The sequence below is a fragment of the Micromonospora sp. S-DT3-3-22 genome, assembly GCF_015354745.1.
GTDB classification, from domain to species: Bacteria; Actinomycetota; Actinomycetes; order Mycobacteriales; family Micromonosporaceae; genus Micromonospora; species Micromonospora wenchangensis.
In genome coordinates this window covers 1-55,433 of the sequence record NZ_JACGMO010000021.1, presented here as the reverse complement: position 1 = coordinate 55,433, position 55,433 = coordinate 1, and the positions used below count along the sequence as shown (strand labels likewise).

The window sequence follows — 55,433 nt, the reverse complement described above, 5'->3', positions numbered from 1 at the left end:
CATGGCGGCCACGCCGGAAGCGAGGGCCGCCCCACCGGCGGTGGTGCCCAGGCCGATGCCGAGGTAGATGGCCGACGAGTTCAGCGACACCACCAGCGGGGCCTGCTGCGGCGCGGCGGCGATCAACCGGTGCTGCTGCGCCGGGGTCTGGCACCAGCTCGCCGCGCCCCACACGCCGACCAGCAGCCCGACCACGGGCATCGGCGCGGACCCGGCGGTGCTGAGCAGCCCGAGAACGCCCAGCGAGACGACCATCGCGGCGTACCCGACGGCCAGCACCGGCACCGCGCCCCACCGGTCGGTGGCGTAGCCGGAGGCGACGTTGCCGACGACCGCACCCGCCCCGTAGAGCAGCAGCATCAGGTTGACCTGGTACGCGCCGACGCCGAGCGCGCCGAGGGTGGGCACCGCGAAGGCGTACACCGTGTAGGCGGCGGCCATCCCGATCACGGTGAGCGGCAGCACGGCGAGCACGGCCGGCCGGCGCAGCGCGGTCAACCGGGCGCGTAGCGGCACCGCCGCTGCACCGGGCAGGGCGGGCATCGCCAGCCGGACGGCCACCGCGACGGCGAGTGCCAGCAGGGCCACCGCGACGAGCGCGGCCCGCCAGCCGAGCCACCGGCCGGTCAGCCCGCCCAGCGGGACGCCCAGCGCGGTGGCGACGGTGAGTCCGCCGATCACCACGGCCAGGGCCCGCCCGCGTAGCGCCGGTGGGACCAGGGAGGCGCCGGCCGCACCCGCGTTCGGGGTGTACGCGGCGGCGCCGGCGGCGGCGACGATCCGCCCGACGATCAGCACCGGCAGCGTGTCGGCGGCGGCCGAGAGCAGGTTGCCGGCGGCGAGCACCAGCAGCGCGGCGACGAGCAGGGTACGGCGTGGCAGCCGGGCGGTCAGGGTGGACAGCACCGGGGCGAGGACCGCGTACGAGATGGCGAAGACCGTCACCGACTGCCCGGCGGCGGCGGTGGAGACCCGCAGCGCGGCGGCCATGTCGGGCAGCAGCCCGGCGACCACGAACGCGTCGGTGCCGACGGCGAAGGTGCCGGTCGCGAGGATCAGCGTGAAGCGCAGGCCCCGGCCGGGCCCGGCGGTGGTGGCCGGCGCCGGGCCGGTGCGGGTGTGCAGGTGGGACATGAGGTCTCCGGATGCGGGACGGCATGCGGCGGCGCGGCGGAGCGCGCCGGGCACGGGATTCGGGTGTGGACGACCACCGGGTGCGGACGGTGGGGGAACCGCCCGCACCCGGCGGCCGGGACCGCGGGGCGGTGGTGCGGTCGCGGGTGGACCCCGGCCGGTCGCGGGTGGACCGTTGGCCGGCGGCGGGTACGTGGGCCGACGGTCGGCCGGCGGGCGCGTGGGTGGCGGCCGGGGCGTCAGCCGCGCAGCAGCGCGTAGCGGCGACGGGTGCGTTCGGCCGCCTCCGCCGGTGCCGAGGCGAGCAGGTCGGCCAGGGTGTGGCCGGCCAGTTCGCGTCGCCAGGCCAGGTCGGCGCGGTGCATGACGGTGCTGATGGCGCACGGGGTGCGGAACTCCGGCGCGGAGGGGTCGACCCCCGCGCCGCGCTGGCGGATCTCGGTGCACCGGAACGGGTTGTCGGCCCCCTCGATCGCCACCGTCACGTCCATCACGGTCACGTCCGCCGGTTGGCGGGCGAGCCGGAACCCACCGCGTGCGCCGGGCACCGACTGGAGGATGCCGGCCCTGGTCAGGGCCTGGAGGCACTTGGTGAGGTAGGCCGGGGGCAGCTCGAACCACTCGGCGAGCCGGACGGCGGGCATCGGGTGTTCGCCGCCGATCCAGGCGAGGGTCAGGCAGCAGTGCAGCCCCCACTCGACCTGCTCGCTCATCCGCATAACCTGGATAGTACACGTCCTGGTTAGCCGCGGAAGTCGACGCCGACGGCCGAATACGCGCGTCCCGCCCCCGGCTGCGGCAGGACCCGCAGTAGCTCCCGCAGAATGCCCACCCCGTCCTCGGTCAGGATCGACTCCGGATGGAACTGCACCGACGCGAACCCGGCCGCCCGCAGCGCGTACACCTCACCGGTCGCCGGGTCGCGGCTCACCTGCACCGTCTCGGCGTGCCGCCCATGCGGCAGCAGCGAGGTGGGACAGCGCCCGGTGAAGGTGTTGTAGAAGGCGACCCGGTGTGGCACGCCGAACAGCCGGATCTCCTTCTGCACCCCCTGGTTGGGCACCGGCAGCCGGTGCAGCGGAATGCCCAGCAGGTCGCACAGCACCTGATGGCTCAGGCACACCGCGAGGAACGGGCGGCGACCGGCCAGCAGCGTGCCGATAGTGTCCCGCAGCAGCCGCACCCTCGGGTCGCCGCCGTCGCGCGGGTCACCCGGACCGGGCCCCAGCACCATCAGGTCGTACGCGTCGACGGTGAACGGCTCGTCGTGCCGGCTTACCGTCACGTGAAGCCCCAGCGAGCGCAGTTGCTGGCCGAGCATGACGGCGAAGGTGTCCTCCGCGTCGACCACCAGCACCCGCCGGCCGTCGAGCACCGGATCGGCGTCACCGGCCCGGTACGGGTCCCCGGCGTCGGGCTGGTCGGACGCCAACCAGAACCGGCCCACCCGCTCGTTGCGTTGCCGCAGTGCCCGCCGCACCCCCGGATGCCCGGCCAGCCCGCCGACCGGCTGGGCGTGCAGGGCGGTCAGCAGGCCGGCGGCCTTCGCCCGGGTCTCCGCCGCCTCCGCCACCGGGTCCGAGTCGCGCACCAGCGTCGCGCCGACCGACAGGCGCAGCCGGCCACCGGAGTCGATGTCGGCGGTCCGGATCACGATCGTCGAGTCCAACGTCCGGCGGCCGTCCCCGTCGTGGCCGATCAGGGCCAGCGTGCCGCTGTAGTAGGCGCGACCCGTCGGCTCGTACCGGCCGATCACCCGGGTCGCGTTCTGCAACGGGCTGCCGACCACGGTCGGGGCGAACATCGTCTCCCGCAGCACGTCCCGCACGTCCGCGTCGGTGCCCCCCTCGACCAGGTACTCGGTGTGCGCGAGCCGGGCCATCTCCCGCAGGTACGGGCCCCGGACCCGGGCGCCGTCCGGGCAGATCCGGGCCATCATCTTCAGTTCCTCGTCGACGACCATGAACAGCTCGGCCGTCTCCTTGGAGGTGGCGAGGAAGTCGAGCACGCCGGGCAGGGTCGGCCCGGACTCCGGGTACCGGTAGGTGCCGCTGATCGGGTTCATCACGGCCCGCCCGCCGGCCAGGCTGACGTGCCGTTCCGGGCTCGCCCCGACCAGCGTCCGGTCGCCGGTGTGCACCAGGAACGTCCAGTACGCGCCGTTCTCCGCCGCGAGCAGCCGGCGGAACAACCGCAGCGCGGCGGTCAGCGGGTCCCCGCCCAGGTCGGCCATCCAGGTGCGCTTGAGGACGAAGTTGGCCCCCTGGCCGCTGCCGATCTCGGCGTCGAGCACCGCGCGCACCAGCCCGGCGTACGCGGCGTCGGACAGGTCGTAGTCGCCGGGGCCGACCGGGATCTCGCCGTCGGGGATGCGCCGCAGCACCTCGGCCAGCGGCAGCACCTCCTGCTGCTCGACCCGCATCGCCAGCAGCGGGGTGCCGTCGTCGGGGGCGTCGAACCCCCGCTCGGCGAGCTGCCGGTAGGGGATCAGGACCAGCAGGTCCTCGGCTCCGGCCGGGCCGGCCGGCTCGGGCAGGGGCAGTTCGGCCAGCCGGTCGACCGGGGCGACCGGGCCGGCGAGCACGTCGACCCAGCCGTACTCGTGCGCGTACGGCCGGTGCAGCAGGGCGAACGGTCCGTGGCACCCGGCGCGGTCGACGGGTGGCAGCGCGACCGGTCCGGACGGCGCTGGTCGGTGCTCCGCGAACATCGGCCGCCTCCTCTCGTGGTGGGTGGCCGACCGGCCGGTGCAGGGGCCGGCCGGTCGGTGGTGGGACGGTGGGTGCGGGCCGAACCGTGCTCAGGCGCGGGCGGCGGTGCTGACGGACAGCGTGGCGAGCAGGGTGTCGGTGTCGGCGACCACGGCGCACCGGTTCGCCGCGTAGGTCAGGGCCATCCGGTGGTCGTCGGCGGTGAAGTCGGCCACCGCGTCGGCGGCCACGAACGTCTCGATGTCGTGCGAGAACGCGTCGCAGGCGGTGGCCAGCACGCCGACGTGCGCGTACACGCCGCAGACGACGAGCTGGTCGCGGCCGGCGGCGCGGATGCGGTCCAGCAGGTCGGTGCGGTGGAACGCGCTGTACCGCCACTTGGTGAACACCCAGTCCCCGACGGCGGGGGCCAGCGCCGGGTCGACCCGGCGCTGCTGCGGCTCGGCGGTCATCCCCGGCCCCCAGAAGTCGGCGAGCAGGCCCCGCTGGAGGGGGGTCATCGAGCCCGGCTGCGCGGTGTACGCCACCGGCACCCCCAGCTCGGCGCAGCGGGCGCGCAGCCGGGCCGCGTTGTGCCGCAGGGCCCGGCCCGGCTGCGCGTCGGGCGGGAACGGGCGCAGGAAGTAGCCCTGCATGTCGTGGACGAGCAGCACCACGCGGGCCGGGTCGGGCACCCAGCCGACGGTGTTGCCGGGCAGTTCGGGCAGGTCGTACCGGATGGTGTCCGGGATGCCCACGGTTGCCTCCTCGGTCAGGCTCAGACGCCGAGCGTGGCGCCGCCGTCGACGGTCAGGTGCTGCATGGTGATGTGCCGGGCGTCGTCGGAGATGAGGAACAGCACGGCGGCGGCGATGTCGGCCGGGTCGGCGATCCGGCCGAGCGGAATGCCCACCCGGTACGCCTCCGGCACCCCACCGATGGTGGAGCGCCGGGCGGCGTCGTCAGGCAGCAGCGCGGCCAGCATCGGGGTGTCGGTGGAGCCGGGGGCCACCACGTTGCACCGGATGCCGTACCGGGCGACTTCCAGCCCGAGCGCCTTGGTGAACGCGGTCGCCGCCGCCTTGGACGCGCCGTACGCGGACATGCCGGCGCGGGCGGTGCCGGCGGCGTTGGAGGCGACGGTGACGATGGTGCCGCGCCGCCGGGGCACCATCCGGTCGGCCACCGCCCGGCAGGTGTGGAACACCCCTGTCGCGTTGACCGCGAAGGTGAGCTGCCAGTCCTCCTCGGTGAGCGTGCGGGCCTCGCCCGAGCGCAGCACCCCGGCGGCGTTGACCAGCGCGTCGATCGGCCCGAGCGCGCGTTCGACGGTGTCCACCAGGTCGCGTACCGCCGCGCCCACCCGCACGTCGGCCGGGTACGCCGTCAGCGGCAGCCCGGCCGAACGGGCCTCGTCCACGGTGGCCCGCAGCCGGTCGGCGTCGCTGTCGACGGCGGCGACCGGGGTGCCGCGCCGGGCCAGCGCCCGCGCCACCTCGGCGCCGATCCCGCCGGCCGCGCCGGTGACCAGGGCCGTGCCGGTGGTGCTCACCGACCGATACCTTCGGCGACGAGCGCCCGGGCCAGCTCCAGCCGCTTGATCTTGGTGGTGGCGGTGTGCGGCAGGTCGGCCAGCCGGCGGTGCACCGGGTCGGCCATCGGCGGCAACCCCCGGGCCGCCGCCTGCCAGGCGTCGAGGTCGAGGGGCTTGTCGTCGCGGGTGCAGACCACCGGCACCGGCCGGCCCCCGGTGCCCACGATGATCACTTCGGTCAGGTCGCTCATCCGGGCCAGCAGGTGGTCCTCGGCGACCAGCGTGCTACCGAAGCCGGGCACCACGTCGACCTCGCGGTCGAGCAGGTGCAGGCAGCCCCACCGGGTGCGGTAGCCGACGTCGCCCATCTTCCACCAGCCCCCGTCGACCTGTGCGGCGTAGCGTTCCGGCTCACCGAGGAAGGTGATCGCCCGCCCGTCGCTGCGGGCCTCGATCCGGCCCGGCGACTCCCGGGTCGGGGGGCGGCCGTCGACCGACACCACCCGGATGTCGGTCATGCCGGGGAACGGCACCCCGACGCAGCGTCCGTCGTGCTCCGGCTCCCACCGCCTGCTGTACGTCCGGCCGACCACCGGGCCGGTCTCGCTCTGGCCGTACAGCTGGGCGAACTTCGGGTTGCGGTGGGCGGAGGCGGCGAGCATCCGGCGGATGGTGCGCGGGTGGATCGCGTCGAACGTGCTGCTGAAGTAGCGGACGCTGGCCAGCGGCCGGCGCGGGTCGTCGGCCAGTTCCTCCCAGCGCAGGAACGAGTTGGGGTGCGCCTCGATCACCCCGGGCCGGAACCGGGTGAGCAGTTCGGCGGCCCGCGCCGGGTCGTCGTCCGCGAGCACGATCAGCGGTACGCCGCGCGACAACGCCAGCGTCATCGCGCTGATCGCCCGGGAGTGCACGAACGACACGTGCAGCAGCAGCGGTTCGCGGCGGCGGACCAGCGCGGCGATGGTGGCCTGCGGCCGGTACCGGGCCTGGAGCGACCAGCCGGTGTGCACCGCCATCTTGGGGATGCCGGTGGTGCCGGAGGTGTGGGTGACCAGCGACGGGTGGTCGGCGGGCATGGTCACCGGCGCGACCCGGGGTACGCCGGCAAGCTCCGCCAGCGCGGTGCCCGCCGGGTGGGTGCCGGCGGCGAGCAGCACCCCGTCGGCCAGTTCGCCGACGCCCTCGGGCAGGCTGCCGGCCAGCTTCGTCCCGTCGGTGAGCAGGTACGCCGGGGCGGCCCGGCGCAGCAGCTCGGCGACGGTCGCGCCGTCCAGCTTGGGCGAGAGCAGCACCGGTACCGCGCCGATGCGGGCGACGGCGACGGCGAGCAGCGGGATGTCGAACCCGTCCGACTTGTAGACGACCACCCGGTCGCCGGGGCGGATGCGCGCCGCCCACAGCCGGGAGGCGAGGTCGTCGACGAGGTCCGCGAGCTCGGCCATGGCGATCCGGCGGCCGAGTTCGGGGGCGACGTCCAGGTCGTGGTCGAGGATGAGCAGGTTGGCGGGGTGCCGGGCGAGTGCCCGGTCGAAGACCGTGCCGAGTCGGATTCCCTGGTTGGCGACGCGTTGCAGCAGCATGGCTACCGTCCTCCGGAGGGCTGTTCGATGAAGGTCTTCAGCCGCGCGAGCGTCAGCTCGATGTCGCCGCGCAGCTTCTCGGTCCACTGGGTGAAGAACCGCTCGGTCGCCTCGGCGTCGAGGTCGGCGGTGATGCCCCGGATGCCCTCGGTCGCCGCACCCATCCGGAAGCGGTGGATGAGCAGGCTGCCGCCGGGGGCGGCGTTGATCTCGTACGACCAGACGCTCTCCTGCCGTTCGCCGGCGCTGTTGCGCATCGCCCAGGCGAACATCCGGCCGGGTGCGGCGCGTACCACCTCGGCGGTGGTCTGCCACTCGCCCCGGACCACGGGCGCCCAGGGCACCACGTCGTCGCTGCGGACGTTGTCGCCCCGGAACACCGCACCGACCGCGCCGGGGGTGCCGGAGATCCATTTCCCGCCCCGGCATTCCGGGCTCCACCGACCGCTGGCCGGTAGGTCGCTGACCACCTCGTAGATGTGCTGACCGGTGGCGTTCACCTCGATTTCGCCGTGCACCGAGAACAATTCGCGACGGCCTTTCGCACCCAACACGGAAACCTCCTCCCGAGGGCGTGCCGAGCCGCCGCACAATGGCGGCGACGGCACGGGGACGGTCGACGACGACCGGGACGTTCGGCGGCTGCGCGCGGTGCGGGGAACCCCCGTGACGCGGTGACGCCGGTGACTATGAGTGCCGCAATGATCACTGTCGATCAGGCGTGCGGGTAGACCATAGGTCGGTCGCGGGGGCCGTGCAACGCATCTCGGTACGCCGGGTCACCCCCGTCACCGTGTGCAGCGGACCATCGTGCCTTATCTATCCCCTGGCCACCGGGGTGGCGCGGATCGGCGTCATCCGTGACCCCTAGTCATCAATTGACCTGTTCAAGTGTCCCGAAATTCGGGACGCGTGATTGGTGGCGACGAGTGTCGGGCCCGGTCGGGTGCCGCCGGGCGGGCCGAACACATGTCGGATCGGCGACCCGGCTCCCCCGGGTGAGCGGCGGGGGAGCGAACGGCAACGGGAATGATCTGGATCACTCCAGTGGGGGTGGTCGAGGGGTGCGCCGGGTGCAACCGCCGACCGCTTCTCATGATGCGGGAGGTGGGGAGAGATTGTTCCGGTCACCCTGCGCCACGGAGGGTGTCGACCTGCCGGGCGGGCGGTGCTGGTGGGGAGCGGCCCGCGGGCGGCGCGGGCGGGCCGTGCCCGGAATGCCGGTGGCGATTTGGCTACCGTCCGTGTGCGCAGGGGGCGACCCGCCGGAAGTCAACCGGGACATTGCTTGTCAGGGTTCTGGTCGCGTCCTAGACTCGGCGACCGACAGATGTGTGAGACACCCACTTACGGGGAGTTGCGGTGTTCAATGCAATGGCGGGCCTGAGCTAGCCAGATCATCTTTCTCTGACCATGGAACGGCACTTTACGCCGAGCTTCCGTACGGAGGCTACGGCGACCCAGCCGTGCCCATTTTCCGTGACGATTTTCCGCTAGCGATGTGTCCTGGAGTTCGGCATGCGCCTCTCAACGGCCAACGCACCGGTCGCTGTCCTGTCCACCATTCCCTCCGACTCGCACACCTGGAACCTGGTCTACCTCCACCTGCTGCTGGAGGAGCACGGCTTCCGGGTGGTCAACCTCGGCGCCTGCACGCCGGTCGACGAACTCGTCGCCGCCCACCTGCGGCACACGCCCGACCTGGTCGTGGTCAGCACCGTCAACGGGCACGGCGCGGTCGAGGGCGGGCAACTGATCCGCCGGCTGCGCCGGCACGACCGCACCACCCCCGTCGTGATCGGCGGCAACCTCGGCGTGGCCGGGTCCGCCGACGGACGGCACGTGCCCGCCCTGCTCGCCGCCGGGTACACCGGCGTCTTCGTCGGCGACCGGGCCGTCGACGACTTCCGCGCCCACCTGCACACCCTGCACGCCCGTCCGCACCTGGCCGCGAGCCCGGTGTGACCCGGGGACGGTTCGCGTCGTACGTGGCCGACAACCGGGCCGCCGGTCGGTTGGTGGTGCAGCCCCGGATGGGCTTCGCCACCACCGAACAGATGCGCAGCGGCCTGCTCGCCGTCCGCGCCGCCCGGGCCACCACCGCCGGCACCCTCACCCTCGACAGCTTCACCCGGGTCGGCGACCACGCCAGCGCCGCCCGCGCCCTCGTGCACGCACACGACCTCAACGGCTATCCGCTGGTCGCGCACGGGGCGGTGATGACCCGGGCGATGCTGGAGGACATCGCCGCCGACGACTTCCCGGTCCAGGTACGACACGGCTCGGCACTGCCGCTGGGCATCTTCCACGCCCTGCTCGACGCCGGCCTCGACGCCACCGAGGGCGGGCCCGTCTCGTACTGCCTGCCCTACAGCCGGGTGCCGCTGCGGGCGGCGATCGACGAGTGGGCGGCCTGCTGCGAACTGCTCGCCACCGTGGGCGACGGGCGGGGCGCCCACCTGGAGAGCTTCGCCGGCTGCATGCTCGGCCAGCTCTGCCCGCCGTCCCTGCTCGTCGCGCTGGGCATCCTGGAGGGCCTGTTCTTCCGGCGGCACGGGGTACGCAGCCTGTCGCTCAGCTTCGCCCAGCAGACCAACCCCGGGCAGGACCTGGACGCGCTGCTGGCCCTGCGGCACCTGGCCGCCGAGTTCCTGCCGGACTGCGACGTGCACCTGGTGGTCTACACGTTCATGGGGCTGTTCCCCCGCACGCCGGCCGGTGCCGCCGCGATCCTGGCGGAGAGCGTCCGGCTCGCCGTGGCCGGCGGGGCCGCCCGGCTGATCGTCAAGACCTCGGCCGAGGCGTTCCGCATCCCCACCGTCGCGGAGAACGTCGCCGCACTGGAGTTCGCCGCCACCCAGGCGGCCGGCTGCGCCGCACCGACCCGGCAGTCCTTCGACCCGGCCGACTCCCCGGCGTACGCGGAGGCGCGGCTGCTCGTCGAGGCCGTGCTCGACCTGCACCCCGAGCCCGGTGCAGCGCTCGCCGAGGCGTTCGGCACCGGCCTGCTCGACGTCCCGTTCTGCCTGCATCCGGAGAACGCGAACCAGGCCCGCAGCCGGGTCGAACCCGACGGGACGCTGCGCTGGACCCGGACCGGCCGGATGCCGCTGCGACCCGCCGCCGGCCACGCCGCCGACCTCGGTTCGGCCGAACTGATCGACATGCTCGCCTTCAACCAGCGCCGCTTCGACACCCCGACCACCGAGCCGACCGCGCCGGCCCTGAGCCCGGCCCGTTGACAGGGAGACCCGATGACCTCGGTCCTGACCAGCACGACCGCCCGCCTCGACCGGGTCCGCCGCCACGGCGCGGTGCGCGCCGGGGTGAGCACCGGCATCCGTGGCCTGTCCGCCCCCGACACCGACGGCCGGTGGCAGGGCCTGGACGTGGACACCGCCCGGGCGGTGGCCGCCGCCGTGCTCGGTGACGCCAACGCGGTCGAGTTCGTGCCGCTCACCCCGGACCAGCGGATGCCCGCCCTCGCCGGGGACGACATCGACCTGCTCACCTGCAACGCCACCTGGACGGTGACCCGGGAGGCCGGCTTCGGGGCCACCTTCGTCGCCACCACCTGCTATGACGGCGGGGCGTTCCTGGTGCCCCGGGCGGCGGGTGTCACCGCCGCCGCGCAGCTCGCCGGACGCCGGATCGGGGTGCTCGGCGGCACCAGCAGCGCCGCCAGCCTCGCCCGCTACTACGCGCCGCTGGGCGCCGAGGTCGAGGTGGTGCCGTACCCGGACGCGGCGGACGCCCTCGCCGGCTACCGCGACGGCGCGGTCGACGCGTACGTCTGCGACGGGGTGGTGCTGGCGGCCGAGAAGACCCGGCTGCCGGAACCCGACGCGCATGTCGTCCTGCCCGAGCTGATCTCCCGCGAGCCGATGGGCCCGGCGGTCGCCGACGGTGACTCGCACTGGCTCAAGACGGTCCGCTGGATCATCTTCGCGCTGATCGCCGCCGAGGAGGAGGGCCTGACCTCGGCCACCGTCGGCCAGGGCGCGGCGTCGGCGCTGCTGGACGCGCAGGCCCGCCTCGGCGACACGCTCGGCCTGCCACGGACCTGGATCGGCGACGCCGTCGGTCAGGTCGGCAACTACGGCGAGGTGTACGACCGCAGCTTCGGCGTGGCCAGCGGTCTCGACGTGCCCCGCGGCCTCAACGACCTGTGGACGCGCGGCGGCCTGATGTACGCCCCGCCGTTCGCCTGAGCACGGCCGCAGCCGAGGGGGCGGCGACCGCAACCGGAAGGGACAGCATGGAGAACCACCGCAGCAGCAGGACACCGATGGTCCAGATCATCGTCGCGATGGCGGGCTGGGGCACGATCGGGGTGTTCGTCCTCGAATCCGGGCAGCCGGCGTTCAACGTGGTCTTCGCCCGGTGCGTGCTGGGCGCGGTCGCCCTCGCCGTGGCCTGCCTGGTCGGCGGCTACTTCCGCAACACCGGGCTGACCCGGCGCAACCTGCTGCTCGCCGCCGGTGGCGGGGTCTGCCTGGTGTTCAACTGGGTGTTCCTGTTCTCCTCGTTCGAGCAGACGTCGATCACCATCACCACCGTCGTCTACCACACCCAACCGTTCTACGTGCTGTTCCTCGGCGCGCTGCTGTTCAAGGAACGGCTCACCCGGGCCAACGTCGGCTGGGTGGTGCTGGCCTTCGTCGGGCTGGTGCTGACCACCGAACTGTGGACGGCGCTGCGCGGCGGGGGACTGGACTCCCGGCAGCTCCTGGGCATCCTCAACGCGCTGGCCGCCGCCGTCCTCTACGCCCTGGCCACCATCGCCGCGAAGCAGCTCAAGGGGGTACGGCCGCAGATCACCGCACTGATCCAGGTGCTGATCGGCATCCCGCTGCTGCTGCCGTTCGTCCGCTTCGCGGCGCTGCCGGCACCGGGCGCGAGCAGTTGGATCTGGCTGGCGGTGCTCGGGGTGTTCCACACCGGCGTGCTCTACCACCTGCTCTACTCCGCCGTTCCGCACCTGCCCAGCTCCACCATCGCGGTGGTGGCGTTCGTGAACCCGGCGGTGGCGATCGTCTGCGACGTCGTCGTCTACGCCCACCGGCCCACCCTCGCCGAGATCGTCGGCATCGTGCTGATCGTGCTGTCCAGCCTCGGCGTGACGCTGCGCTGGCAACCGCTGGCCGCCCGCCGGCCGAGTCCCGGGCCCGGCGACGCGTCGGCCGGGCCCGAGGTGCCCGCACCGGCCGAGGTGCCGGTGGCGACCGGGGCACCCACTCCTCTGGTGACCGTCGACGAGGCCGGGTCACCCCACTCCGTCCTTCGAAAGCAGGGCTGACGTGACATCCTCCACCGACACCCCCGCTCTCCCCGAGACCGACCTGCGGGCCGTCACCGGCGCCGCGTTGCCGATCGCCGTCGTCGGGGCCACCGGCGCGGTGGGCCGTACCCTGATCGACCTGCTCGTCCAGCGGGGTTTCCCGGTCGGCCAGTGCGTGCCGGTGGCGTCGGCGCGCTCCGCCGGGCAGCGCGTCGACGTGCCGGGCGGCACCGCCACCGTCCACGACCTCGACCGGTACGACTTCTCCGGCGTACGGCTGGCGTTCTTCTCCGCCGGCACCGGGACCAGCGAACGGCACGCCCGTCGCGCCGCAGCCCAGGGCGCACTGGTCATCGACAACACCAACGCGTTCCGGATGGCGGCGGACGTGCCGCTGGTGGTGCCGCAGGTCAATCCGGACGTGCTGGACCAGCGGCCGGACAGCGGCATCATCGCCAACCCGAACTGCTCCACCATTCCCCTGGTGCGCCTGCTCGCCCCGCTGCGCCAGCGGTACGGCCTGCGCCGGGTCACCGTCAGCACCTATCAGGCGGCCTCGGGCCGGGGTAACCGGGGCATGACGGAACTGCGTGCCCAGGCCGCCGCGGCGACCGACGACCCGACCCGGACCGGCCCGGTCGAGGCGTTCGGGGTGCCGCTGGCGTACAACGTGATCCCGCTGATCGACACGCTGCTCGCCGACGGGTTCACGCTGGAGGAGCAGAAGATGCGGCAGGAGAGCCGCAAGATCCTCCGCGACCCGACGCTGGACGTGACCGCCACCTGCGTCCGGGTGCCGGTGCTCAACGGGCACAGCGAGACCGTGGTGGTGGACTGCGACGCGCCGGTCGACGCCGGTGCGCTGGCCGCGCTGCTGGCCGGCGAGCCCGAGGTCCGGGTGTGGGCCGACAAGCCGCCGACCCCACGTACCCTCGACGACCCCGACCTGGTGCACGTCGGGCGGATCCGGGTCGACCCGGAGCACCCGAACCGGGTGGCGTTCTGGCTGGTGGCGGACAACCTGCGGATCGGCGCCGCGCTGAACGCGGTGCAGATCGCCGAGGTGCTGGTGGCGAGGGGGGTCCGGTGAGCCGGGTACGGGTGGTCAAGTTCGGTGGTTCCAGCTTCGCCGGTCCGGAGCACTTCCACACCGTCGCCGCCCACCTCGCCGGGCGGGTCCGGGACGGCGAGAAGCTGGTGGTCGTCACCAGCGGGATGCCCGGGGCCACCGAGGAACTGCGTCGCCTCGCCACCGAACTGCACCCCGAGGTCAGCAGCCCGGCCCTGCTCGGCCTGCTGCCGTTGGCCGACACGGTCGGCGCGGCCCTGCTGCGGATCGCGCTGGAACGCGCCGGTCTGCGCGCCGAACTGCTGCCGCCGCACCACATCGGCCTGGCCAGCAGCCCGGCGGGTGGGCAGGCCGCCGCGCTCACCGGTGTCGACCCGGTCTATCTGCACGGGCACCTGGCCGCCGCCGACGCGCTGGTGCTGCCCGGCGGTCAGGCGGCCGACGCCCACCAGCGCCCGACCTGGCTGGGCAAGAACAGCTCCGATCTGTCCGCGGTCGCGGTCGCCGCCGCGCTGCGGCTGCCCGGCTGCGACATCCACTCCGACGTGGAGGGCGTGTACGACGCCGACCCCCGGCAGGTCCCGGCGGCGCGACTGCTGCCGACCCTGGCGTACGCCGACGTGGTGACCATGGCGCGGGCCGGCGCGAAGGTGCTGCACTCCGGTGCCGTGGAGTTGGCCGCCCGGCACGGCGTGACGGTCACCTGCCGGCTGAACACCGGTGACTTCCGGGTCGGTTCGGTGATCGGCCCGACCGGTGACCCGGCGTACGCGGTGGTGGCCGACGCCCGTTCGGTGGTGCTCACCGGCGACGACCCGGACGCCGTCGAGGCGGTGCTCGCCGCCGAGGGCCTGGCCACTCTCCGGGTGGGTGGCGCGGTGGTGGCGACCGGCTCGTTCGCCGACGTGCCGGCGCTGCTCGCGGCGCGGGGCAGGGCCTGCACCGTGACCGGGCAGAAGCTGCTCACCGTGCTGCGCGCCGGGGTGCCCGAGTACGAACTCGTACCGGCGACCGAGCTGGCGGTGGTCGCCCGGTCGCGGCACGCGGCCCTCACCACGGTCGCGGCCGTGGCCTGACCCGCCCCCGGGCGGCCGTCGTCCCCGGGCCGCCACGGGCCGTGGGGTGCCCGTATCCGCAGCGCATAATGGGTACGGCCTCCGCGTGGACCGGTGGGGGCGGGGAGCAGCGACGGCCGCCGGGCGGGGGCCGGGGCGACGAGCGGAGACGGCGGTACGGTGACCCAGGCGATGCCGAACGTGACCCGGAACACCCGTCAGCGCGGCGAGGTGCTGGCGCTGCTGCGCGAGGTCGACGGTTTCCACACCGCGCAGCAACTGCACCAGATGCTGCTGGCCCGCAAGGCCCGGGTCGGGTTGACCACGGTCTACCGCACCCTGCAACTGCTCGTCGACGCCCAGGAGATCGACTCCACCCGGCTGCCCGGCGGCGAGCAGTTGTTCCGCCGGTGCAGCCAGAGCCGGCACCACCACCACCTGGTCTGCCGCCGGTGTGGCAGCACCGTCGAGGTGGCCGGGCCGGCGGTCGAGCGGTGGGCCGACCAGGTCGCCGCCCAGCACGGTTTCACCGAGGTCGGGCACACCTTCGAGATCTTCGGCACCTGCGCGGAGTGCGCCCGCTGACGACCCGGCCACGTCGCCGGGTGGGCCGGACCGGGACGGTTCTCCCCGGTCCGGCCCACCCGTGCGGCGGGTCAGCAGTTGCGCAGCTCGGGTGACTGGTTCAGGAGCTGGCCACGGGTGGAGACGAACCGGCGGTAGGGCTCCGAGTCGACCGCCGCCGGCCGGAACGCGGCGACCCGGTGGCAGTTCTGGAACGCCAGCCTGACCCCGAAGTGGCGCTCCAGGCTGGCCCGGATGGCGTCGCTGGCCATCGCGCGCAGCAACTGCCCCCGCTCCGCGTCACCGGGCGGCGGTACGACGTTGTCCGCCCGGTCCGCGCCGGACGACTCCAGGTCGGCGACGACCCGGCTCACGGTCTGCCAGGCGTACGGCAGCGAGTCCCGGACGCAGGCGACGAAGTCCCGGTCGTCGACGGGGCCCGCCTCGGCGGCTTCCAGCAGGGCGGATGGAACGGTGAGAGACATGGGCGCTCCTCAGCTGATAACGATTATGATTGTCGTTAGCGCTAACGCAGGGAGCACACCACGTCACCCCGTCCGCGTCAACAGCGACACTCCGGCTGCCGGAGCGGTGCGGCTCCGTCCCGTCCGGCTCAGCCGCGCCTGAGCTCACACTTCGGCGGTGGGGGCTGCCCGGTCCACCGCAGCTCGGCGCAGTACCGCAGCGAGCGCGCGGGCGACACCCGCCACTCGTAGCGGGCCGCCTGGAAACCCATGTGGGTGACCCGTCCACAGCACCGGAAGGGCACGTCGCCGTTGCGCAGCCGGTGCTCCTCGACCACCCCGTCGATCTCCATCCGTACCCGGAGCTGGTAGTCGACCGTGCCGTGCGGGAACACCTCGCCGCCGTCGTACGGCGGGCCCAGCGGGGCCGGCAGCTCGATCGTCTGCCCGGCGACGAGGACGCGCGGCCGACCGGGGTCCCCCTCCCACCTGCCCGCCGGCCGTCCGCTGCCGGAAGGGGTGGTGGCCGGGGCCGGGGCGTCGTCCCGGCAGGCCAACTCGACCCAGGGACCGTCCCCGCCCGACAGGTCGACGTCGGTGACCGACACCGCCGCCACGGACACGCCACCGATGTCGAGGGTGCGCCGGGCGTGCACCGACAGGGCGTGCACCGGCGCGACACCCACCGGGATGCCGCCGTCGCGCTGCGCCCACCCGGCGAACTGCCGACAGTCCGTGACCGGGGCCGGCGGTCCCGCCTCGGCGCGGGCCCGGGTGGTCAGGAACGTCAATTCGGTGCCGTCCTCGGTGCCGGTGATCCGGGCGGTCACGTCGAGGACCGGGCCGACGCCGACCGCGTCGGACGGGCTGGCCGGGCCCGACGGTGGAGGCGACGCGGCCCGGTGTCCCGCCCCGTCCCGCGCCCCGAGCAACCGGACCACCCCGAAGGCCAGCAGGGCGGGCAGGACCAGGGCGACCACGAGCAGGGCGGTCTGCCGCCGGCCGGTGTTCACAGTTTCCACACCGGCGGTCCGGCGCCGTCCGCGGTCCAGCCGTCGAGCAGGCTCACGTGGTACCGGTCCTGGTAGCGGGCGGCCACGCCGGTGCTGCGGAACGGCCGACCGTGGTCATCGACCACCTGCACCCGCTTCTCGCCGCCGAGGTCGAGTTCCAGTTCGATGACCCATTCGCAGTACGACCGGTCGGTGTACGCCTGGACGTCGATGGTCACCGGCTCACCCGGGCTGAGGGTCAGCGCGCGGCGGTCCACGTAGGCCGCACCGAGCGTCTCGTCCTTCGGACTGATCACCCGGGCGACGCTCTCCGGCTCGTCCAGGTCGAAACCGATGCTCAGCGGCTCCCCGTCGCCCTGGCTCCCCCGGAGGAGGAGAGTGCCGGACAGCGGCGCGAAACGCTTGAGCACCCGCGCGCGGATCTGCCTGACGAACACCGGGCCGGTCCACTGGCCGACCGCGGAGACGCGGAGCCGGGTGAGGACCCGGGCCAGCCGCCCGTCGACGGAGCGCACCACCCCGTTCACGACGTCCGGGAAGGTGTCCGCGACCTCCCCCTCGGCCGGCAGCGACCGGGAGAGGAGTCGCTGCCGCTGGTCGCCGGTCAGCGGCGTGGCCAGGGCCCAGACCACCGCCTCGTCGGAGCGGTCGTAGTAGTAGGCGTTGGTCGCGATCGGCGGCTTCCGCTGGGCGTCGGCCCGTTTGGCCTGCTCGACCGCGCGGTCGTCGCGTACCGCCTGCTCCGCGGAGGTGATCCGGTTGGCGACCGCGCCGATCACCGTGCCGATCACCGCGCTGGCCGCCGCCCCACCCGCCGCCAGCAGCAGCTTGCGCCGGGTGGACCGGTCAGCGGCGGCATCCGGCTGCCCGTCCGACAGCGGCGCGGCCGGCACCGGCTGCGGTCCCGTCGGCTGCGGCGTGGCTGCCTCCCGGGGCGTGACTGCTTGCGGCGGCTCGGCTGCCTGCGGCGGCGTGACCGCTTCCCGGGGCGTGGCCGCTGCCGGCTGCGGCGGTTCCGGTCTGCGCTGGCCCCTGGTCCGTCTGGGTCTGCGTGGTGGCACGCCTCTCACCTCCGCACGGCGACCGGATCGACACGTTACGCCATTGTGGATGGAGCCGCAGGGGTAACGCGCCCGTCAGCGGGGCGCGCTGCCGAACGCGCTGGAGAGGTAGGCCCGCGAGTCGGCGAGCGCGCCCTCGATGATCCGGGCCGCCTCGCGCGCCTCCTCGGGCCGGTGCCCGGCCTGCACCTGGAGCCGGAACCGCGACGAACCGGTCGGGGTCACCGGGAACTCGACCATGAACGCCAGCACCCCCCGGTCGAAGAGCAGCCGGTTCGCCGTCCGCGCCAGCTTCTCGTTGCCGATCAGCAGGGGCACGATCGGGGACGGCTCACCCATGCAGGTCAGGCCCCGCCCGGTCAGCTCGTCCCGCAGCGCGTGGATCGCCGTGAAGAGCCGCGCCCGTAGCGCGTCCCCCTCGGCCGACCGGATGATCCGGGCCGCCTCCCGCACCACCGCTGTCTGCACCGGGGAGAGCGCGTTGGAGAAGAAGTGCGAGCCGCCGAACATCTTCACGTACTGCTTCAGGGCCGGCGACCGGGACGCCACGAAACCGCCGTTGGAGCAGAACGTCTTGGAGAACGCCCCCATCACGATGTCGACCTCACCGAGCAGGCCCTGCATCCCCAGCACGCCCGTGCCGCCCGGCCCCATCGAGCCCAGGTCGTGCGCCACGTCGACCAGCAGCGTGGCGTCGTGCTCCCGGCAGAGGCGTTGCAGGGCGACCAGGTCCGGCCAGTCGGCGTCCACCGAGAAGAGCCCGTCGGTGACCACCAGGATGCCGTTGCGGCTGTCGGTGGCCCGGATCCCGGTCAGGTGCCGGCGGACCGCCTCGACGTTGAGATGCTCGTAGCGGACCACGTTGCGGGTCGCCGCCCGCGCCCCCTGCTGGAGGCAGGAGTGGGCCAGCCGGTCGATCAGGATGTGGTCGGACTGCCGGACCAGGCCGACGACCGCCCCGAAACCGGCCGCCCAGCCGGTCGGGAAGAGCGTCACGTGGTCGAGTCCGACCAGGTCGCCGAGGGCGGCCTCCAGGTCGTCCGAGATGCGGGTGTTGCCGAGCACCATCGGCGAGCCGGCACTGTGCGGCCCGTAGTCGTGCATCGCCTTCGCCGCCGCCTCCCGGATCCCCGGGTGGGTGTTGAACGACAGGTAGTCCTGCGAGTTGAAGTTGATGCCCCGGGCCCGCCGGCCCAGGTCGTTGGTAATCTGGGCGACGCTGTCCGGCGCCGCCTCCAGCACCCGGGAGTACTGCCACGTCTCGGTACGACGGCGGGCCTGCACCCAGTCGTAGAAGTCCTCGGTACGGGTCAGCAGGTTGCGCCCGGCGGGCCGGTAGAAGTCGTAGGCGTTCTTGTCCAGCGCGTACTCCTCGTCGGGGTCGACGGGGTTGCGCAGGTGGGCCGGCTCCCACATCTCGGTCAGGTCCTCGACCACCCGGGCCAGTTCGTCGCCGTCGAGCGACCCGAGGTCGTCCCACGGGACGTGGGTGGCCCAGTTGCGGGTCATCTCGGAGACCTCCGACGCGGTACGCGCCATGGTCGCCGCGTCCCCGCGCCGGGCCGCCGCCAGGATGATCCCGATCAGTTCGCCGTCGTCACGCTGGTCCAGCTCGATGGTCACGGTGCCGTCTCCCGGGTGCGTCATCAGGCGAACAGGTTCTGCTGGTACGAGCGGGACGTCGCGGCGAAGTCGGCGAACACCGCGTGGTCGGCCGACGACTCCTTCGCGGCGTCGTTGAGCAGGAAGAGGTTCGACGCCTGGAAGAACTCCGACACCGGGGCGACGTCGGCGTGCGTGGCGATGAACCGGTCGGTCTCCTGCTGGTTGCCCCGCAACGCGACGAACAGCTGCAACTCGTCGTGCCGGTACGGCCGCATCTCGGCCAGCGTGCAGACGTAGTCGTGGTAGGCGGCGGCGTTCTGGCTGCGACGGCGGCCCCCGTAGGCGGCCATCGCCTCGTCGATCGACGCGGCACCGCGCAGCCACCGGTCCAGCGCGGCGCTGACCAGTTCCGCGTCGCGGAAGGCGTGGGTCATGCCGATCGCGGTGCACTGGTCCTTGGCCGACTCGGCGTCACCGACGAGCACCCAGCCCGGCCCGTGCAGCGGTCGCAGGAACGCCGACTGGTCCAGGGTGCCGTAGATGCGCTCCTCGCGGGTCCCCTTGGCCCGTACCATCTCGCCCAGCTCCGGGCTGACGAAGTCCAGGGCCCGCTGGTAGTTGCCCGGCACGTCGGCGCGGAACTCCCGCGACCACTCGCTCGGCCCCCAGACCAGCACCATGTTCTGCCCGAAGTTGGTCGGCACCACCGCGCAGGCCAGCCGGCCGCGCCGGTGCAGCTGCGCCGGGCCGAGGTCGAAACCGGACCAGTAGCTCCAGTACGCGAAGGTGCAGCGGGGCCGCTCGTCGAACTTCGGCAACCCGAGGGTACGGGCCACGAACGAGTTCCGGCCGTCGGCGCCGACCACGATCCGGGCCCGCTCCTCGACCTGCTCCCCGTCGACTCCACGCCCCCGTACGCCGACCACCTGCCCGTCCTCCACGACCAGCTCACGGACGGTGAACCCGGTGCGTACCTCGGCCCCGGCCCCGGCCGCCGCGTCGACGAGGATCTGGTCGAGCACCCGCCGCCGCACCGAGGCGTAGCTCTGCACCACGCCGGAGTCGTCGCCGTGCAGGTCCCGGAAGTACTCCCGGAGCAGCTCGACCGGCACCGAACCGGTAAGCGAGATGCCGTCGTTGACCACCTCGACCGTGGTGTGTGCCGGGGTGACCGCGAGAACCTCGTCGAGCAGCCCCCAGCGGTTCAGGTAGGACATCCCGTGCGGCCAGAGGAAGTGTGTCGAGATGACGTCGCTGGGGAACGAGGCGCGGTCCACCACCAGCACCCGGTGGCCCTGCCGGGCGAGCAGCAGCGCGGTGGACGCGCCCGAACAGCGGGCACCGATCACGATGGCGTCGTACATCTGCCTCGGTCCTTCCGGGGGTGGCGGTGGGGAAACGTACCCGCCGTGGTGCGGAGTCGCCGCAGGTCAACCCGGGTCTGTCAGGGGCCTCGACGGTTGCCTCCGGTGCCTGCACCACCCGGCCCGGCCAGCCCGAGCGCAGAGCATAGCTTACGTCCACAGTGGAACATTGCGGATCGGGCTTCATCGCGCACATGGGCTCTTCGTGTGGAGTTGGCCGTCGGAGGTGACCTCGAAGGCGTGCGGGGCCGCCACTGCGTGGATCACCCCGAGCCGGGCCGTCCGTTGCTGGACGCTGATCGTTGTCCGGGGGCTTCCGGGAATCGGCCGGACACGTCGCGTCGGCGCAGCCTGGTGGACAAGGGGAACACCCCGCCCGGCCAGAGGAGAGCCATGGTGAAGAAGAGATGGTTGCTGATAGCCCTTGTCGCGGTGGTTGTCGGTGCTGCGGCACCTCCGGGGAGTCCGGCGTCCGCCGCGATCTTCGGTCCCGACACACGGACACCGGTCAGCCCGACCACCGGGTATCCCGCAAGTGCCACCGTCCGGTTGACGTTCCCCGGTGGCCAGTGCACGGGCTTCATGATCAGTGAACGTACGGTCGCGTCTGCTGGCCACTGCCTGCACACCGGTCCGGGCGGCACGTGGCGTCCCAACATCGTGGCGTACCCGGGCTCCGATGGCAGCAACGCGCCGTTCGGTTCGTGCGCCGCCGTCCAGTTGTTCGCGCCAGTGGGCTGGACCGGGCGTTCCAACGCCCCGGGTGGGGGAGATCCGGCCCACGACTACGGGGCGGCCCGGCTCAACTGCACGGTCGGCACCAGGACCGGCTGGTTCGGCCTGGGCTACCCGACACAAACCACGACCGGGTCGTGCACGACGACCCAGGGATATCCGTCCGACCGGCCTGGGCAGTGGACCAGCAGCGACTCCGTCCGCGCCGAGGACGCGAACTTCCTCTACGTCCGGCACCCCTTCACCAGTGGGCAGGACGGCAGCCCGATCTATTTCGCCCAGCCGCCGGTGTCGGCGCTGTTCTCCGCAACGGACTGGGACGAGCTGTGCCCCCGGCCACCGGTACTGGTGAAACCATGCCCGTGCCCGCCGCCGCCGGCCCCCTGTGCCGACTGCCCACCCATCACGGTCGCGGCGATCCTCACCACCAACCCGTACGCCACCGGGCCCAGCCTCGCCAACAACATCGCTACCCGGATCACGCCCGAGATCGTCAACAATCTCATGCAGTGGCGTTGACCAGACCGTGGTCGCTCCCGGGACGGACGGCGGGCCGCCGCCCCGGGAGTTGGGCTGCGTCTGGTCGGCCGCCAAGCCCCAGCCCGGCACAGGGCGGTTGTAAGGGGTGAACGCGAAAGGCGATGAGGGCCTGTTTGTCAGTTCAGGTGGTGGGCCGCCAGGGACTCGAACCCTTAGTGCCGGACGGCATTGGCGGATCAGCCTCAACCGGACAGTTTCGGCCTGCGAGCAGGGCGGCGGCCTTCATCGCCTCTTGACGTTTTACAGGGGTTTCTGGTCTCAGTTGTGCCGGATCTGTGCCGGATGATCATGCATCGGGCATCGAAGACTATTGCCCCTCCGGCTTGACGAACGTTCCGCGCTGCGGCACCACGAACAACACGCCCTGGTCCACGAGTACCGCGATCGCGCGTCGCACGGTCGCCCGAGCAAGGCCGTACTCCTGAACAAGCTGAGACTCGGACGGGATAGCCCTGTTGGGCTGCCAGTCACCCCGACGAATCCGGGCCACGAGGATGCCAGCCAGTTGACGATACGGCGGCAGTGGCGCGCCGTGATCGATGTCAGCGTCCGGGTCGGGCTCCATGCTGCTGACGCTAGAAGTCCTCCCATGATCGGCATCGACCTTCTACGTATCTAGACGTAGGTAGTCCAACGTTGGTACGTTGCGGCTATCCCGCTGCGCTGGTCGTGGAGGCCCCAACCCGCCCCGGTGCGGCGGTACCCCTGCCCGGCCGGTCTCCTCCGAATCCGGTCGGGCAGGGCCACCGCAGGGAGGGAAGAGCATGCCTCTTGACCCACGGGCCTTACCTCGCCTCCAGCCCCCGACGCCGGGTGAGGAACTGCTGATCAGCCGGGAAGCGTCGGTGCAGTTCGCGCGGACACCCGCGTTCGTGCTCCGGGTGATCTCGGTCTGCCCCCGGCCCACCTATGACGGCTGGGCGTGGGTGACCGGCTACCAACTCGACGGCCAGGGCCAGGCCGTCACCAAGCGGGAGATCTTCGTACGGCTGGCCGGCCTCAAGCGGGTCCGTCGTTCTGAAGGGCGCCTGACGTCGGGCTCGCCTTTCGTGTCACGGCCGAACACCCGGTGGACACCGCCACAGCAGCGCCTTTGACCTGACCCGGACCAGCCACGCAGCCGGCCCCTGGTCGACCACCCCGCCCACAGCGGCTCCCCACCCCCTTCCCAGGTGCCGGTTTTGACCTGACCTGGACAGCGGTAGGACCTGGCACGGGGGGTCACCAGCTCGGGCACCGCGACCGCCGCCCCCATGCTTGGGGCTTGCCGGTCCTCCCTTGCGGGCCATTCGACCCGATGAATTGGCATCTACGCAGGGCCGCGCTGCTGCTCATGACTCCGTGGCTTCTGCTCGCTGTCCGCTCCCAGGGCACTCCTCGGGCGGGGCGTAGGCGCGAATGGTGCCGTTGTGCCGCGCGACCCTTCCGCCAGCGGTGAGGGCTACGACGCGTTTGCAGACGGGGCACCGACCCCCCTGGTGCTGCGATCGCTGAGCCACCTCGCCTCCTCAGGTAGGCCTTTGCACGTCGTCAGTTCTACCCGCCATGTCCCAGTCGGCGTCGGGAGCTGCGCCGCGTGCACCCAGTCCCGGCCGCCTGCGACTGTCGACTGCTCCCCTTGCTACGCCGTGCGCCGGGGCGTGACCGGCCGCCAGGCCGCACGCGCGCCCCGGCGCGAACACGGCGGCGGGCCGAAGGCCCGCCCTTGACCAAGTAAAGAAAGTCTGAACACACTGCCCTCCGGTAATGCGCTACAGGCGACAAACCACCGCTGTGGCGTCGTCCCGGTGCTTATACCTCGGCCAGATCAAACCATCGGGATCACGGTCCTCAAGTTCGCGGGTGGCCGCAATCAGGGCCGACGGGCCTTGCTCGTAGGTGAGGGTCAACAGTTCGGGCCAATCCATAACACTGAAATCGGTAACGAGAAGAGCGGCTCCATCTGACAGCAGCGCAGCACCGTGTACCTCGTCCACGACTCCGGACATCGCATGTGCAGCGGCCGACGGGTCGACCTGCGCCACCCAGTAGCCACCGGGTCGGTTTCTTACCTGTTGCTGCTCACGAATTAACGCGACAAGAGCCGCATTATTGCTCTTGTCTTTATTGGAGCTGGCAGCTCGTGCGCTATTAGAGGCGAAGGCGTTAACCGACTTGTCTTGTACCACTATCGGCCCATCGCTGACACGATCAAACGCTATCACGGAGTCCGAGAGGACAAGATACTCCAGCGAGTCTCCGACATTCCTCACCATTGCTACCGTCGAGCACGGGGAACCAGGATGGGCGAGGTCGCAGGAGTCGCGGTGCATAGCTGCCACAGCATCGATGGAATCCGCCAACACTTCCACCAAGCCTCGGCCAGAGTTGCCCGCGAGCCACAACAGCTTGCATCCGAGTTGGTGCACGTACCAGGGCGTTCCATGTATACAGCCCGTCTCCGGTGCCTCAGAAAGTCCGTCAAGGACAACAGCAACGTTCGTTGTGGTACCAGCCCAATCCTCGTTCCTGCCGTCAGGATGTCCGGATTCACTAGCTACGCTTACGTACACTCTTCCTCCCAGGCTGATGGATTGGTGCCAGCAGTTCCGCGCGCTGAATCTGGCGCGATTCGGGGTCCCACTCGCATTCGACCAAGCATGACCAGCGAGTGGCCTTCACGTCCCGATACAGGTCGGTTAGCTCCTGTTCGAGATACATCGCCGCGCCCTGACCACCTGGCGCATGGATTCCAGCCATGTAAAGCCAGTAACCCCGCCCGTCCGGCCTCGGCAGGCGACCCAGATAGGCATAGTCACCGGGCTTACCCGAATCCTCCGGGGAACGGTACTGACGTCCGGTCGCCTTATCGTAGAGATACCAGCCATCGGCATCCTTCTCGAATCCGTAACGCTCGTCCGCCGCTAGCATCTGCGCAATCAGCGGCGACCGTCGCGGACCACAGATCACCACCAGGCCCTCACGGTTAAGATCAATTAGGCCGGGAGGAACGATGTACTCGACCTCGACGGGTTCCAAGCCAGTTCGGCGAACGGTGCGGTTAAGGATCTCGATCGCAGCCGCGTGCTCCTGGTGCACAACAGGACGCCCGGACCCGCTCTCCTGCTTGGTGTCGACTGCGAACGTCACGGTCGACCCCTCCGAGAACAGGATGCGCTCCGGGGCTCTCTTCGGCGCGGCGCTGAGCTGTGACAGCCGTGCGCGACTTACGCCTGCTTTGTCGGCAATCTCCGCCAACGTCATACCTTGGCTGCGTAGGTAGTCCACGGCATCCCGGCGCAGCTTGCCGAACTCAGCGATCGCAGCCTGATAGTCGGCCATCGCCTCAGTCGCCAGCCGAACCCGATCCAGCGGGTCCGGGGTGTCTCTAACCCTCTGTAGCTCTTCCACAGACTCTCCCTCCGGGGTGGTGAGGCCAGTCTAGTAAGGGGGGTTACGGAAACCTAGAGTGGCCCCTTGACGAAGACGGAAGCCCGACTTACGGTTGTGGCGTAAGGGGGGTTACGGAGGCAGCTCCAGACCCCTCCGGGGTTGGGCACCGCTGTATCCGCCCTACTCGGACCCACCTAAGGCAACGATGTCCGACCACCCGAGGGTCGGCCGAAGGAGAGAAGCCCAGATGCGGAACATCCCTGTGAACCTGTCCGGCTACAAGCTGCGTGTGGTGGAGGAGCCGTCGATCAAGGCAGATCAGGAGGGGAAGGTGATCACGGCTTACGGCACGAATGACCCGCTGTTCACGGTGGCGGTGTTCGCCAAGCCGGTGGCGACGGAGGACGGCTACCGGGGCAAGGGCGAGGAACTGAAGATCACGCTCTCGGCTGACCCCGGCCAGGTGGAGGAGGGGGAGTTGGTGGAGCTGATCGGGCCGACGGTGTCGCACTGGGAGCGGGACGGCCGGTCGGGTCTGACCTGGAAGGCGCAGGGCCTCAAGACCGCGCGGTGAGCACCCGGCCGCGTTTCTGATCGTTCGCCCCGCCCCTGTCTGGTGGGCGACCCGTTCGAGTCGGGTCGGGGCACTTCGTCGAGGCAATGGGCCGCCTATCGGTTCATCCTCGGCAGCATGTTCATTGAGAATTACACAGTGGATAGAACCTTGCCTAAAACAGGTTGATATCACTATTCAAGAAATGAGGGGAGGTTGCTATGTCTGATTTCGAGTTGACTCTTATCGGGTTGCTGATCCTTTCGGTTTCGGTGAACGTCGGTCTGATTCGTCGTGAGACGCGCCGATGGCGGCGGGTGTGGCGTCTGACGGGCCGGGAGTGACCGCCTGGTCGGTGGTTTCCATCCCTCCCGGGTGCGGGTTCCCGGGGGTGGGTGGTGTCCACCGATCGTGTGGGCTTCCGTGACCGGGAGGAGCAGGTGTGGATTTGGTGCCGGAGTTGGTGAAGTCGATGACCGGCCGGCGGCGGTATGAGGCGTTGATGGGCAACGTGCAGGGCCTGGCGATGCTCCTCGACGGTGTGAAAAGCCTGATCAAGTCGTGTGAGCCGCCGCCGGGGACGCTGTACCAGTTCGCCGCTCGGATTGAGGACCTGGAGGAGGCGCACCGGCAGGCGGTGGAGTCGCTTCTGGCGTTCAAGGTGCGGGTCAAGACGTATGAGGCGGACCTGATCGCCAAGCCGTGGAAGGTGAACTGATGTCGTACCGGGTCACTGACACCTACGACGGGGTCGATCAGGCGATGCGTCTGCTGCGCCGGTCGATGAAGGGAATGCCGGAGCGGTACCGCTACATGAAGAACTACGACGAGTTGCGTCGGGCGGTGGCGGTGCTGCTGGTCCTCCTCGAAGAGGCCACGCCGTGGCTGGAGGAGACCGACAAGGCGAAGCGGGCGACGACGCTCGCGAAGAAGATGCTCGAAGGGGTCCGCTGACCGACAGTTGTTCGACGGAAAAGGCCCGGGTTGGTAATTCGATCCGGGCCTTTTCTGTGCCCAAAACATCAGTAATGGATTGCATTCGAATTGGTGAAGGTAGGTGCGGGAGATGGGTAAGCGCGTTCGGGGTTGGGAATGGCGTGTGGCGGGGTGGGCTGCCAGGCACCCGGGGTTCGTGGCGGCTCCGGCCGCGCTGGGCGCTGGTCTGGTCGAGTTCGGGCCGGTGACCACGGGCGGCGTGATGGCCGGTGCGGTCGCTGCCGGGGTCGGCTGGTACCGGGGTCACCCGGACTCCTGGGAGTTGGTGGCGGCCCCACGGTTGCGGGCGGTGCGGCGGCGGTGGCTGTCGCGGGCTTACCTGGGGCCGTGGTGGAGCCGGGTGGTGGAGGCGTGCAACCTGGTCACGGTCCACCGCACGACGGGCGTGATCAACGTGCCCCGGATCATCCGTATCCGCTCGCACTCCCCGTCCACGGAAACCGTCTACGTGCGGCTGTTGCTCGGGCAGACGCCGAAGATGTGGGAGGAAGCCGCTGACGCTCTGGCGGTCTCGTTGCAGGCGGAGCGGGTCGGCGTCGAGCGGGTGCGCCCCCAGGTGATCGCGTTGGTGGTGCAGCGGTCGGAGCCGTTCACGGAGCCGATCATTCCGCCGGACCTCTTGGGCGACTCGGAGGCGGTGGACCTGTCCCGGGTGTATCTGGGTGAGACCGAGCACGGGACCGATTGGGTTGCGCCGTTGCTGGGGCAGCACTGGCTTGTTGGTGGGGCTTCCGGGTCGGGGAAGAACTCGGTGACGTGGATGGCGTTGCGGGCGTGCGCGCCGCTGATCCGTGACGGCCTGGTCCGCCTGCACGTGGTCAACCCCAAGGGCACCGAACTCAACGCCCTCCAGCCGGTCTCCCACCGGTACGCCGAGACCGACGCCGACATCGTCGAGGTCATCCAGGGCTTCTGGGCCACGATGCAGGACCGCAAGCGCACCTTGGCCGAGCAGGGCCGGCGAACCTTCGTCATGTCCCGAGAGACTCCGCTTGACGTCCTGGTCCTCGACGAGCTGGGCGCGGTGACCGGCTACGGCGACCGGTCGCTGACCAAGGGCGCTCAGTCCGTTCTGCCGCTGATCCTGTCGCAGGCTCGCGCGCTGGGCGGCACCGTGATCGGCGCGCTCCAGGAACCCACCAAGGACGTCATCCCGCAGCGTGACCTGTTCTCCCTGCGGGTGTGCCTGCGGACCACGTCGGCCGGGCACGTTGACATGGTCCTCGGTGAGGACATGCGCCGCCGGGGTGCCCTCGCTGACGAGATTCCGAACGTGCTGGAGTCGGCCGGGATCGGGTTCGTCGTGAAGCAGCGTTCCCGTACCCCCGTGCGGGTCCGGGCCGCGTACTGCGACGACTCCGACATCGCCGACCTCGTCCGTGTTGCCGGCTGGCCGGTGTCCGAACTCGCCGCGACGGGCCAGCGGTGAGCGACACGCGGGAGGGCGCCAAGCCGGCTCGTCCGCCTCGGCCGGTCCGCAAGCTGTCCCGGCGGCTGGACGTGGCGCGTCAGCTTCACGACCTGGAGCAGGATGCCGCCGCACTCGACATCGTCGACATCGAACGCCTCCGGGTGTCGGTAACCCGGTCGCTGTGGGTGTTCCTGGCGGTCGGGTCGGTGTTCACCACCACCGGCGTTCAAGACTTCCTCGCCGGGCACCTCACCCCGGCCGATCCGGTGTGGTGGGGCTGCTGGGGCGTCGAACCGTGCCTGGTCGGCATCCTCATCACGATCCTGCGATGGGAAGCCGCGATGATCGCCCGGAGCATCGACATCGACTCCGGGGCCGTCGACTGGCTCAAACGGTTCCTTCTCGGCTCCACCCTCGTCATGAACGTCGTACCGGCGCTCTGGCCCCGTGAAGGCACGATCAGCGCGGGCATGCTCGCCGCGCACATCATGGTGCCGGTCCTGGTGTTCTTCCTCGCCGAAGTCATGCCCATCGTGCAAGCGCGCTGCACCCAAGCACGCCGGGCCATCGTCCTGACCAAGCCTGACGCCAAGGTGACCGAACCGACCGTGTCGGCTCCGGCTGCGGTGGTCGACGTCCCGACCGTTCCGGTCATGCCCCAGCAGACCACTGCGGTCCCGGTCCCGGTCCCGGTCCCTCGGGCGGAGACTCCGCCCCCGCCCCTGCCCCCGGTTCCGGCTGTGGTGGTGGAGCTGGAGGGGCTGGGCATCCCGGCGGGAATGCAGGCGCAGATCCGGCAACTCGTCGCGGACTCGCCCGCCCCGGTGACCGCCGTCGACGTCCAACGCGCCACCCGCCTACCACTGCCGATCGCGGCCCGGGTGGTCGACCGGCTCACCCCGGTCACCGCCAACGGCTATCAGCACTGACCTTCACTCGCTACGGCCTGCCGTGCCCCTCAGAGCACCCGGGGGCACGGCAGGCCCGTCCCTGGAGGGATTCCATGTCCTCACCTCCTCGTCTCTCTCGACCCACCCCGGTCGACCACGACCCAGAAGCCGCGCTGACACGGTGGATGCGGTCGCCGGCGTACAAGGAATGGCGGGCCGGCGTCGAGAGCGTCAAGGGCTGCCTCCAGCCGGTCCGCCTCGTCGGCAAGTGGGAGGTCCGCCACCTCGGCACCGGGGACCTGATCGCCGCACGGCAGGGCCGGGTGTGGGCCTCCTGCGGCACCCGCCGCGCCGCCGTCTGCCCGACCTGCGCCGACCGGTACGCCGCCGACGCCTGGCACCTCATCCACGCGGGCATGTCCGGCGGCAAGGGCGTCCCCGACACCGTCGCCCGGTCGACCCGCCTGTTCGTGACCCTCACCGCCCCGTCGTTCGGCACCGTCCACAACCGGCCCGGCAAGCGGCCCTGCTCCTGCGGGCGCTGGCACCCGGAAGGGCATCCGCTCCTGGGTAGCCCGCTCGATCCGGGCACCTACGACTACACCGGAGCGGTGCTGTGGCAGGCACACAGCGGGCAACTCTGGCACCGGTTCACCATCGCTCTCCGCCGGGCCGTTGCCGCCGCTGGCGGCCTCACCGTCCGTGCGTCCGGGGCACACCTGCGGATCTCCTACGCGAAGGTTGCCGAGTACCAGCGGCGCGGCCTGGTCCACTTCCACGCGGTCATCCGCGCTGACGGACCCTCCGGCCCGGACTCGACGCCTCCGGCTTGGCTCACCCCGGACGTGTTGACCGACGCGGTCCGTACCGCGGCTTCGTCCGTCGAGCTGGACACCGCACGCCCCGACGGAACCCCGCTGGTCCTCCAGTGGGGCAAGCAGGTCGACGTCAAGGACATCACCGCCACCGACATCGACATAGATGGCGGCGACGATGGCGACCAGGTCGTCACCGACACCCGGCTGGCCGGCTACATCGCCAAGTACGCCACCAAGGGCACCGGGGCCACCGAAACCGGAGATCGGCGCATCCGCTCACAGGAACACATCGCGCTCCTACGGGTGTCCGACCACCACCGGGCCATGATCCAAACCGCCTGGGACCTCGGCGGCCTCGACCAGTACACCGAACTCAAGCTGCGCCACTGGGCTCACATGCTCGGCTTCCGGGGCCACTTCCTCACCAAGTCGCGCATCTACTCCACGACCTTCAAGAACCTCCGGGCGGAACGTCAGGCCCACCAGCTCCGCACGGCACTCACCGACGCCGGCCTGCCCGACGACACCGACGTCCTGGTCGCCAACGACTGGCAGATCCTCGGCATCGGCTACGACACCCCCGAACAACTCGAACTCGCCACCGCCATCGGGAACCGCATCCGAACGACCCGACAGCAAGCCAGAAAGGAACCCCGATGAACGCCACCCCCGAACGGCTGTGGAGCGTCACCGACGTCTCAGCGTTCCTCGGCATCCCGGTCGGCACCCTCTACCAGTGGCGGCACCGCCGGATCGGTCCCCGCGCCTCCCGGGTCGGCCGGCACCTCCGATACGACCCTGCCGACGTCCGCGCCTGGTTCGACCAGCGGGCGGCCTGACATGCCTATTGACGACCTGTGGTACCTGACCAAGCGGGGGCCGGACAAGAAGCGGCTCCCGTCGAAGCGACACGGCCGGGGCAAGCGGTGGCGGGTGCGCTACGCCGACGGTGGCGGTGAGCCTCGGGAGCGCCTGTTTGAGCGCAAGGTCGACGCGGAAGCCTTCGACCTCGAATGCCGTTCGGGAGTGGCGGCCGAGGTGAAGGCCAGGCGTGAGACGGAGCGGCTGACCTTCGCCGAGTACGCGCAGCGGTGGAGGGAAGCGCGTGAGTCGGGCTGGGCCACAGAGACGCGACGGCGCATTCCGCAGAACCTGCGGAAGCACCTTTTGCCCGTCTTCGGCGCGAGGCCGATACGCTCCATCAACCTGACTGACGTGCTGGCATGGCTCAGCCGCCTACTCGATGACGGAACACCGAAATCGTCGGTCAGCCTGTACTTCGGCCTGTTCAAGACCATCATGAACGCCGCTGTTGTCGACAAGGTGATCCCCGACAACCCGTGCAACGGCGTGAAGCTTGCCCAGATCCTGCGCGGTCTGTCGCGGGCACCGAAGTGGGTTCCGACCGGTGATCAGGTGCTCAAGCTCGTCGAGGTGGTCCCGCGCCGGTACCGGGCCGCCATCTGGCTGGGAGCGGGGGAGGGGCTTCGTCTCGGTGAGGTACTGGGCATGGAACACGGCCCGCGCTGCGCGGACTTCGACCGTGGAGAGCTGCACGTCGTCCAGCAGCTGCGGCACTCTCCGGAGCACTTCGGCGGCTTCTACCTCTCGACACCTAAGAGCGGTTCCACCGGCACCGTCGACCTGGACGCGGTCGTCGCCGAGGAACTAACCGCCCACGTCAGCGACGTCGGCCCCGTCGAATTCGTCCTTCCCGACATCACTGCGGGGGAGCGGCGGACTCGTTCGGTCGCCTTTCTGTTCACCTCGTCCCGGGGGAAGCTGCTGACCGACACCTACTGGTCGGAGCTGTGGGCGGGCTGGCGCGAAGCCGCCGGCTGGCCGAAGGAGGGCACCTTTCACTCCCTGCGCCACTTCTTCGCCACCACCCTGATGAGCAATGGTGTCGAGCCCCAGGAGGTGCAGAACGCGCTCCGACACGCCAACCTGCGGATCACGCTGGAAACCTACGTCCACTGGATGCCAAAGAAGGACCGGCCGCGTGGCCTGGTCGGTGGCCTCCTGCGGAACGCAGACAGCACACGGCGGCAACCTCGCGCCGACCAACATTCGAGCTGAGTTGTGCCCTGGCTGTGCCCGATGATCTTTGTTTGGCGCGTTCCCAGCTCAGAGGCGGTCAAGAGTGGGCCGCCAGGGACTCGAACCCTGAACCTAAGGATTAAAAGTCCTCAGCTCTGCCATTGAGCTAGCGGCCCGTCGGCCCACAGGTTACCCGACCACGTCCTCCGGTTCGGGTACGCCTGCGGGCAGCCCCCGACAGCCGGGCGGGCGGTCACCCCACCTCACCCCGCGGCCGGTTCCCTGGTGTCGGCCGGTACGACCATGGGTGCTCCGGTGACCGGGTCGGGGACGACCTGGTTCGGCATCCCGAACACCTCGGTGACGAGCCCGGCGCCGACCGTCGACGCCGGGTGCCCCTCGGCCACGATCCGGCCGTCGCGCATCGCCACCAGGTGGGTGGCGTACCGGGCGGCGTGGTTGAGGTCGTGCAGCACGGCCACCACGGTGCGTCCCCGGGTGACCAGGCGGTGCAGCACGTTGAGCACGTCGATCTGGTGTGCCACGTCCAGGTAGGTGGTGGGCTCGTCGAGCAGGACGAGGGGCGTCTCCTGGGCGAGCACCATGGCGATCCAGGCCCGCTGGCGTTGCCCGCCGGAGAGTTCGTCGACCCGCCGGTCGGCCAGGTCGGTGGTGCCGGTGGAGTCGAGCGCCGACTCGACGGCCTCCTCGTCGGCGTGGGAGAAGCGGCGCAGCACCCGCTGGTGGGCGTAGCGGCCCCGGCCGACCAGTTCACGTACGGTGATCCCCTCGGGCGCGGTCATGGTCTGCGGCAGGAGCGCGATCCGCCGGGCGCGTTCCTTGGCCGGCAGGGTGACCAGGTCCGATCCGTCGAGCGTGACCCGGCCCTCGGCGGGGCGGAGCAGCCCGGACAGGGCCCGCAGGAGCGTCGACTTGCCGCACGCGTTGGGCCCGATGAGCACGGTGAACGAGCCGTCGGGCACGGCGAACGACAGGTCGGCGCTGACGGTCCGCTGGTCGTACCGGAGGGTGACGTGCTCGGCCCGCAGCCGCGCGGTCAGCTGGTCGACCATCGGGTCCTCCTGATCTCGTGGACGAGCAGCCAGAGCAGGTACGCGCCGCCGAGGGTGACCGTGACCACCCCCACCGGCACGGTCAGCGGGATCACGTGCTGGGCGATCAGGTCGGCGCCGAGCAGCAGCAGCGCCCCGACCCCGGCGGTGGCGGCGAGCGGCAGACCGGGTGCCCGGACGAGCCGGCGGGCGATCTGCGGGGCGGCCAGGGCGACGAAGGAGATCGGGCCGGCGACGGTGGTGACCGCGCTGACCAGGGCGACCGCGATGACCACGAGGACGGCGCGGTTCCGGTCGACCGCGACTCCGCTGGCGGCGGCGACGTCGTCGCCCAGTTCGAGTTGGGCCAGGGCCGCCGCCCACAGCGGGGTGACGGCCAGCAGCACCAGGATGATCGCAGCGGCCGGCCAGACCACGTCGGCGGTGGCCGCGTTGAGCGAACCGGCGCCCCAGGCGGCGGCGAACAGCGCCGTCTCCAGGTCGGCGCGGAGCAGCAGCCAGGTGTTGGTGGCGGCGAGCATCGAGGAGACGCCGACCCCGACGACGATGAACCGGAACCCGGAGAGGCCGTCCCGGTAGGCGAGCAGGTAGATCGCCAGCGCCGCGAGCAGGCCACCGGCGAGCGAGCCGAGCATCAGCAGGTGCCAGCCGCCGCCGAGCAGCAGCAGGGCGATCAGCATGCCGGTGAACGAGCCGTTCGCCAGGCCGATGATGTCCGGGCTGGCCAGCGGGTTGCGGGTGATGGTCTGGAAGATCGCCCCGGCGACGCCGAGCGCCGCGCCGAAGGCGACGGCGGCGGCGATGCGGGGCAGCCGCCACTCCAGCACGACGGTGCGGGTCAGCCCGTCGATCCGGCCGCCGAGCACGCCGAGCACCTCGTCGAGGCGCAGCGGGAAGTCACCCAGCCAGAGGCCGACGACCGCCAGCACCGCGACGACGAGCGTGGCGGCGGCGCAGACGGCGGCTTCGCGTACGCCGACGGCCACGTGCCGGCGGTCGGTGCCGAGCAGTAGCCGGCGACCTCCGGCGGTGCGGCGGACCGGCCGGCTCACAGCGCGGTCGCCCGTCGGCGTCGGGCCAGCGCGATCAGCACGGGCGCGCCGACGAACGCGGTGACGATGCCGACGGGCATCTCACTCGGCAGGACGGCGACCCGGCCGAGTACGTCGGCCAGCAGCACCAGCATCCCGCCGGCCAGCAACGATCCGGCGAGGATGCGGCGCTGGTCGGTGCCGACGCCCCAGCGCACCAGGTGCGGCACCACGAGCCCGACGAACGAGATGGGGCCGGCGATGGCGCTCGCCCCACCGGCGAGCAGGGTCACCGCACCGAGCACGAGCAGCCGGGTCCGGACCAGGCTGACGCCCTGGGCGGCGGCCAGGTCGGGGCCGAGCGCGAGCGCGTTGAGGCTGCGGGCCGCGACCAGCGCGGCGAGCAGCCCGGCCACGATCAGCGGCAGCACCGGCAGCACCACGGCGGTGTCGCGTTCGAGCAGGCTGCCGGCGTTCCAGCCGCGCATCCGGTCGAAGGTGTCGGGGTGGGTGAGGGTGATCCCGGTGGTCAGGCCGGCGAGCACGGCACCGGTCGCCACCCCGGTCACCAGCAGCCGGGTGGGGGTGGCCCGCAGGTCGGCGGCGCCGCCGACGGCGTACACGGCGACGGCGACCAGGAGCGCGCCGAGCAGGGCGAGCCACATGTAGCCGGCCGGCGAGGTGATCCCGAAGAAGGCGATGCCGGCGGCGACGAACGCGGCGGCGCCGGCGTTGACGCCGAGGATGCCCGGTTCGGCGAGCGCGTTGCGGGTGAACGCCTGCATCAGGGCGCCCGCCACGCCGAGCCCGGCACCGACGAGCAGCCCGGCGAGGGTGCGGGGTAGGCGTTGTCCCCAGACGACGTACTGCGCGGTGTCGCTGCCCGCGCCCCGCAGCGCCGCCCAGACGTCCGCCGGGGGCACCGGGTTCGCGCCCACGAAGACCGACAACACCAGCGACCCCAGGAGTACGACGACCGCGCCGGCCAGCCAGCGTCGGGTGGTACGGCGACGCGCGGCACGGCCGGTGGTCGGCCGTGCCGCGCGGGCGGGTGCGGTGGTGGTCAACTCGACGCGGTGAGGATGCGTTCGAGGTCGTCGAGGACGGCCTGCCCGCCGACCGTGCCGACCCCGGTGATCCAGAACGACTGGTCGACGAGGTGCAGGCGGGGGAAGGCGGCGGCGTTGGCGGTGACCGAGGCGGGGATGGTGCTGCGGTCGTTGACGTCGACGGTGGTGACGAAGACGTGGTCGGCCTTGGCCTCCAGCACCCGTTCGGGGGAGACGTCGACCGAGATGGAGTTCTCCCAGTCGCGCTTAGGGGTGGTGAAGCCGACGCACTCCAGCGCGCTGCCGGCGAACGAGGTGGGCCCGTAGAGGGTGAGGACGCCGTCGCGGGGGCGGATGAGCTGCGCGGTCTTCCCGGCGGTGCCGAACTTCTTGGCGATCTCCGCGCACCGCTGCTGGAAGCCGGTGAGGAGCTTGTCGGCGGAGTCCGCTCCGCCGAGCGTGGTGGCGGTGAACTTCACGTTGTCCTGCCACGGGTCGGCCTGGGACGCCATGAACACGGTCGGGGCGACGTCGGTGAGCTGGTCGTAGAGGGCGGAGTGGCGGGACTCGGTGCCGATGATCAGGTCGGGCTTGAGGGCCGCGATCTTCTGCACGTTGGGTTCCTGGACGGTGCCGACGGTGGTGATGCCGGCGGCCTTGTCGCCGAGGTACTTGGGCACGCCGGCTGCCTCGCTGAGCACGGCCGCGCCGACCGGGGTGATCTCCAGGGCGATGGCGGTGTCGAGCTGGACCGGTTCGAGGACGACGACCCGGGTCGGCTTGTTGGGCACGGCGGTCTTGCCGCGTGCGTGCTCGACGGTTCTGGTGTCGCCGACGCTGCCCGCCGGGTCGGAGTCGTCGGAGCCGCAGGCGGCCACGGCGAGCACCGCCGCCGAGGCGACGGTGAGGGCGAGGAGACGTCGGCGGATTGTCCGAGGGGTGGGCGTGCGCATGGTGCAGGTTCCCGTCTGGCTACTGACAGTGATTACTCGCGGCGATGTTTAGGTTAGCATTACCTAATCATCGATCTCTTCGCGGGCTGGCCGGTCGTGCCAGTAGCCCTGGGTGTGCACCTGTTCCGGATCGATGTGCGCCTCGGTGAAGAGTCGGCGCAACACGACAATCTTGCTACTCTCCGTAGCTGCCCAGGCGTAGAAGTCGGTTCCCGCAGTCGCCGCCGCCCGACCGTTGCCGGCCAGCCAGTCGGCCACCAGCCCGGTCAGCGTCGTCCCGCCCCGGGCGTCGCCCCGCAGCCGGACCTCGACCTGGTGACCGGCGGCCACGTCGTCGAGGGTGCCGGCGTCCGCCGCGTCGCCGGCCTCCAGCAGGACCGTCGCCCGCACCCCCGGACCGAGGCCGGACAGGATGCCGCGCACCGCCGGGTACGCCGTCTCGTCCGCCGCGATCAGCACCCGCGTCGCCGGCCCCGGCTCCCACTGCACGCCGTACCCGGGGTGGCCGGCCCCCACGTGCGGGCCCGACAGGAGCAGCCGGTCACCCGGCCGGGCCGCCGCCGCCCAGCCGCTCGCCGGGCCGTGCGGCTGGTGCAGGTAGAAGTCCAGGTCCAGCTCGCCCGCCGCCGGCCGGGTCCGGTACGCGGTGTAGCTGCGCAGCCTCGGGCGCACACTGCTGGGAATGGACCGCCACTCGCGTCGCCACGTCTGCTCGGGCTGCCCCGCCCGCAGCTCGGCCGGGTAGCCGCCGTCGACCGGAAGCATGATCTTGATGCGCTGGTCGAGCTGGTACGGGGCCATCTCCCGCAGCCGCTCGTCGCCGAGCGTCACCCGGACGAACCCGGGCGACAGCTGCCGGGTCGCCGTCACGGTCGTCGCGAACAGGACGTTTGGCGAGTTGCCGAATGCTGACATGCCGGCAGAGGCTAGCGTGCCCCGTCCGGGCAGCTCACCGCCCCGGACCCGGCAGTGACCCGGGCCCACCCGGCCGGCGTCCGGTGACCCCCGCGCGACGCCCGTCGCAACGGTGGAACCCGCCGGGCCGGCGACGAACTCCCCGGCGGCATCCCTCGCCCCCGGTCGCGGCGTTCCCGGAGTCGGCCGCCCGACCAGGAAAAATGCGCGGAACATTGACGGTGGCCATGGTGGTGGCCCAATCTGACGCCGGCCCGGGTCTCCGCAGGTCCGGGCTTTCCACGCGTCGGCGAAGGAGTTCGTGTGCCACACATCACGCTCAATACGAATGAACCCGGAATCCGCGGCCTGTTCCGCTTCCGGCCGGAGACGGCGTTGCCGCTGAACGCGCTGGTCGAGGCCCTGCTGTGTGGCCCGGGCACGTTGACCCGGGGCGAAAGAGAACTCATCGCAGCCTATGTGTCGGGTCTCAACGAGTGCCGGTACTGCTACTCCGCCCACGCGGCGTACGCGGCGGCGCAACTCCCCGAGGGAATGCCCCTGGTCGAGCAGGTGCACGACGACGTCGACAGCGCGCCGGTGTCGGCCAAGATGCGGGCGCTGCTGGACGTGGCCGGCGCGGTGCAGCGCGGTGGCCGCGAGGTCACCGGGGACCTGGTGGCCGCTGCCCGGGCCGAGGGCGCCACCGACGTGGAGATCCACGACACCGTGCTGATCGCGGCCGCGTTCTGCATGTTCAACCGCTACGTCGACGGGTTGGCCACCGTCCTGCCGGACGACCCCGACTTCTACACCGACCGCGCGCAGCGGATCGCCGCCCACGGCTACCTCGGCGTACTGCAACAGGAGGTCATCCACGAGTGACCGGCCCGGCAGGCCCGTGACGTCGGCGCGGCGCGCCGTCAGCGGGCCTGCCGGAGCGCGTCGGCCAGTTCCGTCCCCGGGCACCCCCGGGCGGTCGTCAACTCCATGTGACGTATCCTGTACACGACTCTGGGTAATTGCCGGAGGTGATTTGCCGGTCTCGCTCCCGTTATGTCATTGCAAGTTGTGATCAATCTTGACCTTGTCGTGAAATGCTTCTTAAGGTCTCTTTTGGTCGTCAGCCTGATCGGGAGAGAGAATCGATGGACGAGGTGTCCCTTTCCGATCGTCTGGGCGACCAGCTACGGCGCTTGTGCGAGGCGGGCGGAATCGGTACGGCAGAGCCGTCGGAACTGCTGGAAAGCCTGCTCGGACCAGCCGGCGCACAGCCGTTGTCGGCCCCGCCGCGCTGGCCGTCCAATGTCGCGGACGACCACACTCCGGTGGAGTTCTCCATCGCGTTCAGCGCCACCGAACCGCCGACCGTACGGATTCTCGGCGAGACGCTGGGTGCGCCACCCGGCCGGTCGACCAACATGCTCGCCACCCAGCGGTTCCTCGACACCCAGGCGCACCGTGCCGGCCTGTCCACGTCCCGGCTGGATTCGGTACGCGACCTGTTCACCACCGACGACCCGCAGGGCGCCTTCGCGCTCTGGTGCTCACTGGTGTTCCGCAGCGGCCGGCGACCCGAGTTCAAGGTCTATCTCAACCCGGAACTCCGGGGGGTCGACCGGGCGCCGGGCCTGATCTCCGAGGCGCTGCACCGGCTCGGCCTGGGCCGGTCCTACCGGGCGATGCTCGACCACGGCATCCGGCCGGGCGAACTGGGCCACCAGGACCGGCTGACGTTCTTCGCCCTCGACCTGCACGACGACGCGCAGGCCCGGGTCAAGGTCTACCTGACCCACCACGACGCCGGGGTGCCCGACGTCCTCCGGGCGGCCGGGGTGGCCGACGGCGTGGACACCACCCGGCTCGCCGAGTTCGCCACGCTGGCCGGTGGCGGCCGGACCCGGTTCACCGGTCTTCCGCTGGTGGGCAGCTACACCCTCGTCGAGGGGGCGGACCGGCCGGTCGGCTACAGCCTCTACGTGCCGATCCGGGGCTACGTCGACGACGACGAGGAGGCGTACGACCGGGTGGTGGCGGTCCTGGACCGGTACGGCTTCGGCCGCACGGTGCTGGACCGGGCGCTCGCCGCGGTGGCCCGACGGCCGCTGCGCGACGGCGTCGGGCTGATCCCGCACCTGTCGTTGCGGCTGGGCGCCCCCCGACCGGGGGTGACCGTCTACCTGTCCGCCGAGGCGTACCAGGTGACCCCGCCGGTACGCCGCCCGGTGACCGTCGACCGCACGGCGCTGGCGACCCCGACCGGCCGGGCCGGCGCGGGACACCCCTGACTGTCCATCGAGGAGCGAGTAGTGGCCGTCGACGCCTACGAGATGTTGCCCCCGTACCGGATCAAGGTGGTCGAACCGATCCCCTTCCTCGACCCGCAGGAGCGGCGGGAGGCCCTCGCGGACGCCGGATACAACCCGTTCGAGCTGCGCGCCGACCAGATCACCATCGACCTGCTGTCGGACTCCGGCACCGGGGCCACCTCGGCCGCGCAGGAGGCCGCCGCCGCGCTCGGCGACGAGTCCTACGCCGGGGCGCGCTCCTGGTTCCGGTTCCGCGACGAGGTACGCGACCTCACCGGCTACCCGCACCTGCTCCCCGTGCACCAGGGGCGGGCCGGCGAACGGGTGCTGTTCACCAGCCTGCTCGCACCCGGTCAGCTCTGCCTCAGCAACACCCACTTCGACACCACCCGGGCCAACGTCACGCTGGCCGGCGCGGAAGCCCGGGACCTGCCCTGCCCGGCCGCGTTCGATCTCGACAGCGCGGAGCCGTTCAAGGGCGACATCGACCTCGACGCGTTGGCCGCCACGCTCACCGGGCCGGAACGGGACCGGGTCGGGCTGGTCCTCATCACGATCACCAACAACGGCCTCGGCGGGCAACCGGTCTCGATGGCCAACCTCACCGCCGTCCGCGACCTGTGCCGCACGCACGGCGTGCCGTTCTTCCTGGACGCGGCGCGGTTCGCCGAGAACGCCTGGCTGGTCGGGCAGCGCGAGCCCGGCTACCGGGACTGGACGCCCCGGCAGATCGCCACCCACGCCTTCGGGCTGGCCGACGGTTGCGTGGTGAGCCTCAAGAAGGACGGCCTGTCGGCCATCGGCGGGCTCATCGGGTTGCGCGACGACGACCTGTTCGCCAGGTGCGAGGCCAACCTGATCGCCACCGAAGGGTTCTCCACCTACGGCGGGCTGGCCGGCCACGACCTCGAACGGCTCGCCCAGGGGCTGCGCGAGGTGGTCGACCCCGCCTACCTGCGGGCGCGGGCCGCCTCCACCGCCCGGCTGGCCCGGCTGGTCAACGAGGCCGGGGTGGACACCGTGCAGCCCGCCGGCATCCACGCCCTCTACCTCAACGCCGGCCGGTTGCTGCCCCACCTGTCCCCGGCGCAGTTCCCCGGGCACGCACTCGGCTGCCAGCTCTACCTCGACGGGGGCATCCGCTGCGCCGAGCTGGGTTCGCTCTACCTCGGCGGGATGGACGACCGGCACCGGCTGGTGACCCCGGCCCCCTTCGAACTGGTGCGCCTGGCCATCCCGCGCCGCGTCTACACCGACACCCACTTCGAGTACGTGGCCGCCGTGCTCGCCGACATCGCCAAGGAACCCGGACGGGTCCCCGGCTACCGGGTGGTCTCGTCGCCGCCCCTGCTCCGCCACTTCAAGGTGCGGTTGGCGCAGCTCCCGACGCCGGGCGGCGGCACCGACTGAGCCCGGTACGCCCGGCTCCGGTCGGCTACGGCCGGAGCCGGCGGGGCGGGCTCAGTCGCGTCGCTCAGGCGGTGGCGGGCAGCCGGGCCAGCGCGTGCCGGACCAGCTCGATCAGCGCCTGCTTGCTGGAGGCCCGGTCCCGGGCGTCGCACCACAGCAGCGGCACGGTCTCGTCCAGCTCCAGCGCGGCGCGGATCTCCTCCTCGGTGTAGGGGCACTCACCGAAGAAGCGGTTGACGGCGGCGACGAACGGGATGCCCCGCCGCTCGAAGTAGTCGACGGCCGGGAAACTGGTGCCGAGCCGCCGGGTGTCGACCAGCACGATCGCCCCCACCGCGCCCTGGGCCAACTCGTCCCAGATGAACCAGAACCGGTCCTGCCCCGGGGTGCCGAACAGGTAGAGCACGACGTCGTTGCTGATGGTGATCCGCCCGAAGTCCAGGGCGACGGTCGTGCTGGACTTGCCCTCCACGCCGGTGATGTCGTCCACCCCGATGCTGGCCTGGGTGAGGACCTCCTCGGTGACCAGTGGCGGAATCTCGCTGACCGACCCGACCAGGGTGGTCTTGCCGGTTCCGAAGCCGCCCGCCACGACGACCTTCACCGATTTCCGATCCACGTGTATCAGTCCCTCTTCTATATCCGCTGGAGGCCGGCGAGAACCGTCTCCAGCAGCCACCGGTCGGCGATCTTCTCCTGTGCCGGCGAGCCGATGTCCAGAAACCCCTGCTCGTGGAGCACGTCGACCATCACCTTGGTGATGGCGAGCGGCCGGTGCAGGTAGGCGCCGATCTCGGCGATGGAGATCCACCCCGTGCACTGGTGCAGGATCTCCCGGTACTCCAGCTCCAGCCGGGTCTGGTCGGCCGGCAGGGCGATGACCTGGGTGGCCAGGTCCAGGCTGGTGTTGCGGGGGCTCGTCCGCCCGTTGACGAGGATGTACAACGGCACCAGCCGGCCGGCCTCCGCCTCGTCGTCGCCGTCCCACACGTCGTGACTCATGGTTTCGACCCGGGTCGGTCGGCGAGCAACGCGCCGTCTAGGCGGGCCTCGGAGCCGAGATAGTCACCGATGCGGGTCACCAGACGGCTCATCTCGTACGCGACGGTGCCCATGTCGACGGACTGTTCGCAGAGCACCGCCAACCGCGCGTTCTGGCCGGCGGCGGCGACGAACAGCGTCCGTCCCTCGTACTCGATGATGACCTGTTGGACCGGGCCGCTGTCGAACCGGCGGCCCATCCCCGCGGCGATGCTGTGCAGGGACGACGCGCCGGCGGCCAACAGTTCCCCGGCGTCCTGCGGGAGCGACGTGGATTTCTGCACGATCAGCCCGTCGGTGGACAGGACAACCGCGTAGACCACGTCAGGGACCTCCACCAGATCGTCGAGGATCCAGGTCAGATCGTTCTGCGATGCCGAGTGGGTCATACGTTCCTGCCTTGGTCGTCTCTGCTGGCGGAGTCCCCGTTTTTCGCCGCCCGGCCGGCGGCCCAGGCCTTCTGGTACCTGCTGAACCGGTCCCGGGCCTCCTCGGGTGACCGGGCGGGAGCCGGCGTGGCGTCGGGCTTCTGCCCGGCTGGACCGTCGTCGCGCAACTCGGGAGCGAGGTGCTGCTGCGGCCGGCGGTGCGGCAGGGGCGGCCGGTCGGCGACCTGCGGGCCGGACGAACCGCTGCGGACCGCGCCACGCTGCGCCGGAACTTCGGTCATGATGCCCCCGATGCGGTCGGAGCGTCGCTCCCCGGTGGGATCGGCCGGCGCCTGCACGGCACCGCCCGCTGCCGTGGTCGTCACGGCGGTGGGTCGGGCCCCGGCGGCGGGGTGCAGCTCCCGCCGACCGCCACCGACCGGCAGCACCGCGCCGACGCCGGGGCGCGACATCGCCGTGGCGACGGTGCCGAGCGGAAGGACACCGGGGTCGGTACGGTCCAGATCGGCGGCGTACGGCTCGGTGACGATCACCCGGTCGGGCAGCAGCACGATCGCCAGCAGACCGCCGTACGCCGACGCGCGCAGGCTCACCTGGACGCCGTCCCGCTTGGCCAGCTCCGCCACCACGTGCAGGCCGACCTGCGCGCCGTCCTTCAGCGCCGTCACGTCCGGGGTGGGCGCGGTGGCGAGCAGTTCGTTCGCCCGCTCCAACGCGTCCGCCCGCATCCCCACGCCGGCGTCCTCGATCTCCACCGCGATGCCGCGCTTGACCTCGATGCAGGTCACCCAGACCGTGGTCTCGGGCGGTGAGAACGCCAGCGCGTTGTCCAGCAGCTCGGCGATCAGGTGGACGGTGCCGGCCACCGCCGGGCCGGCGATCGCCACGTCCGGCGCGCTGCGCAGGGTGATCCGCTGGTACTGCTGGGCCTCCGCGAAGGCCGCCAGCAGCACCCGGCGTACCGGCACCGGGTTCTGGAAGCGGCGGCCGATCTGACCGCCGGCCAGGATGACGAGGTTCTCCAGGAAGCGGCGGGTCTGGGTGAGCTGGTGGTTGATGTCGAACAGTTCCGCCAGCAGCTTCTCGTCGCCGATCCGGTTCTGCAGGTCCTCGATGACCTTCAGGCCACGTTGCAGGGGGCGCTGCGGGCGGCGGGCCACACCCATCAGCATCGCGATACCCGCCGCCCGGGTCTTCGCCTCGTCGACCGCGGCACCCGCCGCCGCCTGCAACGACCGGTTGATCACCTCGGCCACCCGGCCGATCTCGTCGCTGCCGTAGTCCGGCAGGGGCAGCTCGGTGGCGAGGTCCACCCGCTCCCGGCGGCGCAGCCGGTCCATCATCGCCGGCAGTTGCTGGTCGACCACCGCCTCGGCGTCCCGGCCGAGCTGGGCGAGGCGGACCGACAGCGCCCGGTCCACCAGGATCTGCGACTGCCGGATCGCCCAGATGATCGCGGCGATGACGACGAGCAGGGCGACCAGACTGCCCAGCGAGGCGGTGAGCAGCTGGGTGTTGCCGGTGCGCAGGGTGCGCGCCGAGACCGTGTCGGCCTGCACCACGGTCAGGTTGATCAGATCGTCGGACACCTGCCGGGTGAGGGCCTCCCACCGGGCCCGGTTGAACGACAGAGTGCGCGGGGTACCGGAACGCCACGGCCCATTGCTGACCAGGGCGTTTTCCGCCGCGACGAGTTCTTTCCAGGAGTCGCTGGCGGTGATCGCGGCAAAGCGTTCCCGGGCCTCCGGTTCGAGGTGCGGGGCCACGTTGGCGAGGTCGGCGTGATAGGCCCCGACCAGGTTGGTGAAGTCGAGATGGTCCTGCGGGCTGAGGGTGCGGGCACCGAAAGCGCCGTCAATGGTGGAACCGGCCCGGGACATCAGGTCACTGGCGCGGAAAGCCTCGGTCGCCGCGATGCCGCCCTGGGCTGCGGTGACGTCGGGAACGATTCTCGCCTGGGTGTCGAAGAGGTCGGTCGCGGCGTCGAGCAGGCGGTTGTAGAAATCGTAGACACCCGTCCCGTTGGCCGACCGGGAATCGATGGTGCTCCGCACGGACGGCAATTCGTCGAGCAGGCCGGCCAGCGTCCCCCACCGGGTCACGATCGAGTCCGGGGCGCCGGCCAGCGCGGAGTCGGCGACGGGGCGCAGGGCGGCCACCCGCTGGTCGGTCTGCTGCCGCTGCTCGATGAGCCGGCTCAGATCCCGCGACGGCTGGGTGAGGTAGCTGACGCTCAGCCGCCGTTCCTGCTGGATCGAGGACAACGCGGAGACCGCCGGGATCGACACCTGCCGGACGCTGTTCGCGACCTGGCGGTTGTAGAAACCCTGGAAGATGAGATAGCCGGAGGCGACGAGCCAGACCACCAGGGCGACGACGCTGGGAATGAGCACCAGCCTGATCACGCGTCGTTTGATCGACTGCGGTCGACCGGCGCGGCGACCCGGTGTCGTCGGTGCGGCCTGGTCGTCTGAGGCGCGGCGCGGTTCTTCGCGGTCGGCCTGTTTGTGCGCCAAAGTCGTCGTATCCAATCCTGGTCAAGCCATAGACAGCGGCGGTCCTACGCCACTGGTCGACGCCGATGTGTGCCAACCCTACCGTCTATCCGGACCCGTACCCGCCCACGATTCGACGACAGTGGACGGTCGCGCTATTCGCACTGGTCAGCCATTTGGCAGGGGCCACGGTCGATGGAAATCACGGCATTGACGTGACGCGGGTCACTGTGGACGCGGGCTCCGGGGCCGACCCCGGCGCGGCCCGGCCGGCCGCCGGCCCCGGCGTACGGCGGCGCAGATAGATTCCTGTTCCCCCGGGTACGGGGAAACCGCCGGGGGGTCACCGGCGTCCAGTTCGATGCTGTGGCGCGTTCACCGTCCGGGTGGGGCGCAGAGGACACTCCGCGCACCCGCGCGGGGTCGCCGGTGGAGGAGCAGGGGATGTCGAAGTTGAAGTGGGTCACCGGGGTCGCGGTGCTGGCGTGCTCCGGGGCGCTGGTGGCCTGCGGGGACGGGGGCGGGACACCCGCCGCCACCGGGTCGGCCACCGCCACGCCGTCGGGACCGGCGACGCCCTCCGACGCGGTGACGCCCACCGCCACGACGGCACCCGACCCGACCAAGCCCCCGGCGTCGACGTCGGCGAGCCCGTCCCGGCCCACCGGGAAGCCGTCGGTCACGGCCGGTGCCGGCGGGGTGCTGTCCGGCAAGCGGGAGGTCACCATCGTCCGGGTGCAGGCGACCGAGTCCGGGGTGGCCCTGGACGGTGGCGCGCTCGTCGAGGTCGACGACGACAGCGGACGCCAGCTGTTCGTCCCGACGCCGGCCGGCGGTGGCAAGTACCTGATCAAGGCGTACGGCCGGCGCGACGGCCACCCCGCCAACGACGACCCGGCCTGCTGGCAGGTGCTCAACCCCGGCAACGGCAAGCCGCTCACCGTCGAGGGGACGGCCTGCGACAAGCGTCGACCCGCGCAGCTGTTCACCATCGTCAGCAAGGGCGGTGGCGCGTACGCGATCAGCAACGACTCGGCGTTCCTCCAGTTCTCGCCCAGCCGGGGCCTGATCCTCGAAGAGTTGGGTGACGCGCCGCTGCGCAGCACCTTCCGGCTGGTCGACAACGGCCCGGCCCGTACCCCGGCGGGCGGCTGACCCACGATCCGCCCTCGCGCGGGGTTGGCGGACGGCCCAGCGGGTACCGCACCCGGCATGCGGATCGTGATCGTGGGGGCCACCGGCAACGTGGGCACGGCGGTGCTGCGCCGGCTGGGTCGGGAACCGGGACTCGACCTGGTCGGCGTCGCCCGTCGGCTGCCCGGCCCCGACGCCGGTGCGCCCTACGCCGGGGTGCGGTGGCACTCCTGCGACATCGGCGCGCCGGGCGCGGTCGACCAGCTCACCGCGATCGTCGCGGGCGCCGACGCGGTGGTGCACCTGGCCTGGCAGATCCAGCCCAGCCACGACCAGCGCACCCTGCAACGGACCAACGTCGGCGGCAGCCGCGCGGTGACCGCGGCCACCGTCCGGGCCGGGGTGCCCGCCCTGGTGTACGCCTCGTCGGTCGGCACCTACGCGCCCGGCCCGAAGGACCACCCGGTCAGCGAGCGGTGGCCGGCGACCGGGGTGCCCGGCTCCTCGTACAGCCGGGACAAGGCCGAGGTGGAGGCGATGCTGGACACCGTCGAGGCCGCCCATCCACGGCTGCGGGTGGTCCGGCTGCGCCCCGGACTGATCTTCCAGCGGGACGCCGGCACCGAGATCACCAGGTACTTCCTCGGGCCACTGGCCCCGGTGCGGCTGCTGCGGCACGGGCGGATTCCGTTCGTCCCGGCCAACCGGCGGCTGCGGATGCAGGCGGTGCACGCCGACGACGTCGCCGACGCGTACGCCCGGGCGGTCCTCGGTGAGGCGCGCGGCGCGTTCAACGTCGCCGCGGACCCGGTGCTGACCCCGGAGCTGGTGGCCCGGCACTTCAAGGGCTGGACGGTGCCGGTGGCCGCCCCGGTGCTGCGCGCCGCCGCCGCGCTGACCTGGCGGCTGCGGCTGCAACCGGTGGACGCGGGCTGGGTCGAGCTGGGGCTCGCCGCGCCGCTGATGTCCAGCGCCCGCGCCGAGACCGAACTCGGCTGGCAGCCACGGCTCGACGCGGTGACCGCGCTGAAGGAGCTGTTCGCCGGGATGGCCGACGGCGCGCACACCGCCGGCCCGCCGATGTCCGGCGTCGCCGACCTGCCCGGCCGGCCCGCCGGCCTGCTCCGGGGCCGCGTCCCCGGCCAGGGCGACCCCTACTGACCGCCGCCACCGGCGGGACCGGTCGTCAGGCGTGGGAGAGGGCGAACGCGGTCAGGAAGCCCAGGACGGTGATCAGGCCGACCAGCAGGTGGGCGTCCTCGAACGCCTCCGGGACCATGGTGTCGGTGATCATCGCGAGGATCGCCCCGGCGGCCAGCGCGGTGATGGTGGCCAGCAGCTCCGGCGGCGCGCCACCCAACAGGGTGTTGCCGAGCAGCGCGGCGACCCCGCTGACCAGGGTGATCGCCGTCCAGAGCCCGAAGAGGAGCAGGTCGGCCCCCGTGTACGCCAACGCCCCGCCCGCCGCGCCGATCGTGGTCGGCAGTAGTCCACCCTGCTCGTGCGCCTCGGCGATCAACTCGAACGAGACGGCGGAGAGCAGGACACCCGCCCCCGCACCGCGTCGACCAGACCCGGCGGCCCCGCCGGGGACCGGTCGCTCAGAAGTCGGCGAACAGGTAGGGCAGTGCCCGGGGAAAGAGCCGGCGCAACTCGTCCGCCGCCTCCGGGCCGACCTCACCCAGCCCCCGGATGTGCACCTCGGCCGGGTCGAGCACCCCGTAGGCCAGCGCGGACAACCCGGCGGCGGTGAGCGTAGCCGTCGGCACCGGACCACCGGCGGTCACCGCCGACCCGCCGCCGGGGGCCAACGCCAACCGCCCGTCGACACCGTCGAGCAGGTGGGTGCCGGCGAGCCACCGGTCGTCGACCAGGTCCACCCGTACCCGGCCCGGCCCGGCGGGCAGCCCGGCGAGGGCGTCCACGCTGAGCAGGCGGGCCATCGGCGCCGGCGAGCCGGGCCGGGACACCCGGGCCTCGACGTGCACGGCCAGGTCGGTCAGCCACAGTTCGGGCAGGTCGTCGGCGGGGACCCGGAGGCTGATCCGCTCCACCTGGTCGACGTGCCGGGCGAGGAACTGCAACAGCAGGGCGCGGGCGTACGGGTCGGTGGCGAGCAGGTCGTCGCCGACCAGGTCGCCACCGTGGTCGTCGATCCGGTAGGTGAGCGCACCGACCACGCTGCCGTCGATGGTCGCGGTGATCAGCCATCTGTCGTCCCGGTCCCGCAGCCCCACGTCCCGGAAGTCGGGGAAGATCGCGAAACCGTGCCGCTCCCGCAGGCACCGCTCGGTGAACGAGCGGTAGTGCGGGTAACCGACGCCGATCCGTTGCCAGCCCACCGTGCCGGGCAGGGTGGCCCGCAGCAGCGGGGCCAGGTCGGCCGGGGAGAACCGGACGGTACGCGACCGGGGCAGCCCCACGTAGCCGAACCGCTCGTAGAAGCTGGCCCGGAACGGGTACAGCGCGGTCACCGGGTGCCCGCCGTCGCGCATCTCGTCGAGGAGTTGGCAGAGCAGGGCGCGGACGTACCCCTGGCGGCGGGCCAGCGGGTGGGTGGCGATCCCGGCGACCCCGGCCATCGGCAGCACCGCGCCGCGCAGGTTCTGCCGCATCGGCACCGCGCTGGCGGTGGCCCGCGCCTCGCCGCCCTCCTCGACGACCAGGGTCCGGTTGCCCTTGTTGTACGGCAGGTAGCGGTGGAACGCGTCGACCCGTTCCCGGCTCAGCGGGGTCGCCTCGAAGGCGTACGCCTGGAGCGGGAAGCTGGTGGTCAGTCGTTCCTCGGCGGCCAGGCGACGGATGAGCATCCGTCCATCCCAACCCGGCCGGCGGTCGGCCGCAACCCGGTCGGCCCGGGTTCAGCCCTCGGTCACGTCGGAGACCACCACGGTGACGTTGTCCGGCGCGCCGGCCTGGTGGGCCAGCTTCACCAGTTGCTCACCGCAGTGCCGGCGGTCCTGGTAGGTGACGAGCGCCCCATGGATCGCCTCGTCGGCCACGTAGTCGGAGAGCCCGTCGCTGCACAGCAGCACCCGGTCCCCGGCGAACACGGTCAGCACCCCGATCGCCGGTGGCGCGTCCGCCCCCTGCACCGCCCGGGTGACCAGGGAACGCTGCGGGTGGTGGCGGGCCTGGTCGGGGGAGAGCGCCCCCTGGTCGACCAGCGCCTGGACGAAGGTGTCGTCCCGGGTGAGCTGGGTCAGTTCCCCGTCGCGCAGCAGGTAGCACCGGGAGTCACCGACCTGCGCGAGGACCAGGGTGTCCCCGGCGAGGAGGGCGGCGGTCAGCGTCGTACCCATGCCCTCGCGGGCCGGGTCGGCGGAGATCGCCGCCCGGATGCGCCGGTTGGCGGTGGAGACCACGGCCCGTAGCGCCTCGGCGGCCTCGTCGGTGCCGGTGGGCGGGACCAGCTCGTCCAGGATGCGGATGACGATCTCGCTGGCCACCTCGCCGGCCGGGAGCCCACCCATGCCGTCCGCCACCGCGACCAGGCGTTCACCGGCGAGGGCTGAGTCCTCGTTGTTGGTGCGGACCAGGCCGACGTCGTTGAGGATGGCCGAGCGGAGGATCAGCGTCATGGGACAAGCTTGCCGGATACACCCTCCCTCCGTCTCTACGCACTAGTACGTAGGGTGGGAGAAATGATCCCGGTGTCCATGGTGGGTCGCGTCGGAGAGCTCGCCGAGCTCGACCGGGCGTGGTCCACCGTGGCCGGGACGGGCCGCTCGGCACCCGCCGTCACGGTCATCACCGGAGCCGCCGGGGTGGGCAAGAGCCGCCTGGTCGCGGCGGCCGTCGAGGGTCTCTCCCCCCGACCGGCGGCGATCCTCGCCGGGACGGCGCGGGTGCACGATCCGGCCCCCTACGACTGGCTGGCGGCGGTGCTCAGCGTCCGCGACGTCGGCGCGCTCGACCTGCCGTCCGACGCGCTCGCCTGGTTGGCCCAGCATCCGACCGCGCCGCGTGAGCGGTACGCCCCCGGCACGCTGCTCCGGCTCGCCGTGCGTACCGTCCGGTTGCTGGTGGGTGCCGGCCCGGCCGTGCTGGTGGTGGAGGACCTGCACGATCTCGACCCGGCCAGCCTCAACCTGGTCGTCGAGCTGGCCACCGCGCCGCAGTTGCCGGCGCTGCTGGTGGTGGCGAGCCGGCCGCCGGCCGACGCGGTGGCACCGGACCTCACCCGCCGCGTCCTGGCCCGCCTCTGCGGGGTACGCGGCGCGGTGCGCCAGCACCTCGGCCCGCTCGGCGTCGCCGAGGTGGCCGAGATCCTCACCCAGGTGTACGGCGACAGCCCGCCTCCGGCGCGGGTCTGTGCCGGTGTCTGGCAGCGCACCGGCGGCAACCCGTACGCGCTCACCGAGCTGCTGGCGGTGCACGCGGGCCGGGGGCCGGACGCGTTGGTCCGGGAACCGTTGCCGGAGCACCTGCGGCTGCCGTCGCCCCGGGCCGCCGCCCCGCCCGAGGCCGAGCTGACCGGCCGGGAGGTCGAGGTGCTGGGCTGCCTGGTCGCCGGGATGTCCAACAAGCAGGCCGCGCGGGCACTGGGCATCTCGGTGCGGACGGTGACCGTGCACGTGTCGAACCTGCTGCGCAAGACCGGCTCGGCGTCGCGTACCGAGGCGGCGCTCTGGGCGGTGCAGCACCGGGTGCCCGGCGCGGGTCAGGTGCGGGGGTAGCGCAGCAGCAGGCTGGCGGCGACCTCCTCGTCGCCGAGGGCGGCGTAGCCGTGCGGTACGTCGGAGGTCCAGCGCAGGTGACCACCGGCGGCGGCGGTGAGCGGGGCGTCGACCGGGCCGGCGCGGAGCATCCCGGCGAAGACCGTGACGTGTTCGGTGACCCCGGGCTGGTGCGCGGGGGAGACCTGTTCCCCGCCGGGGCGGACCAGCAGCCGGTACAGCTCGTAACTGGCGTCGGTGTCGGTGAACGACTCCAGCAGGGTGGCGACGACCGTGGCGCCCCGCACGGTCGGGGTGGCGGCGGGCCCGGCGAGCACGGCCGCCAGCGGTACGCCGAGCTGGGCGGTGATCGCGTAGAGCGTCTCCAGGGTGGGGTTGCGGGTGCCGTTCTCCAGCGCCGAGAGGGTGGCCTTCCCGACCCCGGCGGTGCGGGCCAGCGTGGAGAGGGAGACCCCGCGTTCGACCCGCAGCGCGCGTAGCCGGTGGCCGACCGCCCCGGCGTCGGCGTCGAGCGCGGGCCGGCGGGCTGGGCGAGGCGGGGTCATCCGGCTATGGTGCTACACGCCGCCGTTCCGTAAACGGAACGATGGCGGCCGGGCGTGAGGGGGAGTGTGGTGGGGGATCGGTTGCAACCGGTGCTGGCCGGCGTGGTGACCGCCGTGGTCGGCTTCGCCAGTTCGTTCACCGTCGTGCTCGCCGGGCTGCGGGCGGTCGGCGCCAGCGAGGCGGAGGCCGCCTCCGGGCTGCTCACGGTGAGCGTCGCCGCCGGGATCTGCGCGACCTGGCTCGGCCTGCGGCACCGGATGCCGATCGCCATCGCCTGGTCCACGCCGGGCGCGGCGTTGCTGGTCGCCACCGGGCCGGTCCCCGGCGGGTGGCCCGCCGCCGTGGGTGCGTTCGTGCTGTGCGGGCTGCTCATCGTCACCGCCGGTCTCTTCCCCGCCCTGGGTCGGGCGGTGGCCGCGATCCCCGCCCCGGTGGCGGCCGCGATGCTGGCCGGGGTGCTGCTGCCGCTGTGCACCGCCCCGGTACGCGCGCTGGTCGAGGTGCCGGCCCTCGCCGCCCCGGTGATCCTGACCTGGCTGGTGCTGCACCGGTTCGCCCCCCGGTGGGCGGTCCCGGCCGCGCTGGTGGCGGCGGCGGTGGCGATCGCCGTGACCACTACCGGCGTGGGAGTCACCCCCGGTGACCTGCGGCCGGTGGTGTCGCCGACCGTGCCGGCGTTCACCCTGCCCGCCGTGGTCGGCCTGGCGCTGCCCCTGTTCCTGGTCACCATGGCCGCGCAGAACGTGCCCGGCACGGCGGTGCTGCGCGGCTTCGGCTACCGGCCGCCGCTCGCCCCGGCGCTGCGCGCCACCGGGCTGGCCAGTGCGCTCGGTGCCGTCACCGGCGGGCACGCCGTCAACCTCGCCGCGATCACCGCGGCCCTCGCCGCCGGCCCCGACGCCCACCCCGATCCGGACCGGCGCTGGATCGCCTCGGTCACCGCCGGCATCGGCCTGGCGCTGCTCGGGCTCGGTGCGGGCGCGGCGACCACGCTGGTGCTGCTCTCCCCGCCGGTGCTCATCGAGGCGGTCGCCGGGCTCGCGCTGCTCGGCGCGTTGGCCGGCGCCCTCACCTCGGCCCTCTCCGCCACCCCACCGTCGGTCGTTCCCGATCCCCGGAGCCGGGAAGCTGCGGTGGTCACCTTCGTGGTCACCGCCTCGGGGGTGAGCCTGCTCGGCGTGGGTGGGGCGTTCTGGGGGCTGCTCGCCGGCTGGTTGATGCTGCTGCTCTTCCGCCGTCGGACGCCCACCCCGGCCGCCACCCCCGTCCCCTGACGACCGGTCCGGCCGTATGGGCTGGCGGTCACGGGGCGCTGGCGGTCACGTCGACCGCCACCACCCGTAACCGCAGGTCCGGCACGTACTGCTCGACGGTCGCCGCGAACTCCGACGCGTGTTCCCGGCTGTCGAGCAACACCGGGGCGTGTCCGATCTCCTGGTCCGCCTCGCCCGTGCCCCACCAGCCGCGGACGGACCCCGGCTCTGCCGGCCGGTGCCGGTGGTCACGTCCGTGCAGGCGCAGGCGCAGGCGCAGGCGCAGGCGGGCGGCGGGCATGGACATCACTACGGGCCCTTTCGAGCTGATGACGTCAACGGCTCACCTGACTGTCCGCTCACCGCCGCACGCGCCCTCGCCGGGGGAGAGAGAAGTTGGTCGGTGGCGGGCACCCGCACCGGGCGCGCTGCGGCCGTTCGCGGTGTCGCGGCGTTCCCGCACGGTGCCGCACGGTGCCGTGTGTGCCGCTGGAGGTGTCGCGCGTGCCGCTGGAGGTGCCGTGTGTGCCGCTGGAGGTGTCGCGCGTGCCGCCAAACCAGGCATGCCGGGTCCCTGGCCGTGATTCGTTGACGTCATCAGCTCGAAAGGGCGCGCAACAGGTATCGCGGCACCCGGGAGCGCTGCTGTCGAGATGGGTGCAAGCCCCCCGGGGGCTCCGCACGGACGTCGGCACTCGAAGCTGTGGCGCGGCCGACCAGGCCGTCACCCCCCCCGTGCTGTCGGGTCGGGGAGGGTGTGGGGGCGGTGGGTGGGTTACTCCTCCGGGGGCAGGTCGCCGACGGGGACGTGCAGGCGTACCTGGTCGTCGGTGACCGTGGCGATCTGGTCGGCCAGCACGTACACCGCGCCGGTGCGGGCCAGTTCGGTGGAGACCTTGAGGTAGCCGGTGCGCAGCAGGCGGGCGGCGAGGTCGGCCGGGACGTCCGGCTCCTCGACGGCCACCGACTCGATCAGCTCGTCCAGGCTGCCGCCCGGATCGGCGGTCGACGCCTGCACGGTCACCGCGTTGGGATCGCCCCGCTGGACGAGGTCGACGGTGCCGATCTCGACCCCGACCGTGTCGACCACCCGCATGCCGGTGGTGATCCGGGAGATGACCGCCTGCTCTGCCATGCCCTGCTGCTCCATCCCCGGGCGGTTCCCTGCCCCACCCACCGCTAAACCGCCGGCCCCCAGGCGCTGGGCGGGCGCGGGGACAGCTCCCGCCAGGCGTCCGTCCCCTCCAGCAGGGCCCGGACGGTCTCCTCGGCCTCGTCGGCGCTGCCGTACTCGTAGAACTGGGAGACGCCCTCCGCGCCGCCGGCCCGCTGCTCGACGTGCCACCGGTCGGCGTCGACGCGGAGGAAGATGTCCCGCCGGGCCAGTCGTCCCCATTTGCCGTTCCACCAGTGCCTACGCTGCTCCATGGCGGAACTCTATCGAACATGTGTACGACAAGATGCGGCCCCTGCGGGAATTCCGCAGGGGCCGATGTGCGCCGGTCGGGTCAGCGCGGGGCGGGCGGCTCCGGACGCCGGCCGAGCACGTCGTCCAGCGCGCCGCGCTGCCCCGGGGTGGCGTGCCCGCCGGCGAGCAGCGCGTCCCGGATCTCGGTGAGCAGCTTGACCTCCTCGCTCGGCGCGGCGGGCGGCGGCTCCTCGCCCCGCTTGCGCCGCTCGGCGAGCCGGTTCATCGGGTAGACGACCAGGAAGTACAGCGCCGCCGCCGTCAGCGCGAAGGTGATCGCCGCGTTGACGAAGGCCACCCAGTCGAACGGGATGCCCCGGAATTCCGGGGTCGAGCCTTTGAGGCCGTCCTTCTGGCCGGTGATCAGCACGATGAAGACCCGGACCAGTGGTTCGAGGAACGACTTGGTCAGCTGGGTGACCACGCCCGTGAACGCGGCGCCGATGACGACACCGACCGCCAGGTCGACGACGTTGCCGCGCATGATGAAGTCTTTGAAGCCCTTGAGCATCCGTACTCCTGTGCCGTCCGATTCTCCGTCGGGGACAACCTATGCCCCGGACGGGGACTCCAGGAAAGCACCGGCCTCGATCGCCGCCCGCCCGGGATCGCCGTCCCGGATCGCCGTCACCAGCCGGCTGTGGTCGACGTGCCGCTGCGGGTGCAGGGTGTCACCGGTGGCGTGCGCGACGGTGCTGCGCAGCGCCGCGCCGACCGAGGCGTACAGCTCGGCCAGCATGGCGTTGTGCGCGGCGGCGACCACCGCCATGTGCAGCGCGACGTCCGCCTCCACGAACGCGGCGACCCCACCCGACCGCCAGGCGGCCTCCCGGGCGGCGAGCGCGCCGTCGAGCGCCGCCAGATCCTCCGGGGTGCGCCGCAGCGCGGCCAACCGGGCCGCCTCGACCTCGAACGCCCGGCGGACCTCGACCACCTCGGCCATCCGGTCGTCGGTGAGCCGGCGGGCCACCACCGGGGCCAGTTCGTCGGTCGACACCACGTACGTCCCGGAGCCCTGCCGGCACTCCAGCACCCCGGCGTGCACCAGTGCCCGGACGGCCTCCCGGACGGTGTTGCGCCCCACCCCGAGTGCCGTCACCAACTGCGGCTCGGTGGGGATGCGCCCGCCCACCGGCCACTCGCCGCCGAGGATCCGTCCCCGGAGCTGCTCGATGGTCTGCTGCACCCGCTGACCGCGCGGGGGCACGGGCGGGGAATCGACGGACGGTGTCACCGGTTACACCAGCTGCCGAAATTCATCCCATGATTGTAGGTTCGAGGTCATGACCCCGCCAACCGCTCCCGCCGTCGAGGCGTCACCCGAACCGGGCGTCCACCGGCCGGCCCACCGCGCCCCGTCGCCGGTCACCGGTGGTGCGCTGGTGCTGGTCGGGATGCTGCTGGTCGCGCTCAACCTGCGGGCCGCGGTGACCAGCCTCGGCGCGCTCCTCGACGAGGTACGCACCGGACTCGGTCTCTCCGGTGCGATGGCCGGGTTCGTCACCACCCTGCCCACCATCGCGTTCGCCGGTCTCGGCGCGCTCACCCCGTGGCTGATCCGGCGCTGGCCGGCGGCCCGGGTGCTGGTGGTGGCGATGCTCGCGCTCACCGTCGGCCAGGTGCTCCGCGTCGTCACCGGCTCGGCGACGGTCTTCGTGCTCACCAGCGCGCTCGCCCTGGCCGGCATCGCGGTGGCGAACATCCTGCTGCCGATGCTGGTCAAGCAGCACTTCCCGCACCGCACCGGGCTGGTCACCGGGGCGTACACGATGGCGCTGACCACGGGGACCACGGTCGCCGCCGCCTCCGCCGTGCCGGTGGCGCACGCCTTCGGCTCCTGGCGGGCCGGGCTCGGGGTGTGGGCGGCGTTGGCGGCGGTGGCCGTACTCCCGTGGGTGCCGCTGGCGCTGCGGGCGCGCGCCGCCCGACGGGCCGCGACC

The 55,433-nt window shown here is 72.1% G+C and carries 58 protein-coding genes, 1 tRNA gene and 1 pseudogene (1 of these 60 running past the window's edge); 26 read left to right on the top strand and 34 right to left on the bottom strand.

The genetic code is table 11. From position 1 onward, the window contains the following. The 7 genes from H1A17_RS08945 to H1A17_RS08915 all read right to left on the bottom strand — a co-directional run. Positions 1-1,134: the 5' portion of an MFS transporter gene (locus H1A17_RS08945; protein WP_194821618.1), read on the bottom strand. Its footprint begins 93 nt before the window's first position; only the first 1,134 of its 1,227 coding nucleotides appear in the window; its start codon is at positions 1,132-1,134; its stop codon lies off the left edge, out of view. Positions 1,135-1,373: 239 nt separating this feature from the next. Continuing rightward, entirely contained in the window at positions 1,374-1,847 is a 474-nt protein-coding gene (locus H1A17_RS08940; protein WP_204958567.1) for an Rrf2 family transcriptional regulator, read from the bottom strand. Positions 1,848-1,876: 29 nt separating this feature from the next. Then, entirely contained in the window at positions 1,877-3,844 is a 1,968-nt protein-coding gene (locus H1A17_RS08935) for a chorismate-binding protein (protein WP_194821617.1), read from the bottom strand. Positions 3,845-3,934: 90 nt separating this feature from the next. Next, entirely contained in the window at positions 3,935-4,582 is a 648-nt protein-coding gene (locus tag H1A17_RS08930) for an isochorismatase family protein (RefSeq protein ID WP_305070087.1), read from the bottom strand. A gap of 20 nt (positions 4,583-4,602) precedes the next feature. Next, positions 4,603-5,376 carry a 2,3-dihydro-2,3-dihydroxybenzoate dehydrogenase gene (locus tag H1A17_RS08925; protein ID WP_145917363.1) on the bottom strand — a complete coding sequence of 258 codons (774 nt, stop codon included), beginning with the start codon at positions 5,374-5,376 and terminating at the stop codon, positions 4,603-4,605. Beyond that, complete coding sequence (locus H1A17_RS08920) at positions 5,373-6,938, bottom strand: class I adenylate-forming enzyme family protein (protein WP_194821616.1); 1,566 nt, start codon at positions 6,936-6,938, stop codon at positions 5,373-5,375. The genes H1A17_RS08925 and H1A17_RS08920 overlap by 4 nt, the downstream gene beginning before the upstream one ends. A gap of 2 nt (positions 6,939-6,940) precedes the next feature. Beyond that, the gene (locus H1A17_RS08915) at positions 6,941-7,492 is read right to left on the bottom strand and encodes an SRPBCC family protein (protein WP_145917365.1); all 552 of its coding nucleotides are present in this window, start codon (positions 7,490-7,492) and stop codon (positions 6,941-6,943) included. A gap of 964 nt (positions 7,493-8,456) precedes the next feature. On the opposite strand from H1A17_RS08915, the gene H1A17_RS08910 reads away from it, so the two are divergent. The 7 genes from H1A17_RS08910 (at position 8,457) to H1A17_RS08880 (ending at position 14,928) form a co-directional block, all read left to right on the top strand. Beyond that, a complete protein-coding gene (locus H1A17_RS08910; RefSeq protein ID WP_145917366.1) occupies positions 8,457-8,903 on the top strand; it encodes a cobalamin B12-binding domain-containing protein in 447 nt (148 codons plus the stop codon). Further along, positions 8,900-10,180 (top strand): methylaspartate mutase, encoded by a 1,281-nt coding sequence (locus H1A17_RS08905; protein WP_194821615.1) that lies wholly within the window; start codon positions 8,900-8,902, stop codon positions 10,178-10,180. The genes H1A17_RS08910 and H1A17_RS08905 overlap by 4 nt, the downstream gene beginning before the upstream one ends. A gap of 12 nt (positions 10,181-10,192) precedes the next feature. Next, positions 10,193-11,149: an amino acid ABC transporter substrate-binding protein gene (locus H1A17_RS08900; protein WP_145917368.1), complete on the top strand. Its 957-nt coding sequence runs from the start codon at positions 10,193-10,195 to the stop codon at positions 11,147-11,149. A gap of 47 nt (positions 11,150-11,196) precedes the next feature. Then, positions 11,197-12,237, top strand: a complete 1,041-nt coding sequence (locus H1A17_RS08895) for a DMT family transporter (RefSeq protein ID WP_205789348.1) — start codon at positions 11,197-11,199, stop codon at positions 12,235-12,237. Between the two features lies 1 nt (position 12,238). Next, on the top strand, positions 12,239-13,309 hold the full coding sequence (locus H1A17_RS08890; RefSeq protein WP_240762537.1) for an aspartate-semialdehyde dehydrogenase: 1,071 nt from the start codon (positions 12,239-12,241) through the stop codon (positions 13,307-13,309). Further along, complete coding sequence (locus tag H1A17_RS08885) at positions 13,306-14,364, top strand: aspartate kinase (protein WP_168222362.1); 1,059 nt, start codon at positions 13,306-13,308, stop codon at positions 14,362-14,364. Before H1A17_RS08890 ends, H1A17_RS08885 begins: the two co-directional genes overlap by 4 nt. 171 nt (positions 14,365-14,535) lie before the next feature. Continuing rightward, positions 14,536-14,928, top strand: coding sequence for a Fur family transcriptional regulator (locus H1A17_RS08880; RefSeq protein ID WP_145917370.1), 393 nt, complete (start codon positions 14,536-14,538; stop codon positions 14,926-14,928). A gap of 71 nt (positions 14,929-14,999) precedes the next feature. Here the strand turns inward: H1A17_RS08880 and H1A17_RS08875 are convergent, their stop codons facing one another. From H1A17_RS08875 to H1A17_RS08855, 5 genes are all read right to left on the bottom strand, one after another. After that, positions 15,000-15,392, bottom strand: a complete 393-nt coding sequence (locus H1A17_RS08875; RefSeq protein ID WP_194821614.1) for an SCO5389 family protein — start codon at positions 15,390-15,392, stop codon at positions 15,000-15,002. A 128-nt stretch (positions 15,393-15,520) separates the two neighbouring features. Then, positions 15,521-16,393, bottom strand: a complete 873-nt coding sequence (locus H1A17_RS08870; RefSeq protein ID WP_194821613.1) for a hypothetical protein — start codon at positions 16,391-16,393, stop codon at positions 15,521-15,523. Beyond that, positions 16,381-17,277: a hypothetical protein gene (locus tag H1A17_RS08865; RefSeq protein WP_194821612.1), complete on the bottom strand. Its 897-nt coding sequence runs from the start codon at positions 17,275-17,277 to the stop codon at positions 16,381-16,383. Before H1A17_RS08865 ends, H1A17_RS08870 begins: the two co-directional genes overlap by 13 nt. A gap of 243 nt (positions 17,278-17,520) precedes the next feature. After that, positions 17,521-19,092, bottom strand: coding sequence for an aminotransferase class I/II-fold pyridoxal phosphate-dependent enzyme (locus H1A17_RS08860; protein ID WP_145917374.1), 1,572 nt, complete (start codon positions 19,090-19,092; stop codon positions 17,521-17,523). Continuing rightward, positions 19,092-20,414, bottom strand: coding sequence for an NAD(P)/FAD-dependent oxidoreductase (locus H1A17_RS08855; RefSeq protein ID WP_145917375.1), 1,323 nt, complete (start codon positions 20,412-20,414; stop codon positions 19,092-19,094). Before H1A17_RS08855 ends, H1A17_RS08860 begins: the two co-directional genes overlap by 1 nt. Positions 20,415-20,996: 582 nt before the next feature. On the opposite strand from H1A17_RS08855, the gene H1A17_RS08850 reads away from it, so the two are divergent. Beyond that, on the top strand, positions 20,997-21,668 hold the full coding sequence (locus H1A17_RS08850; RefSeq protein ID WP_228543176.1) for a hypothetical protein: 672 nt from the start codon (positions 20,997-20,999) through the stop codon (positions 21,666-21,668). Between the two features lie 328 nt (positions 21,669-21,996). Here the strand turns inward: H1A17_RS08850 and H1A17_RS08845 are convergent, their stop codons facing one another. Then, a complete protein-coding gene (locus H1A17_RS08845; RefSeq protein ID WP_194821611.1) occupies positions 21,997-22,254 on the bottom strand; it encodes a GntR family transcriptional regulator in 258 nt (85 codons plus the stop codon). 199 nt (positions 22,255-22,453) lie between these two features. On the opposite strand from H1A17_RS08845, the pseudogene H1A17_RS08840 reads away from it, so the two are divergent. Further along, positions 22,454-22,726: pseudogene (locus tag H1A17_RS08840) on the top strand (hypothetical protein); the annotation flags it as partial. A 714-nt stretch (positions 22,727-23,440) separates the two neighbouring features. Here the strand turns inward: H1A17_RS08840 and H1A17_RS08835 are convergent. Continuing rightward, entirely contained in the window at positions 23,441-23,941 is a 501-nt protein-coding gene (locus H1A17_RS08835) for a hypothetical protein (RefSeq protein WP_194821609.1), read from the bottom strand. A gap of 280 nt (positions 23,942-24,221) precedes the next feature. Beyond that, positions 24,222-25,079, bottom strand: coding sequence for a sigma-70 family RNA polymerase sigma factor (locus H1A17_RS08830; RefSeq protein ID WP_194821608.1), 858 nt, complete (start codon positions 25,077-25,079; stop codon positions 24,222-24,224). A gap of 229 nt (positions 25,080-25,308) precedes the next feature. Between H1A17_RS08830 and H1A17_RS08825 the strand changes: the two genes are divergently transcribed. From H1A17_RS08825 to H1A17_RS34345, 9 genes are all read left to right on the top strand, one after another. Further along, a complete protein-coding gene (locus tag H1A17_RS08825) occupies positions 25,309-25,635 on the top strand; it encodes a hypothetical protein (RefSeq protein WP_194821607.1) in 327 nt (108 codons plus the stop codon). Positions 25,636-25,835: 200 nt separating this feature from the next. Then, positions 25,836-25,958 carry a hypothetical protein gene (locus H1A17_RS35055; protein ID WP_255541994.1) on the top strand — a complete coding sequence of 41 codons (123 nt, stop codon included), beginning with the start codon at positions 25,836-25,838 and terminating at the stop codon, positions 25,956-25,958. Between the two features lie 98 nt (positions 25,959-26,056). Continuing rightward, positions 26,057-26,332 carry a hypothetical protein gene (locus H1A17_RS08820; protein ID WP_194821606.1) on the top strand — a complete coding sequence of 92 codons (276 nt, stop codon included), beginning with the start codon at positions 26,057-26,059 and terminating at the stop codon, positions 26,330-26,332. Beyond that, positions 26,332-26,568, top strand: a complete 237-nt coding sequence (locus H1A17_RS08815) for a hypothetical protein (protein WP_194821605.1) — start codon at positions 26,332-26,334, stop codon at positions 26,566-26,568. Before H1A17_RS08820 ends, H1A17_RS08815 begins: the two co-directional genes overlap by 1 nt. Before the next feature lie 382 nt (positions 26,569-26,950). Beyond that, the gene (locus H1A17_RS08810) at positions 26,951-28,039 is read left to right on the top strand and encodes an FtsK/SpoIIIE domain-containing protein (protein ID WP_309236739.1); all 1,089 of its coding nucleotides are present in this window, start codon (positions 26,951-26,953) and stop codon (positions 28,037-28,039) included. Beyond that, the gene (locus H1A17_RS08805) at positions 28,036-28,950 is read left to right on the top strand and encodes a hypothetical protein (protein ID WP_194821603.1); all 915 of its coding nucleotides are present in this window, start codon (positions 28,036-28,038) and stop codon (positions 28,948-28,950) included. Before H1A17_RS08810 ends, H1A17_RS08805 begins: the two co-directional genes overlap by 4 nt. A 146-nt stretch (positions 28,951-29,096) precedes the next feature. Then, positions 29,097-30,389 (top strand): replication initiator, encoded by a 1,293-nt coding sequence (locus H1A17_RS08800; protein WP_194821602.1) that lies wholly within the window; start codon positions 29,097-29,099, stop codon positions 30,387-30,389. Next, a complete protein-coding gene (locus H1A17_RS08795) occupies positions 30,386-30,568 on the top strand; it encodes an AlpA family transcriptional regulator (protein WP_194821601.1) in 183 nt (60 codons plus the stop codon). Before H1A17_RS08800 ends, H1A17_RS08795 begins: the two co-directional genes overlap by 4 nt. A 1-nt stretch (position 30,569) precedes the next feature. Continuing rightward, the gene (locus H1A17_RS34345) at positions 30,570-31,808 is read left to right on the top strand and encodes a site-specific integrase (protein WP_228543175.1); all 1,239 of its coding nucleotides are present in this window, start codon (positions 30,570-30,572) and stop codon (positions 31,806-31,808) included. Positions 31,809-31,873: 65 nt separating this feature from the next. Here H1A17_RS34345 and H1A17_RS08785 read toward each other — a convergent pair. The 6 genes from H1A17_RS08785 to H1A17_RS08760 all read right to left on the bottom strand — a co-directional run bounded on the left by H1A17_RS08785 (position 31,874) and on the right by H1A17_RS08760 (position 36,790). After that, positions 31,874-31,945: transfer RNA gene (locus H1A17_RS08785), tRNA-Lys, on the bottom strand. An 87-nt stretch (positions 31,946-32,032) separates the two neighbouring features. Next, complete coding sequence (locus H1A17_RS08780) at positions 32,033-32,830, bottom strand: ABC transporter ATP-binding protein (RefSeq protein ID WP_205789467.1); 798 nt, start codon at positions 32,828-32,830, stop codon at positions 32,033-32,035. Beyond that, positions 32,827-33,894, bottom strand: a complete 1,068-nt coding sequence (locus H1A17_RS08775; RefSeq protein WP_309236736.1) for an iron chelate uptake ABC transporter family permease subunit — start codon at positions 33,892-33,894, stop codon at positions 32,827-32,829. Before H1A17_RS08775 ends, H1A17_RS08780 begins: the two co-directional genes overlap by 4 nt. Next, entirely contained in the window at positions 33,891-34,940 is a 1,050-nt protein-coding gene (locus H1A17_RS08770; RefSeq protein WP_145917377.1) for an iron ABC transporter permease, read from the bottom strand. The genes H1A17_RS08775 and H1A17_RS08770 overlap by 4 nt, the downstream gene beginning before the upstream one ends. Next, positions 34,937-35,875: an ABC transporter substrate-binding protein gene (locus H1A17_RS08765; protein WP_145917378.1), complete on the bottom strand. Its 939-nt coding sequence runs from the start codon at positions 35,873-35,875 to the stop codon at positions 34,937-34,939. Before H1A17_RS08765 ends, H1A17_RS08770 begins: the two co-directional genes overlap by 4 nt. Positions 35,876-35,938: 63 nt before the next feature. Next, positions 35,939-36,790, bottom strand: coding sequence for a siderophore-interacting protein (locus tag H1A17_RS08760; RefSeq protein WP_194821600.1), 852 nt, complete (start codon positions 36,788-36,790; stop codon positions 35,939-35,941). A gap of 303 nt (positions 36,791-37,093) precedes the next feature. Here H1A17_RS08760 and H1A17_RS08755 point away from each other — a divergent pair, with 303 nt between their 5' ends. The 3 genes from H1A17_RS08755 to H1A17_RS34335 all read left to right on the top strand — a co-directional run bounded on the left by H1A17_RS08755 (position 37,094) and on the right by H1A17_RS34335 (position 40,488). Beyond that, the gene (locus H1A17_RS08755; protein ID WP_145917380.1) at positions 37,094-37,654 is read left to right on the top strand and encodes a carboxymuconolactone decarboxylase family protein; all 561 of its coding nucleotides are present in this window, start codon (positions 37,094-37,096) and stop codon (positions 37,652-37,654) included. A 212-nt stretch (positions 37,655-37,866) separates the two neighbouring features. After that, a complete protein-coding gene (locus H1A17_RS34340) occupies positions 37,867-39,057 on the top strand; it encodes a tryptophan dimethylallyltransferase family protein (RefSeq protein ID WP_309236735.1) in 1,191 nt (396 codons plus the stop codon). Positions 39,058-39,078: 21 nt separating this feature from the next. Beyond that, the gene (locus tag H1A17_RS34335; RefSeq protein ID WP_240762539.1) at positions 39,079-40,488 is read left to right on the top strand and encodes a tryptophanase; all 1,410 of its coding nucleotides are present in this window, start codon (positions 39,079-39,081) and stop codon (positions 40,486-40,488) included. A gap of 64 nt (positions 40,489-40,552) precedes the next feature. Here the strand turns inward: H1A17_RS34335 and H1A17_RS08745 are convergent, their stop codons facing one another. Genes H1A17_RS08745 through H1A17_RS08730 form a run of 4 tightly spaced genes read right to left on the bottom strand, consistent with a single transcriptional unit; the run spans position 40,553 to position 44,323 of the window. Continuing rightward, a complete protein-coding gene (locus tag H1A17_RS08745) occupies positions 40,553-41,107 on the bottom strand; it encodes an ATP/GTP-binding protein (protein WP_145917382.1) in 555 nt (184 codons plus the stop codon). A gap of 17 nt (positions 41,108-41,124) precedes the next feature. Beyond that, positions 41,125-41,490: a DUF742 domain-containing protein gene (locus H1A17_RS08740; RefSeq protein WP_088642016.1), complete on the bottom strand. Its 366-nt coding sequence runs from the start codon at positions 41,488-41,490 to the stop codon at positions 41,125-41,127. Continuing rightward, positions 41,487-41,918 carry a roadblock/LC7 domain-containing protein gene (locus H1A17_RS08735; RefSeq protein WP_145917383.1) on the bottom strand — a complete coding sequence of 144 codons (432 nt, stop codon included), beginning with the start codon at positions 41,916-41,918 and terminating at the stop codon, positions 41,487-41,489. Before H1A17_RS08735 ends, H1A17_RS08740 begins: the two co-directional genes overlap by 4 nt. Next, complete coding sequence (locus H1A17_RS08730; protein ID WP_309236734.1) at positions 41,915-44,323, bottom strand: nitrate- and nitrite sensing domain-containing protein; 2,409 nt, start codon at positions 44,321-44,323, stop codon at positions 41,915-41,917. Before H1A17_RS08730 ends, H1A17_RS08735 begins: the two co-directional genes overlap by 4 nt. Before the next feature lie 534 nt (positions 44,324-44,857). Here H1A17_RS08730 and H1A17_RS08725 point away from each other — a divergent pair. Beyond that, positions 44,858-45,568, top strand: coding sequence for a hypothetical protein (locus H1A17_RS08725; RefSeq protein ID WP_145917384.1), 711 nt, complete (start codon positions 44,858-44,860; stop codon positions 45,566-45,568). A gap of 57 nt (positions 45,569-45,625) precedes the next feature. Then, entirely contained in the window at positions 45,626-46,708 is a 1,083-nt protein-coding gene (locus H1A17_RS08720) for an NAD-dependent epimerase/dehydratase family protein (RefSeq protein WP_194821599.1), read from the top strand. Between the two features lie 25 nt (positions 46,709-46,733). Here the strand turns inward: H1A17_RS08720 and H1A17_RS08715 are convergent, their stop codons facing one another. The 3 genes from H1A17_RS08715 to H1A17_RS08705 all read right to left on the bottom strand — a co-directional run bounded on the left by H1A17_RS08715 (position 46,734) and on the right by H1A17_RS08705 (position 49,128). Further along, on the bottom strand, positions 46,734-47,066 hold the full coding sequence (locus H1A17_RS08715) for a hypothetical protein (protein ID WP_228543174.1): 333 nt from the start codon (positions 47,064-47,066) through the stop codon (positions 46,734-46,736). A gap of 82 nt (positions 47,067-47,148) precedes the next feature. Then, the gene (gene eis / locus H1A17_RS08710) at positions 47,149-48,357 is read right to left on the bottom strand and encodes an enhanced intracellular survival protein Eis (protein ID WP_145917386.1); all 1,209 of its coding nucleotides are present in this window, start codon (positions 48,355-48,357) and stop codon (positions 47,149-47,151) included. A gap of 51 nt (positions 48,358-48,408) precedes the next feature. Then, entirely contained in the window at positions 48,409-49,128 is a 720-nt protein-coding gene (locus H1A17_RS08705) for a PP2C family serine/threonine-protein phosphatase (protein WP_088642022.1), read from the bottom strand. Positions 49,129-49,191: 63 nt separating this feature from the next. Between H1A17_RS08705 and H1A17_RS08700 the strand changes: the two genes are divergently transcribed. Then, a complete protein-coding gene (locus H1A17_RS08700; RefSeq protein WP_145917387.1) occupies positions 49,192-50,226 on the top strand; it encodes an AAA family ATPase in 1,035 nt (344 codons plus the stop codon). Here H1A17_RS08700 and H1A17_RS08695 read toward each other — a convergent pair. Next, positions 50,211-50,771, bottom strand: coding sequence for a helix-turn-helix domain-containing protein (locus H1A17_RS08695; RefSeq protein WP_145917388.1), 561 nt, complete (start codon positions 50,769-50,771; stop codon positions 50,211-50,213). The genes H1A17_RS08700 and H1A17_RS08695 overlap by 16 nt on opposite strands. Before the next feature lie 69 nt (positions 50,772-50,840). Here H1A17_RS08695 and H1A17_RS08690 point away from each other — a divergent pair, with 69 nt between their 5' ends. Continuing rightward, positions 50,841-52,046, top strand: a complete 1,206-nt coding sequence (locus H1A17_RS08690) for a benzoate/H(+) symporter BenE family transporter (protein ID WP_145917389.1) — start codon at positions 50,841-50,843, stop codon at positions 52,044-52,046. Between the two features lie 28 nt (positions 52,047-52,074). Here the strand turns inward: H1A17_RS08690 and H1A17_RS08685 are convergent, their stop codons facing one another. The 5 genes from H1A17_RS08685 to H1A17_RS08665 form a co-directional block, all read right to left on the bottom strand. Further along, on the bottom strand, positions 52,075-52,326 hold the full coding sequence (locus tag H1A17_RS08685; RefSeq protein ID WP_194821598.1) for a hypothetical protein: 252 nt from the start codon (positions 52,324-52,326) through the stop codon (positions 52,075-52,077). A gap of 474 nt (positions 52,327-52,800) precedes the next feature. Continuing rightward, positions 52,801-53,160: a hypothetical protein gene (locus H1A17_RS08680; RefSeq protein WP_145917392.1), complete on the bottom strand. Its 360-nt coding sequence runs from the start codon at positions 53,158-53,160 to the stop codon at positions 52,801-52,803. Positions 53,161-53,204: 44 nt separating this feature from the next. Continuing rightward, complete coding sequence (locus tag H1A17_RS08675) at positions 53,205-53,453, bottom strand: hypothetical protein (protein ID WP_145917393.1); 249 nt, start codon at positions 53,451-53,453, stop codon at positions 53,205-53,207. 80 nt (positions 53,454-53,533) lie between these two features. Further along, positions 53,534-54,004, bottom strand: coding sequence for a large conductance mechanosensitive channel protein MscL (gene mscL, locus H1A17_RS08670; RefSeq protein WP_145917394.1), 471 nt, complete (start codon positions 54,002-54,004; stop codon positions 53,534-53,536). Between the two features lie 39 nt (positions 54,005-54,043). After that, positions 54,044-54,727 (bottom strand): FadR/GntR family transcriptional regulator, encoded by a 684-nt coding sequence (locus H1A17_RS08665; protein WP_145917395.1) that lies wholly within the window; start codon positions 54,725-54,727, stop codon positions 54,044-54,046. Between the two features lie 49 nt (positions 54,728-54,776). On the opposite strand from H1A17_RS08665, the gene H1A17_RS08660 reads away from it, so the two are divergent. Further along, on the top strand, positions 54,777-55,433 hold a 657-nt coding region (locus tag H1A17_RS08660), incomplete at its 3' end, for an MFS transporter (RefSeq protein WP_375372800.1).

Bases quoted from the DNA above. Each gene is read 5' to 3' on its own strand.
- H1A17_RS08940 (WP_204958567.1), bottom strand. From the start codon at position 1,847: ATGAGCGAGCAGGTCGAGTGGGGGCTGCACTGCTGCCTGACCCTCGCC.
- H1A17_RS08935 (WP_194821617.1), bottom strand. From the start codon at position 3,844: ATGTTCGCGGAGCACCGACCAGCGCCGTCCGGACCGGTCGCGCTGCCA.
- H1A17_RS08920 (WP_194821616.1), bottom strand. From the start codon at position 6,938: ATGCTGCTGCAACGCGTCGCCAACCAGGGAATCCGACTCGGCACGGTC.
- H1A17_RS08910 (WP_145917366.1), top strand. From the start codon at position 8,457: ATGCGCCTCTCAACGGCCAACGCACCGGTCGCTGTCCTGTCCACCATT.
- H1A17_RS08900 (WP_145917368.1), top strand. From the start codon at position 10,193: ATGACCTCGGTCCTGACCAGCACGACCGCCCGCCTCGACCGGGTCCGC.
- H1A17_RS08895 (WP_205789348.1), top strand. From the start codon at position 11,197: ATGGAGAACCACCGCAGCAGCAGGACACCGATGGTCCAGATCATCGTC.
- H1A17_RS08880 (WP_145917370.1), top strand. From the start codon at position 14,536: ATGCCGAACGTGACCCGGAACACCCGTCAGCGCGGCGAGGTGCTGGCG.
- H1A17_RS08875 (WP_194821614.1), bottom strand. From the start codon at position 15,392: ATGTCTCTCACCGTTCCATCCGCCCTGCTGGAAGCCGCCGAGGCGGGC.
- H1A17_RS08860 (WP_145917374.1), bottom strand. From the start codon at position 19,092: ATGACGCACCCGGGAGACGGCACCGTGACCATCGAGCTGGACCAGCGT.
- H1A17_RS08855 (WP_145917375.1), bottom strand. From the start codon at position 20,414: ATGTACGACGCCATCGTGATCGGTGCCCGCTGTTCGGGCGCGTCCACC.
- H1A17_RS08850 (WP_228543176.1), top strand. From the start codon at position 20,997: ATGATCAGTGAACGTACGGTCGCGTCTGCTGGCCACTGCCTGCACACC.
- H1A17_RS08845 (WP_194821611.1), bottom strand. From the start codon at position 22,254: ATGGAGCCCGACCCGGACGCTGACATCGATCACGGCGCGCCACTGCCG.
- H1A17_RS08825 (WP_194821607.1), top strand. From the start codon at position 25,309: ATGCGGAACATCCCTGTGAACCTGTCCGGCTACAAGCTGCGTGTGGTG.
- H1A17_RS35055 (WP_255541994.1), top strand. From the start codon at position 25,836: ATGTCTGATTTCGAGTTGACTCTTATCGGGTTGCTGATCCTTTCGGTT.
- H1A17_RS08815 (WP_194821605.1), top strand. From the start codon at position 26,332: ATGTCGTACCGGGTCACTGACACCTACGACGGGGTCGATCAGGCGATG.
- H1A17_RS08800 (WP_194821602.1), top strand. From the start codon at position 29,097: ATGCGGTCGCCGGCGTACAAGGAATGGCGGGCCGGCGTCGAGAGCGTC.
- H1A17_RS08795 (WP_194821601.1), top strand. From the start codon at position 30,386: ATGAACGCCACCCCCGAACGGCTGTGGAGCGTCACCGACGTCTCAGCG.
- H1A17_RS34345 (WP_228543175.1), top strand. From the start codon at position 30,570: ATGCCTATTGACGACCTGTGGTACCTGACCAAGCGGGGGCCGGACAAG.
- H1A17_RS08765 (WP_145917378.1), bottom strand. From the start codon at position 35,875: ATGCGCACGCCCACCCCTCGGACAATCCGCCGACGTCTCCTCGCCCTC.
- H1A17_RS08760 (WP_194821600.1), bottom strand. From the start codon at position 36,790: ATGTCAGCATTCGGCAACTCGCCAAACGTCCTGTTCGCGACGACCGTG.
- H1A17_RS34340 (WP_309236735.1), top strand. From the start codon at position 37,867: ATGCTTCTTAAGGTCTCTTTTGGTCGTCAGCCTGATCGGGAGAGAGAA.
- H1A17_RS08740 (WP_088642016.1), bottom strand. From the start codon at position 41,490: ATGAGTCACGACGTGTGGGACGGCGACGACGAGGCGGAGGCCGGCCGG.
- H1A17_RS08735 (WP_145917383.1), bottom strand. From the start codon at position 41,918: ATGACCCACTCGGCATCGCAGAACGATCTGACCTGGATCCTCGACGAT.
- H1A17_RS08725 (WP_145917384.1), top strand. From the start codon at position 44,858: ATGTCGAAGTTGAAGTGGGTCACCGGGGTCGCGGTGCTGGCGTGCTCC.
- H1A17_RS08720 (WP_194821599.1), top strand. From the start codon at position 45,626: ATGCGGATCGTGATCGTGGGGGCCACCGGCAACGTGGGCACGGCGGTG.
- eis (WP_145917386.1), bottom strand. From the start codon at position 48,357: ATGCTCATCCGTCGCCTGGCCGCCGAGGAACGACTGACCACCAGCTTC.
- H1A17_RS08705 (WP_088642022.1), bottom strand. From the start codon at position 49,128: ATGACGCTGATCCTCCGCTCGGCCATCCTCAACGACGTCGGCCTGGTC.
- H1A17_RS08700 (WP_145917387.1), top strand. From the start codon at position 49,192: ATGATCCCGGTGTCCATGGTGGGTCGCGTCGGAGAGCTCGCCGAGCTC.
- H1A17_RS08695 (WP_145917388.1), bottom strand. From the start codon at position 50,771: ATGACCCCGCCTCGCCCAGCCCGCCGGCCCGCGCTCGACGCCGACGCC.
- H1A17_RS08685 (WP_194821598.1), bottom strand. From the start codon at position 52,326: ATGCCCGCCGCCCGCCTGCGCCTGCGCCTGCGCCTGCGCCTGCACGGA.
- H1A17_RS08680 (WP_145917392.1), bottom strand. From the start codon at position 53,160: ATGGCAGAGCAGGCGGTCATCTCCCGGATCACCACCGGCATGCGGGTG.
- H1A17_RS08675 (WP_145917393.1), bottom strand. From the start codon at position 53,453: ATGGAGCAGCGTAGGCACTGGTGGAACGGCAAATGGGGACGACTGGCC.
- mscL (WP_145917394.1), bottom strand. From the start codon at position 54,004: ATGCTCAAGGGCTTCAAAGACTTCATCATGCGCGGCAACGTCGTCGAC.